At 71.7% G+C, this 49,348-nt stretch carries 46 protein-coding genes; 20 read left to right on the top strand and 26 right to left on the bottom strand.

The window, feature by feature from the left end; all coding sequences use genetic code 11:
- Positions 1–223: 223 nt before the first annotated feature.
- Complete coding sequence (locus tag DY218_RS22840; RefSeq protein WP_128558006.1) at positions 224–910, top strand: uridine kinase family protein; 687 nt, start codon at positions 224–226, stop codon at positions 908–910.
- Positions 911–1,301: 391 nt separating this feature from the next.
- Here the strand turns inward: DY218_RS22840 and DY218_RS22845 are convergent, their stop codons facing one another.
- A complete protein-coding gene (locus tag DY218_RS22845; RefSeq protein WP_128558007.1) occupies positions 1,302–2,081 on the bottom strand; it encodes a SigE family RNA polymerase sigma factor in 780 nt (259 codons plus the stop codon).
- A 224-nt stretch (positions 2,082–2,305) separates the two neighbouring features.
- On the opposite strand from DY218_RS22845, the gene afsQ1 reads away from it, so the two are divergent.
- The 5 genes from afsQ1 (at position 2,306) to DY218_RS22870 (ending at position 6,115) form a co-directional block, all read left to right on the top strand.
- Positions 2,306–2,983 (top strand): two-component system response regulator AfsQ1, encoded by a 678-nt coding sequence (afsQ1, locus tag DY218_RS22850; protein ID WP_158574094.1) that lies wholly within the window; start codon positions 2,306–2,308, stop codon positions 2,981–2,983.
- Positions 2,980–4,545, top strand: a complete 1,566-nt coding sequence (locus tag DY218_RS22855) for a sensor histidine kinase (RefSeq protein ID WP_158574096.1) — start codon at positions 2,980–2,982, stop codon at positions 4,543–4,545. The genes afsQ1 and DY218_RS22855 overlap by 4 nt, the downstream gene beginning before the upstream one ends.
- Positions 4,542–5,162 carry a hypothetical protein gene (locus DY218_RS22860; RefSeq protein WP_233521821.1) on the top strand — a complete coding sequence of 207 codons (621 nt, stop codon included), beginning with the start codon at positions 4,542–4,544 and terminating at the stop codon, positions 5,160–5,162. The genes DY218_RS22855 and DY218_RS22860 overlap by 4 nt, the downstream gene beginning before the upstream one ends.
- A gap of 102 nt (positions 5,163–5,264) precedes the next feature.
- The gene (locus tag DY218_RS22865) at positions 5,265–5,852 is read left to right on the top strand and encodes a VanZ family protein (protein ID WP_128558045.1); all 588 of its coding nucleotides are present in this window, start codon (positions 5,265–5,267) and stop codon (positions 5,850–5,852) included.
- 53 nt (positions 5,853–5,905) lie between these two features.
- Complete coding sequence (locus DY218_RS22870; RefSeq protein WP_128558010.1) at positions 5,906–6,115, top strand: PspC domain-containing protein; 210 nt, start codon at positions 5,906–5,908, stop codon at positions 6,113–6,115.
- A 246-nt stretch (positions 6,116–6,361) separates the two neighbouring features.
- On the opposite strand, the gene DY218_RS22875 is transcribed toward DY218_RS22870, so the two are convergent.
- From DY218_RS22875 to DY218_RS22885, 3 genes are all read right to left on the bottom strand, one after another.
- Positions 6,362–6,688 (bottom strand): ATP-binding protein, encoded by a 327-nt coding sequence (locus DY218_RS22875; RefSeq protein ID WP_128558011.1) that lies wholly within the window; start codon positions 6,686–6,688, stop codon positions 6,362–6,364.
- 317 nt (positions 6,689–7,005) lie between these two features.
- Positions 7,006–8,160 (bottom strand): adenosine deaminase, encoded by a 1,155-nt coding sequence (locus DY218_RS22880; RefSeq protein ID WP_128558012.1) that lies wholly within the window; start codon positions 8,158–8,160, stop codon positions 7,006–7,008.
- 42 nt (positions 8,161–8,202) lie between these two features.
- Entirely contained in the window at positions 8,203–8,718 is a 516-nt protein-coding gene (locus DY218_RS22885; RefSeq protein WP_128558013.1) for a MarR family winged helix-turn-helix transcriptional regulator, read from the bottom strand.
- Between the two features lie 151 nt (positions 8,719–8,869).
- On the opposite strand from DY218_RS22885, the gene DY218_RS22890 reads away from it, so the two are divergent.
- Together DY218_RS22890 and DY218_RS22895 are read left to right on the top strand one after the other, a co-directional pair.
- The gene (locus DY218_RS22890; protein WP_128558014.1) at positions 8,870–9,538 is read left to right on the top strand and encodes a nitroreductase family protein; all 669 of its coding nucleotides are present in this window, start codon (positions 8,870–8,872) and stop codon (positions 9,536–9,538) included.
- A 107-nt stretch (positions 9,539–9,645) separates the two neighbouring features.
- The gene (locus tag DY218_RS22895) at positions 9,646–10,404 is read left to right on the top strand and encodes a prolyl oligopeptidase family serine peptidase (RefSeq protein ID WP_128558015.1); all 759 of its coding nucleotides are present in this window, start codon (positions 9,646–9,648) and stop codon (positions 10,402–10,404) included.
- A gap of 62 nt (positions 10,405–10,466) precedes the next feature.
- Here DY218_RS22895 and DY218_RS22900 read toward each other — a convergent pair whose 3' ends face one another.
- A complete protein-coding gene (locus DY218_RS22900) occupies positions 10,467–11,474 on the bottom strand; it encodes a LysR family transcriptional regulator (RefSeq protein ID WP_128558016.1) in 1,008 nt (335 codons plus the stop codon).
- Positions 11,475–11,536: 62 nt separating this feature from the next.
- Here DY218_RS22900 and DY218_RS22905 point away from each other — a divergent pair, with 62 nt between their 5' ends.
- Positions 11,537–12,850 (top strand): MFS transporter, encoded by a 1,314-nt coding sequence (locus DY218_RS22905; RefSeq protein ID WP_128558017.1) that lies wholly within the window; start codon positions 11,537–11,539, stop codon positions 12,848–12,850.
- Between the two features lie 145 nt (positions 12,851–12,995).
- On the top strand, positions 12,996–14,009 hold the full coding sequence (locus DY218_RS22910) for a sigma-70 family RNA polymerase sigma factor (protein ID WP_128558018.1): 1,014 nt from the start codon (positions 12,996–12,998) through the stop codon (positions 14,007–14,009).
- Here DY218_RS22910 and DY218_RS22915 read toward each other — a convergent pair.
- The 14 genes from DY218_RS22915 to DY218_RS22975 form a co-directional block, all read right to left on the bottom strand.
- Positions 13,905–14,288 (bottom strand): STAS domain-containing protein, encoded by a 384-nt coding sequence (locus DY218_RS22915; protein WP_128558019.1) that lies wholly within the window; start codon positions 14,286–14,288, stop codon positions 13,905–13,907. The genes DY218_RS22910 and DY218_RS22915 overlap by 105 nt on opposite strands.
- A gap of 77 nt (positions 14,289–14,365) precedes the next feature.
- Complete coding sequence (locus tag DY218_RS22920; RefSeq protein WP_128558020.1) at positions 14,366–15,652, bottom strand: thymidine phosphorylase; 1,287 nt, start codon at positions 15,650–15,652, stop codon at positions 14,366–14,368.
- 130 nt (positions 15,653–15,782) lie between these two features.
- Positions 15,783–16,214: a cytidine deaminase gene (locus DY218_RS22925; RefSeq protein ID WP_128558021.1), complete on the bottom strand. Its 432-nt coding sequence runs from the start codon at positions 16,212–16,214 to the stop codon at positions 15,783–15,785.
- Complete coding sequence (locus tag DY218_RS22930) at positions 16,211–17,470, bottom strand: ABC transporter permease (protein WP_128558022.1); 1,260 nt, start codon at positions 17,468–17,470, stop codon at positions 16,211–16,213. The genes DY218_RS22925 and DY218_RS22930 overlap by 4 nt, the downstream gene beginning before the upstream one ends.
- On the bottom strand, positions 17,467–18,615 hold the full coding sequence (locus DY218_RS22935; RefSeq protein WP_128558023.1) for an ABC transporter permease: 1,149 nt from the start codon (positions 18,613–18,615) through the stop codon (positions 17,467–17,469). The genes DY218_RS22930 and DY218_RS22935 overlap by 4 nt, the downstream gene beginning before the upstream one ends.
- Entirely contained in the window at positions 18,615–20,174 is a 1,560-nt protein-coding gene (locus DY218_RS22940) for an ABC transporter ATP-binding protein (RefSeq protein WP_233521828.1), read from the bottom strand. Before DY218_RS22940 ends, DY218_RS22935 begins: the two co-directional genes overlap by 1 nt.
- Before the next feature lie 190 nt (positions 20,175–20,364).
- Positions 20,365–21,420 carry a BMP family lipoprotein gene (locus tag DY218_RS22945; RefSeq protein WP_128558024.1) on the bottom strand — a complete coding sequence of 352 codons (1,056 nt, stop codon included), beginning with the start codon at positions 21,418–21,420 and terminating at the stop codon, positions 20,365–20,367.
- Positions 21,421–21,879: 459 nt separating this feature from the next.
- Complete coding sequence (locus DY218_RS22950; protein WP_128558025.1) at positions 21,880–22,935, bottom strand: BMP family lipoprotein; 1,056 nt, start codon at positions 22,933–22,935, stop codon at positions 21,880–21,882.
- 447 nt (positions 22,936–23,382) lie between these two features.
- Positions 23,383–23,547, bottom strand: coding sequence for a hypothetical protein (locus tag DY218_RS34305; protein ID WP_158574098.1), 165 nt, complete (start codon positions 23,545–23,547; stop codon positions 23,383–23,385).
- A gap of 14 nt (positions 23,548–23,561) precedes the next feature.
- Complete coding sequence (locus tag DY218_RS22955; RefSeq protein ID WP_128558047.1) at positions 23,562–24,782, bottom strand: M20 family metallopeptidase; 1,221 nt, start codon at positions 24,780–24,782, stop codon at positions 23,562–23,564.
- Positions 24,783–24,930: 148 nt separating this feature from the next.
- Positions 24,931–26,061, bottom strand: a complete 1,131-nt coding sequence (locus DY218_RS22960; RefSeq protein ID WP_128558048.1) for a hypothetical protein — start codon at positions 26,059–26,061, stop codon at positions 24,931–24,933.
- Positions 26,062–26,123: 62 nt separating this feature from the next.
- Complete coding sequence (locus DY218_RS22965) at positions 26,124–27,068, bottom strand: N-acetylneuraminate synthase family protein (RefSeq protein WP_128558026.1); 945 nt, start codon at positions 27,066–27,068, stop codon at positions 26,124–26,126.
- 79 nt (positions 27,069–27,147) lie between these two features.
- Positions 27,148–28,482 carry an acylneuraminate cytidylyltransferase gene (locus DY218_RS22970; protein WP_128558027.1) on the bottom strand — a complete coding sequence of 445 codons (1,335 nt, stop codon included), beginning with the start codon at positions 28,480–28,482 and terminating at the stop codon, positions 27,148–27,150.
- 85 nt (positions 28,483–28,567) lie between these two features.
- The gene (locus tag DY218_RS22975; RefSeq protein WP_128558028.1) at positions 28,568–29,926 is read right to left on the bottom strand and encodes a DUF6716 putative glycosyltransferase; all 1,359 of its coding nucleotides are present in this window, start codon (positions 29,924–29,926) and stop codon (positions 28,568–28,570) included.
- Between the two features lie 187 nt (positions 29,927–30,113).
- On the opposite strand from DY218_RS22975, the gene DY218_RS22980 reads away from it, so the two are divergent.
- From DY218_RS22980 to DY218_RS22990, 3 genes are read left to right on the top strand one after another with little or no spacing between them, the layout of a single operon-like run.
- A complete protein-coding gene (locus DY218_RS22980; protein WP_128558029.1) occupies positions 30,114–31,106 on the top strand; it encodes a glycosyltransferase family 2 protein in 993 nt (330 codons plus the stop codon).
- Positions 31,106–32,464, top strand: coding sequence for a polysialyltransferase family glycosyltransferase (locus DY218_RS22985; RefSeq protein WP_128558030.1), 1,359 nt, complete (start codon positions 31,106–31,108; stop codon positions 32,462–32,464). Before DY218_RS22980 ends, DY218_RS22985 begins: the two co-directional genes overlap by 1 nt.
- The gene (locus tag DY218_RS22990) at positions 32,461–33,615 is read left to right on the top strand and encodes an acyltransferase family protein (RefSeq protein ID WP_128558031.1); all 1,155 of its coding nucleotides are present in this window, start codon (positions 32,461–32,463) and stop codon (positions 33,613–33,615) included. The genes DY218_RS22985 and DY218_RS22990 overlap by 4 nt, the downstream gene beginning before the upstream one ends.
- Positions 33,616–33,631: 16 nt before the next feature.
- On the opposite strand, the gene leuE is transcribed toward DY218_RS22990, so the two are convergent.
- Positions 33,632–34,291 carry a leucine efflux protein LeuE gene (gene leuE, locus DY218_RS22995; protein ID WP_128558032.1) on the bottom strand — a complete coding sequence of 220 codons (660 nt, stop codon included), beginning with the start codon at positions 34,289–34,291 and terminating at the stop codon, positions 33,632–33,634.
- Positions 34,292–34,378: 87 nt separating this feature from the next.
- Positions 34,379–34,951, bottom strand: a complete 573-nt coding sequence (locus DY218_RS23000; RefSeq protein WP_128558049.1) for a Uma2 family endonuclease — start codon at positions 34,949–34,951, stop codon at positions 34,379–34,381.
- Positions 34,952–35,174: 223 nt separating this feature from the next.
- Here DY218_RS23000 and DY218_RS23005 point away from each other — a divergent pair, with 223 nt between their 5' ends.
- Entirely contained in the window at positions 35,175–36,044 is an 870-nt protein-coding gene (locus DY218_RS23005) for a L,D-transpeptidase family protein (protein WP_128558033.1), read from the top strand.
- 200 nt (positions 36,045–36,244) lie between these two features.
- Here the strand turns inward: DY218_RS23005 and DY218_RS23010 are convergent, their stop codons facing one another.
- The 3 genes from DY218_RS23010 to DY218_RS23020 all read right to left on the bottom strand — a co-directional run bounded on the left by DY218_RS23010 (position 36,245) and on the right by DY218_RS23020 (position 39,027).
- Entirely contained in the window at positions 36,245–37,279 is a 1,035-nt protein-coding gene (locus DY218_RS23010) for a hypothetical protein (protein WP_128558034.1), read from the bottom strand.
- A complete protein-coding gene (locus DY218_RS23015; protein ID WP_128558035.1) occupies positions 37,279–37,932 on the bottom strand; it encodes an RNA polymerase sigma factor in 654 nt (217 codons plus the stop codon). Before DY218_RS23015 ends, DY218_RS23010 begins: the two co-directional genes overlap by 1 nt.
- A gap of 333 nt (positions 37,933–38,265) precedes the next feature.
- Positions 38,266–39,027, bottom strand: coding sequence for an SDR family oxidoreductase (locus DY218_RS23020; protein WP_128558036.1), 762 nt, complete (start codon positions 39,025–39,027; stop codon positions 38,266–38,268).
- Positions 39,028–39,244: 217 nt separating this feature from the next.
- On the opposite strand from DY218_RS23020, the gene DY218_RS23025 reads away from it, so the two are divergent.
- The 3 genes from DY218_RS23025 to DY218_RS23035 all read left to right on the top strand — a co-directional run bounded on the left by DY218_RS23025 (position 39,245) and on the right by DY218_RS23035 (position 43,848).
- The gene (locus DY218_RS23025) at positions 39,245–42,637 is read left to right on the top strand and encodes an AfsR/SARP family transcriptional regulator (protein ID WP_128558037.1); all 3,393 of its coding nucleotides are present in this window, start codon (positions 39,245–39,247) and stop codon (positions 42,635–42,637) included.
- Between the two features lie 109 nt (positions 42,638–42,746).
- Entirely contained in the window at positions 42,747–43,574 is an 828-nt protein-coding gene (locus DY218_RS23030; protein ID WP_128558038.1) for a helix-turn-helix domain-containing protein, read from the top strand.
- A complete protein-coding gene (locus tag DY218_RS23035; protein WP_407703676.1) occupies positions 43,558–43,848 on the top strand; it encodes a DUF397 domain-containing protein in 291 nt (96 codons plus the stop codon). The genes DY218_RS23030 and DY218_RS23035 overlap by 17 nt, the downstream gene beginning before the upstream one ends.
- Positions 43,849–43,851: 3 nt before the next feature.
- Here the strand turns inward: DY218_RS23035 and DY218_RS23040 are convergent, their stop codons facing one another.
- Both DY218_RS23040 and DY218_RS23045 read right to left on the bottom strand, forming a co-directional pair.
- Positions 43,852–44,634, bottom strand: coding sequence for a hypothetical protein (locus tag DY218_RS23040; RefSeq protein WP_128558039.1), 783 nt, complete (start codon positions 44,632–44,634; stop codon positions 43,852–43,854).
- Complete coding sequence (locus DY218_RS23045) at positions 44,631–46,040, bottom strand: VWA domain-containing protein (RefSeq protein WP_128558040.1); 1,410 nt, start codon at positions 46,038–46,040, stop codon at positions 44,631–44,633. Before DY218_RS23045 ends, DY218_RS23040 begins: the two co-directional genes overlap by 4 nt.
- A 209-nt stretch (positions 46,041–46,249) precedes the next feature.
- Here DY218_RS23045 and DY218_RS23050 point away from each other — a divergent pair, with 209 nt between their 5' ends.
- The 3 genes from DY218_RS23050 to DY218_RS23060 all read left to right on the top strand — a co-directional run bounded on the left by DY218_RS23050 (position 46,250) and on the right by DY218_RS23060 (position 49,292).
- A complete protein-coding gene (locus tag DY218_RS23050; RefSeq protein ID WP_128558041.1) occupies positions 46,250–47,458 on the top strand; it encodes a serine/threonine-protein kinase in 1,209 nt (402 codons plus the stop codon).
- A gap of 165 nt (positions 47,459–47,623) precedes the next feature.
- Positions 47,624–48,718, top strand: a complete 1,095-nt coding sequence (locus tag DY218_RS23055; protein WP_128558042.1) for a DNA polymerase III subunit beta family protein — start codon at positions 47,624–47,626, stop codon at positions 48,716–48,718.
- Positions 48,719–48,788: 70 nt separating this feature from the next.
- A complete protein-coding gene (locus DY218_RS23060; protein WP_128558043.1) occupies positions 48,789–49,292 on the top strand; it encodes a hypothetical protein in 504 nt (167 codons plus the stop codon).
- Positions 49,293–49,348: the final 56 nt, after the last annotated feature.

A 49,348-nucleotide genomic window follows, 5' to 3' on the forward strand; every position in this document is an offset into this window, starting at 1 on the left:
GCACCGTGCGGCCGGGGCGCGAGGGCCGGGCATGCCGCCCGCGGCCGGTCCGCCGCGCGGCCGCGGCGGGGTCCATCGGTTCAGGGCCCTGTTCCGTCATGGGGCTCATCGGTTACCACCTGTCCGGCAGATCGAGGGTGCGCGGGCCGGGACGAAGGCTCCCGCGTAGTCGTACGCGCACCGACAGTAATCGAGGTGTGATACGCGTACCAAAGCCCGACCCATGGGGTCACTCGTGCGAGGGGATGGCCCACACTGGTGTCCCGTGAGTTCGCATCCGCCGATACCGACCCGCGTCGTGCTCCTTACCGGGCCCTCCGGCTCCGGGAAGTCCCGCCTCGCCGCCCGCACGGGCCTGCCCGTACTGCGCCTCGACGACTTCTACAAGGAGGCCGGGGATCCCACGCTGCCGCAGGTCCCGGGCAGTTCGGACATCGACTGGGACGCTCCGGGGTCCTGGGACGCAGAGGCCGCGCTCGCCGCGATCGTGGAGCTGTGCCGCACCGGTCACACCCGGATCCCGGTCTACGACATCGCCACCAGCTCGCGGGTGGGCGCGGAGTCCCTCGAGATCGACCGCACCCCGCTGATCGTCGCCGAGGGCATCTTCGCCGCGGAGATCGTCGGGCGCTGCCGTGAACTCGGCGTACTGGCCGATGCGTTGTGCCTGCGGGGCCGACCGTCGACCACGTTCCGGCGCCGGCTGCTGCGGGATCTGCGGGAGGGGCGCAAGTCCGTGCCGTTCCTGCTGCGGCGCGGCTGGCGCCTTATGCGCGCGGAGCGGGCCATCGTCGCCCGCCAGGCGGCGCTCGGTACACACCCCTGCGGCAAGCAGGAGGCACTCGGCCGGCTCGCCGCGGCGGCCGCAGGGCGCCTCACGAAACCGAGCACCGCCGCGGACCACGTCTGAGCCGCCGATACGCGAACAGCGCGGGACTCGACTCCGAATGCGGTTCGGGGACGACTCGGGGTCGGCTCGGGAACGACTCAGGGCCGGCTCGGGAACGACTCAGGGCCGGCTCAGGGCCGCCTCCGAAATGGCCTGGGAAACGGCAACGGGACCGGAAAGACCCCCCGGCCTCCCGATCCCGCAACCGTCCGAAGGACCCTGTCCTGCTCCCCCGTCGGATCCTTCTCGTTCTCCCCCGTGGGCCCCCGCGCGGGCGGCCCCCGTTTCCCCCGTGTGCTTCCCCGTTCCCCCGTGTCCCCCCGTGTTTCCGTTCCCCCCGGAACGTTCCGCCGCTCCCCCGAGCGACGCCCCCCCGCCTTCCGCGGGCCGGTTCGCGTACGTCCACGTACTTCTACGCGACCAGCTCGCCGAAGGACTCCTCCAGGTCACGGCCGAAGCTGAGGACCTCGTCCTCGCGCAGCCGGCGGAGCGACCGCCAGATGCTGGACTTCACCGTGCCGACACTGATGTCGAGGATGTCCGCGATCTCCGGATCCGTACGACCCTCGTAGTAGCGCAGCACCAGCATGGTGCGCTGCAGTTCGGGCAGCCGGGCCAGTGCCTGCCACAGGACCGCGCGCAGCTCGGTGCCGCGCATCGCGTCCGTGTCGCCGACCGTCTCCGGCAGCTCCTCGGTCGGGTACTCGTTGAGCTTGCGCCTGCGCCAGGCGCTGATGTGCAGATTCGTCATGGTGCGGCGCAGGTAACCGCCGACGGCGGCCTTGTCACTGATCCGGTCCCAGGCCCGGTACGTCGAGAACAGCGCGCTCTGCAGCAGGTCCTCGGCCTCGAACCGGTCACCGGTCAGGTGGTAGGCGGTTGCGTACAGGGAGGCGCGGCGCTCCTTGACGTAGGCGGTGAACTCCGCCTCCGACAGGGACGTCGTCCGCTCCCCCGAGCCCTCCCCGTACGCCGCTCCCCCAGCGGCAGCCGCCTTCTGACGTGCGTCGACAACCGTCATGTACGTGGTGTGCTGACGCCCGGTGCCGCGAGCGCACCCCCGCCCTCCCCCGAGCTCTCGACTCCGCTCGAGCAGGGAGGTACCCCCATTGGCACCGGACTTCTCTCCTCCACGGACGTCGTGCAAGCGCGTGACTACTGCGCCAGAACTGGTGCTGTGCAGCGTGTTCATCTCGCGCCCCCCGTCGTGGAGTCTCGGTTCTTGCCTGCTCGTGCTCTTGAGTTCTTGCGTTTCGGGTTGAGCTTTTCCGTCTGCCCAAGAGTTTGCCGGGGGACTTTCATGGCGGTGTCCGCCGACTGTCACAGGCCTGTCACAGGGCCCGTCGCTGTGTGGGAGATGGGTGGGAGCGCTCCAACTGTCGAAACCCCACCGCCCCATGGGCCAGAATGACCTCTGTGCCTTCCCTGTTGCTGATCGAGGACGACGACGCCATCCGCACGGCCCTGGAGCTGTCGCTGACGCGCCAGGGGCATCGTGTGGCCACAGCCGCCACCGGAGAGGACGGTCTGAAGCTGCTGCGAGAACAGCGGCCCGATCTGATCGTGCTCGACGTGATGCTGCCCGGGATCGATGGGTTCGAGGTGTGCCGGCGCATCCGGCGCACCGACCAGCTGCCCATCATCCTGCTCACCGCGCGCAGTGACGACATCGACGTGGTGGTGGGCCTGGAGTCCGGCGCCGACGACTATGTCGTGAAGCCCGTCCAGGGCCGGGTGCTCGACGCCCGGATCCGGGCGGTGCTCCGCCGCGGCGAGCGCGAGGCGAACGACGCGGCGGTGTTCGGCTCCCTGGTGATCGACCGCTCCGCCATGACCGTCACCAAGGACGGCGAGGACCTGCAGCTCACGCCGACAGAGCTGCGCCTGCTCCTCGAGCTGAGCCGGCGGCCCGGACAGGCCCTGTCCCGGCAGCAGTTGCTCCGCCTGGTCTGGGAGCACGACTACCTCGGTGACTCCCGTCTGGTGGACGCCTGCGTGCAGCGGCTGCGCGCCAAGGTGGAGGACGTGCCGTCCTCGCCGACCCTGATCCGTACCGTGCGCGGAGTCGGCTACCGGCTGGACACGCCTCAGTGACCGAAGCGTCCGACGGCAAGCGGCGGGGGCCGACCAGGAGGGTTCTCGCCGGGCTGCGCCTCACCAGCCTGCGGCTGCGTCTGGTCGTGGTGTTCGGCCTGGTCGCCCTCACCGCCGCGGTGTCCGCGTCCGGGATCGCGTACTGGCTCAATCGCGAGGCGGTGCTCACGCGTACGCAGGACGCGGCGCTGAACGACTTCGAGGAGGAGATGCAGAACCGCGCCGGTTCGCTGCCTCCCCGGCCCACCCAGGACGACCTGGAGGCGACCGCCGTACGGATGTCGCAGAGCAGCCAGCGCTACAGCGTGCTCCTGATCGGCGAGGACCCCGACGGCAAGACGGTGGTGGGCAATTCGGATCTGGACAGCTTCACGCTCACCGACGTGCCGAAGTCGCTGCAGAAGGCGGTGAACGAGAAGCGGCCGCTGGAGAAGGGCAACAAGGACGAGTACCACCTCTTCTGGCAGCGCAAGACGGACACCGGCGGCACCCCCTTTCTGGTCGGCGGTACGCGGGTGATGGGCGGCGGGCCGACCGGTTACATGCTCAAGTCGCTCGAGCCGGAGTCCGAGGATCTCGGGTCGCTGGCCTGGTCGTTGGGCATCGCCACGGGCCTCGCCCTGATCGGGGCCGCGCTGCTCGCGCAGGCGGCCGCGACCACCGTGCTCAAGCCGGTGCACCGGCTCGGGGTGGCCGCGCGCAGGCTGGGCGAGGGCAAGCTCGACACCCGGCTCAGGGTGTCCGGTACGGACGAACTCGCCGAGCTGTCACGGACGTTCAACCGTACGGCGGAGAATCTGGAGAAGAAGGTCGCGGACATGAGCAGCCGCGAGGAGTCCAGCCGCCGCTTCGTCGCCGACATGTCGCACGAGCTGCGCACGCCACTGACCGCGATCACCGCCGTCACGGAGGTGCTCGAGGAGGAGGCGGACAGCCTCGACCCGATGATCGAGCCCGCCGTGCGCCTGGTGGTCAGCGAGACCCGCAGGCTGAACGACCTGGTGGAGAACCTGATGGAGGTCACCCGCTTCGACGCGGGCACCGCACGGCTCGTCCTCGACGACGTGGACATCGCCGACCAGATCACCGCCTGTATCGACACCCGGGCCTGGCTGGACGCCGTCGACCTGGACGCCGAGCGCGGCATCACCGCCCGGCTCGACCCGCGCCGCCTCGACGTCGTCCTGGCCAATCTGATCGGCAACGCCCTCAAGCACGGCGGCTCCCCGGTCCGGGTCCAGGTGCGGGTGGACGGCGACGATCTGCTGATCCGGGTACGGGACCACGGGCCCGGGATTCCCGAGGAGGTGCTGCCGCATGTGTTCGACCGGTTCTACAAGGCGAGCGCGTCCCGGCCGCGGTCCGAGGGCAGCGGGCTCGGCCTGTCGATCGCCCTGGAGAACGCGCACATCCACGGCGGTGAGATCACGGCCGAGAACTCCGCCGAGGGCGGCGCGGTCTTCACGCTGCGGCTCCCGCGCGACGCCTCGCACATGGTGGAGCGGCCGGCCGGCGAGGACGCCGGCGAAGAGTCCGAGGAGTCCTCGGGGGTCTCCTCATGAGGCTGCGTGACGTGGTGCGGCGGACTCCCGCCCGCGCCGCCCTGTTCGGCGCGCTGTGCTGCGCGACGCTGGCCGGCTGCGGGATCCGGCCGACCGAGGTGCCGACGGACTTCGGACCCGCGCCGTCCCGGGTGCCGTGCACGACCGGCGCCCCGGAGATCGGCACCCAGGCGGCCGCCGGGATCCCGGTGCGGGTGTTCCTGGTCTGCAGCTCGCAGCTGGTGGCGGTCGACCGCACGGTGCAGCTCGAGGGCGAGGACGCGGCGAGCGACCGGGTACGGATCGCCCAGGCCCTCGTCGACGAACTGCAGGAACGGCCCTCGCCGGTCGAGGGCCAGGCCGGCTTCACCACCGACGTGCGCGGGCCGATCACCGTGGCGAAGCCGCAGGACGGCGATCCGCGGGCCACGCTGCGGCTGAGCGCGGACCCCGCGGGACTGACGCCGTTCGCGCTGTCCCAGCTGGTGTGCACGCTGGCCGTCTCCGAGGCGGGCGACGGCGGCCGCAGTGTGGTGCTCGGCGGCCCCGGGGACACCGAGCCACGGCGGTACGAGTGCACCGACGAGACCCGCTCACGCCCCGGCGAGTCGGGGCCACCGGCGCAGACGGTGGGCTGACGGGGGGTGGCCTGCCCGGGGTGACCGGCGCCTCGTGGGCCGCCGGGGATTTGCGGGCAGCCTTGCGGAACCGATCCTGCCGATGCTCGCGTCTTGGGGTTCGTGCAGCGTCAAGGCTCGGACGGCAGAGGTGCCGTGGTACATGTCCGCGCGGCAGGAGCGGTCGTCCTCGCCGTGCACCTTCTGGTCGTCGGCTGGTTCACGCTGCGGCCGCTCGATGTGCCGTGGGTGAGCGCCGCCAATCTCCAGCCGTTCGCCGGCATCCGGGCCGATCTGGCTCTCGGGCCGACCGAGGCCGCCCGCCGAATCGGCGAGAGCATGCTGCTGCTCGCCCCGCTCGGGGTGCTCCTGCCGCTCGTCGGCGGCCGGCTGCGCGCCTCCCGGCTGACCTCGCTGATGCGTACGGTGGCGGCCGCCGCGCTGATGTCGCTGACCATCGAGTTGCTGCAGACCGGGGTGCCGGGGCAGGTCGTGGACGTGGACTCGATGTTCCTCAACACCGCAGGGGTGGCCATCGTCCACCTCTCCCTCGTACCGGCCATGCGGGCCCGGCTCCGCCGCAGGGCCGAGGCGCCGCCGGCCGTACCCCTCCCCCGGGAGGAGGCCTCTCAGGGGTCGACCCCGACGATTCCCAGGGTCGGGATCGCCCCGCAGTCCGACGTTCTGCCCGCTTCGCGCTCGTACGGTTGAAGACATCGGGGCCCATACGGGGATGCCCCACCGAGGTTCGCGAAGGAGCCACCATGACCGCCCTTGCCCGCCCCACCGACGGACGGATGCTCGGCGGAGTGTGCGCAGCGCTGGCACGGCGCTTCGGCACCTCCGCGAGCACCATGCGCGTGATCTTCCTGGTGTCCTGCCTGCTGCCCGGCCCGCAGTTCCTGCTCTATCTGGCGCTGTGGATCCTGCTGCCGTCCGAGAAGGCCGCGCGGACGCACGCGTCCGCCTGGTAGGCGGTTCGTGAGATCGACATACGAAGAGGCCGACCCGGCACCTGGCCGGGTCGGCCTCCTCTGATGCTCCGACCAATTCAAGCCCCTCCGACGCTTGAGATGGGGGTCCCCCCTGCTCGAGCGGAGCCGGGAGCTTGGGGGAGGGGTCCGGGGCGGCGCCCCGTGGCGGTCCCAGGCCATCGGCCTGGCGGCCTCGTCCTCAAGCGCCGGACGGGCTTGGTGGTGCCGCCGGACGGGCTGGAAACGTCAGCCGAGCGGCAGGCCGCCGCCCGTCGGGAGGCCGCCGAGGAGGCCCCCGACCGGATCCGCGGCATCGGTCGGCAGACCGGACGTGGCCTGGTCGAGCGCCGGAGCGGCCTGGCCCACGGCCATCTCGCCCGCGGCGAGCGCCTCGGAGCCACCGGCCGGCAGGAGCTGCGCGGCGGACTCGACCGGCAGGGTCGAGGTCACCGTGTCGAGGGCCCCCGTCGCGTCGGGCAGGGCGGGCGCCGCCGAGGCGGCACCACCGGCGGCAACGGCGAATGCGGCACCGAGAGCGGCGACACCGAGGGACTTGACGGCAGTCTGCTTCATGGGGAATACGTCCTTGTGACGGGGTTGAAGAGCGGTCCCGCAAGCTAGCCATCCGCGAAGCGCGCTCGCAAACACCGAAACGCGACCCGTATTCGATCTTCGCGGCACGGCACCCACCCTTCCGGAACTTCGAATTCCCTCGTAAATCAGCAGGTCATGGCCGTACGAGCGAGGGGTAGCCGCCGTACACCCGCGCGGCGGCCGCGCATGATCCGCTGGACGCCGCGAACGGGGCGTTCACTGCAACGAATGAACGCCCCGGACACCGCCTTGACGCATCGACGGGGAACATCCGCCCGAGCGGGCACCCGAACGAATCAGGCCGAGCTCTCCGCGAGATCGCCGCCGGCGGCGGTCTGACGGAAGAGCCACTCGGACTTGAGCTCGGCGTACCCGGGCTTGATCACGTCGTTGATCATCGCCAGGCGCTCGTCGAAGGGGATGAAGGCCGACTTCATCGCATTGACCGTGAACCACTGCATGTCGTCGAGGGTGTAGCCGAAGGTGTCGACGAGCTCCTTGAACTCACGGCTCATGCTGGTGCCGGACATCAGCCGGTTGTCGGTGTTCACGGTGGCCCGGAAGTGCAGCTTCCGCAGCAGCCCGATCGGGTGTCCGGCGTACGAATCGGCCGCGCCCGTCTGCAGGTTGGACGTCGGGCACAGCTCGAGCGGGATGCGCTTGTCGCGGACGTACGAGGCGAGGCGGCCGAGCTGGACCGTGCCGTCGTCGGCGACCTCGATGTCGTCGATGATGCGCACACCGTGGCCGAGCCGGTCGGCGCCGCACCACTGCAGGGCCTGCCAGATCGACGGCAGGCCGAAGGCCTCGCCTGCGTGGATGGTGAAGTGGTTGTTCTCCCGCTTCAGGTACTCGAAGGCGTCCAGGTGGCGGGTGGGCGGGTAGCCCGCCTCGGCGCCTGCGATGTCGAAACCGACGACGCCGTGGTCCCGGTAGCGGTTGGCGAGTTCGGCGATCTCCAGCGCGCGGGCCGCGTGCCGCATCGCGGTGAGCAGGGCGCCGACGCGGATCCGGTGGCCGTTCTCGCGGGCCCGGCGCTCGCCCTCGCGGAAGCCCTCGTCGACCGCTTCGACGACCTGCTCCAGGGTGAGGCCGCCCTCCAGGTGCTGCTCCGGGGCGTACCGGATCTCGGCGTAGACGACGCCGTCCTCGGCCAGGTCCTCGGCGCACTCCGCGGCGACCCTGACCAGGGCGTCCCTGGTCTGCATGACGGCGCAGGTGTGCGAGAACGTCTCCAGATACCGCTCGAGAGAGCCGGAGTCGGCGGCCTCGCGGAACCAGGTGCCGAGCTTGTCGGGCTCGGTCTCCGGGAGACCGTCGTACCCGGTCTCGCGGGCGAGTTCGACGATGGTGCCGGGGCGGAGGCCGCCGTCGAGGTGGTCGTGCAGGAGTGCCTTGGGTGCTCGGCGGATCTGCTCCAAGGTCACGGCGGGAGTGGTCTGGCTCGTCATTTCCGCACTGTACCGCCTACGCGCGTAGAACTCTCCCTCCTTTCACGGTCGGGAGGTGGAGTGCAGGAGCTTGCCCAGGAGGGTGGCGAGCTGCTTGCGCTCCGCGGGACCGAGCGCACCGAAGGTGCTGTCGAGGAACTCGGGTACCGCCGCCTCGGCCCGGTCGAGCAACTGTCTGCCGGTGTCGGTGAGGGTGACGGCGTAGGCACGGCGGTCCGTGGCGTGGCGTTCACGGCGCACGTGACCTGCCTCTTCGAGGCTGTCGCAGAGGCCGACCATCACGGTGCGGTCGATGCGCAGCTGGTCGCTCAGGACGCGCTGCGAGCAGGGGCCGACCTCGGCGAGCATTTTCAGGACCAGGTGCCGGCCGACGCCGATCCCGAGCGCCTGGGCCTGGGCGTCGGCGGCTCGGGCCACGGCCGTGGAGGCGCGGCACAGGGCGATGTCGGGGCGCTCCGCAGCGAGTTGGCGGAAGTAGTCGGCGCTCGTGCGGCCGGTGTCGGTGCGGTCGGCGCTCGCGCGGTCGGTGCTCGCGCGGTCCGTGTTCGTCGGCGGCATGGGCTCTCCCTTCGGGCCGGCGTCACCGTAACAGAAATCGTCTGGAGCCAGATTGTTTGACTGCCGATCATAACGATCGTACGCTCGCCAATCATCTGGATCCCAACCATCTTCATGCAGACGGTAGGCGCCCCACGCCGAGGAGACTCTTATGACGCTCGACCGGCCGCACGCTCAACTGGGCCTGACCACCGACCAGTTGCTGTCCACCACCCGGGCGGTACGCAAACGCCTCGACCTGGACCGCCCGGTCCCACGGTCCCTGATCGAGGAGTGCATCGACCTGGCCACCCAGGCGCCCACCGGACGCAACCGGCAGCGCTGGCACTTCATCGTCGTCACCGATCCGGAGCGACGCCGCCTGGTCGGCGACCTCTTCCGCCGCGCCCTCGCGACCGGGGGCGGGCAGCCGCCGAGCGAGCGGGACCTGCCGCGGATGTTCGCCCATCCCGGCTCGATGGAGCGGATCTCGGACGGCCTTCGGCATCTGCAGGCCAACATCCATCGGGTGCCCGCCTTCGTCGTCCCGGCCGTCGAAGGCCGCACCGAAGGTGCCTCCGTGCTCGACCAGTCCATGACCTGGGGTTCGATCCTGCCGGCCGTGTGGAGCTTCATGCTGGCCGCCCGGGCCCGCGGGCTCGGCACCGTATGGACCACGGCGCAGGGTCCGTTGGAGAAGGAGCTCGCCGGTGTGCTCGGGGTGCCGTACGACGAGGTGATGCTCGCGGCCTTCATCCCGCTGGCGTTCACGATCGGCACCGACTTCCGGCCCGCCCGGCGGATTCCCCGGGACGAGGTCCTGCACTGGGAACGCTGGTAGGACGCGGGGCGGGGCGGTCCGATGCGCCGCTCCGACGCCGCAGCCGATACGTAACAGAGACCGCACGGCAGGGTTCCGTACACCTGGGCTTCTGACAGTGTTGAGCCATGCCACAGCAAGCGACGCCCGTACGCGGCGCCCGACTTGGCCGGGTCCTCGGGACCGAATCGAGCTCCGTGAGCGGTGTGGTGCTGCTGCTCCCCGGGGGCGACGAGAACTCCACGCGCCGTACGTCGCCGCTCGCTCTCGCGGGTGTCCGCGCGCTCGGCCGCTCGCTGGTGAAGGCCGGCCGGGACGAAGGGCTCGTGGCGCACGTGGTGCGGCACGGCGAGCGCGGCTGGAACGGCCCCGACGCACGCCCCGCGAAGGACGCCGCATGGGCCGTGGACGAGGTGGTGCGGCGCTACGGCGATGTGCCGGTCTGCCTGGCCGGTGTCGACATGGGCGGGCGCGCCGCGCTCCGCTCCGGCGGCCACCCGGCCGTCAACTCGGTGCTTGCGCTCGCCCCTTGGCTGCCCGAGGAGGACGTCGCCGCCGAGCCCGAACCGGTGAAGCAGCTCGGCGGCCGCCGCGTCCTGATCGTGCACGGCACGAACGACCAGCGGACCGACCCCGAACTGTCGTTCCGCTTCGCCGCGCGGGTGAAGAAGGCAAACCGGGAGACGTGCCGCTTCGAGGTGCACTCGGACGGGCACGCGCTCGCCCAGCACCGGCACGAAGTCTTCGCGCTCGCCGCGGACTTCGTCATCGGATCGCTCTACGACCGGACCTACGCGCGCCCCCTCGCGGACGCCTTCGCCGCTCCCCCGCCGCTCGGCCTGCGGATGCCGCTCGCCTCCGGTTTCGGGCGGTCGCTGCGGCGCTGAGCGCTCGACTCCCGTATCCCGTACGGGACTTGGGGCGCCGTCGAATCAAGCCGGCAGTCGAATCACGCCAGCAGGTGGCCGCGGCGGGAGAGCAGGAAGCGTTTGAAGGCGGCGACCGGCGGGGTGTCCGGGTGGCCGTCCAGCCAGGCCACCCCGATCTCGCGGACCGCACGCGGCGCCGTGACCGCCAGCTCCACCACCCCGGGACGGGCGAAGGCGGGCGGTGGCAGCAGGGCGACCCCGAGGTCGGCGGCGACCAGACCGCGCAACGTCTCGGTCTCCTCGCCCTCGAAGGCGATCCGCGGACGGAATCCGGCCTGGGCGCACAGGTCGTCGGTGATGCGGCGCAGTCCGTAGCCCGGCTCGAGGGTGACGAAGGTTTCGTCGGCGGCCTCCGCGAGGCGGATCCGCTTGCGGCCCGCGAGGCGGTGGTCGGCCGGTACGACGAGCCGCAGCCGCTGTTCGTCGAGGCGCCGTGCGACCAGGTCCGGGGCGTCCGGCACGGGTGACGTGAGGCAGAGGTCGAGGGCGCCGGAGCGCAGCCGTTCGATCATCCACTCGCCGTAGTTCTGGACCAGGGTGAAGCGCACCCGGGGGTGGTCGGCGCGGAAGGCGCGGATCAGGGCGGGGACGGTCTCCGAGCCCATGGTGTGCAGGAAGCCGAAGGCGACCTTGCCGGCCGCCGGGTCCGCGTCGGCGCGCACCTCCTCCGCGGCCCGCTCGACATCGGCGAGCGCGCGCTCCACCGAGGCCTGGAAGGTGCGGCCCGCCGGAGTGAGCGACACGGTGCGGCCGTGGCGGGCGAACAGGTCGACGCCCAGGTCCTGTTCGAGCCGGACCAGGGCGCGGGAGAGTGTGGATTGCGGGACGTTCATCTCCAGGGCGGCGCGGGTCACGTGCTCGGTGCGGGCGACGGCGGCGAAGTAGGCGAGCCGGGGCGCGAGCAGCGCCGCCCAGTCGTCCGGGTCACCGGATGCATCGGAAGCCCCCGGACTCCGGGGCGACGAGGGAATGTCGCTTGCGTAACTGTTCTGCGACATGCGCCGCCCTGATCTGCTCTCATGCACCATGGGATCGATTATCGGCAGTTCATGCATTGGACGCATCAGTTCCGCGGTTCTACCTTCGACGCATGCCTCCTGCCAGTAGCGGGGCGTCCGCCACCCATGCGGGCGCCCGCACCTCGCCGTCCCCCGAACCCCTCACTCCCGCCGCCGCGCCCGCCGACACCCGGCTCGCGCCCGGCGGCGCCGGCTACCGCCGGATGAGCTTCGCCCTCTTCGCCGCCGGCCTCGCGGCCTTCGCGCTGCTCTACTCGACGCAGGCCCTGCTGCCCGCCGTCTCCGCGGAGTTCGGCGTCACCGCCGGCACCGCGAGCTGGACGGTGTCCGCGGCCACCGGCGCGCTCGCGCTGTGCGTACTGCCGCTGAGCGCGCTCTCCGAACGCTACGGGCGGCGCACCGTGATGACCGCCTCCCTGACGGTCGCGGTCGCCGTCGGCCTCCTCGTACCGTTCGCACCGAACCTCGGCTGGCTGGTGGCGCTCCGGGCCGTACAGGGCGCGGCACTTGCCGGGCTTCCGGCGTCCGCGATGGCGTATCTCGCCGAGGAGGTACGGCCGAAGGCGCTGGTCGCGGCGATCGGCCTGTTCGTGGCGGGCAACAGCATCGGCGGCATGAGCGGCCGTGTCCTCACCGGCTGGGTGGCGCAGGCCTGGGGCTGGCGTGCGGCGGTCGCCGCGGTCGGTGTGATGGCGCTGCTGTGCGCGGTGGCGTTCCGGGTGCTGCTGCCGGGGCCCCGGCATTTCCGGGCCGGTTCGCTGCGGCCGCGGGTACTGCTCGGGACCGTGCGCGACCATCTCGGCAATCCGCTGCTTCGCCGGCTCTACGCGATCGGCGCGCTGTTCATGACCGTGTTCGGCGGGGTCTACACGGTGATCGGCTACCGGCTCGTCGAGGAGCCGTTCTCGCTGCCGCAGGGCGTCGTCGGGTCGATCTTCCTGGTTTATCTGGTCGGCACGGTCTCGTCCGCCGCGGCCGGCCGCCTGGTCCGCAGGCTCGGGCGGCGCGGTGCGCTGTATCTGGCGGTCGGCACCACCGCCGCGGGTCTGCTGCTGTCGCTCGGTGACTCGCTGATGGCGGTGCTCGCCGGCCTGGTGCTGATCACGGCGGGGTTCTTCGCGGGGCACGCGGTGGCGTCGTCGGCGGTCAGCGGTACGGCGAAGTCCGGGCGCGCACAGGCCTCGGCGCTGTACCAGTCCGCGTACTACCTGGGCAGCAGCGCGGGCGGGACGCTCGGTGCGGTCGCCTTCCACGCGACCGGCTGGTCCGGCACGGTGCTGCTCGGCCTGATCGCCGTCGTCGGAGTCGCCGGCATCACGCTGCTCGGGACGCGCGCGGCGCGGGTGGAGCGGCGGCGGGCGGTGCCGGCAGGCGCTGGCGCCTGAGCGGCCGCAAACCCCTGCGGGCGGACACGGAGTGTCAAGGGTCGTGCACGGGTTTTCCCGGCTCAGGGGCGAGTGTCAGTCCCCTGCGGTAGCTTCCGAAGTGTTGGTGTCGGACGGGCTACACAGGCGGACTGAGGCGGACCCCATGACTGATCTCGCGGCGGCACAGAAGGTCGGCAAGGACGACCTGGAGGCGAGTCTGGAGAAGTACCGGACAGAGCTCACCGGGTACAGCTACCGGATGCTGGGCTCCAGCTTCGAGGCCGAGGACGCGGTGCAGGACGCCTTCGTGCGGGCCTGGCGGGCGTACGACAAGTTCGAGGGCCGCTCGTCCCTGCGCTCCTGGCTCTACCGCATCACGACGAACGTCTGCCTGGACATGCTGAACGCGGGCAACAAGCGCGCACTCCCCATGGACCTCACCGAGCGCAGCCACCAGTCGACGGCAGTGCTCAATCCGCAGCCGGAGGTGACCTGGCTCGAGCCCGTGCCGGACAGCCGCATCCTGCCCTCCACGGCGGACCCTGCGGAGACCGCGGTCGCCCGGGAGTCGGTGCGGCTCGCCTTCGTCGCCGCCCTGCAGCATCTGCCGCCCAAGCAGCGCGCGGTCCTGATCCTCCGCGAAGTCCTTGCCTGGAAGGCGAACGAGGTCGCGGAGCTCCTGAACACCTCGGTCGCCTCGGTGAACAGCGCCCTGCAGCGCGCCCGCGCCACCCTCGCCGACTCCCCGGTCAAGGACACCGACCCGGCCGACCCGCTGGACGAGGAGCAGCAGGACCTGCTGAACCGCTACATGGCGGCCTTCCAGGGATACGACATGAAGGCCATGGCGGCCGTGCTGCACGACGACGCCATCATGACCATGCCCCCGTTCGACCTGTGGCTCAAGGGCCACGACGACATCCTGGCCTTCCTGGTCAACCAGGGCGCGGGCTGCCGCGGTTCGAAGCTCCTGCCGACGTTCGCCAACGGCACACCGGCGTTCGCGCACTACAAGCCGGATCCGGAGGACGAGAGCCGGATGGCGCCCTGGGCCCTGCAGATCATCGAGACCTCAGGGGGCCGGATCACCGGGTTCCACTGCTTCCTCGACACGAAGCGGTGGTTCCCGCTCTTCGGTTTCCCGGAGTACCTCAGCAAGGCCGACGAGGCTCAGTAGCTGCTCCAGGCGGGGGCCGGGATCACGTATCCGCATGCCGGCCCCCGCTCTGCGAGCGGTCAGGCGCAGTCGGGCGAGCGCCTCGACGGCGGCCAGATCGGGTGCGACGAGCCCTCCGGCGTCGCAGACCACCTCGGTGGCACCGGTGGACTCCAGGCCGGCCGTCAGCTGCTCGCACAGCTGCGGGACCTCGTCCCGGGCGACCCGGGCGCCGAGGCCGACTACAAGCGGTTCGGATGCCTTCACACAGGGGAGACCCGCGCGCCGTCGCGAACTCATCGGCGGCCCCGGAGCCTTCACGGTACGTGCACGAAGCCGTCGTAACTCCCGGCGGGAGGGCGGCGGCTCCCGCTGCTTCAGGAGATGCGGTCGAGGATGATCGGGCGCGGGGTGTAGGAGACCGAGGCCTCGTCGGGCGTTCGGATGTCGTAGGCGTCGGCGAGCGCCTCGACGGACTCCTCGAAGCGCTCCGGGGTGTCGGTGTGCAGGGTGAGCAGCGGCTCGCCGGCGGTGACGCGGTCGCCGGGCTTGGCGTGCAGTTCGATGCCCGCGGCCGCCTGTACCGGGTCCTCCTTGCGGGCCCGGCCCGCGCCGAGCCGCCAGGCGGCCACGCCCACGTCGTACGCGTCGAGGCGGGTCAGCACGCCGGAGGCGGGGGCCGTGACGACGTGCTGCTCGCGGGAGCGGGGCAGTTCGGCGTCCGGGTCGCCGCCCTGGGCCGCGATCATGCGGCGCCAGACGTCCATGGCGGAGCCGTCGGCGAGCGCCTTCGCCGGGTCGGCGTCGGAGATGCCCGCCGCGTCGAGCATCTCGCGGGCGAGGGCGAGGGTGAGCTCCACGACGTCGGCGGGGCCGCCGCCGGCCAGGACCTCGACGGATTCGCGTACCTCGAGGGCGTTGCCCGCGGTGCGGCCGAGCGGGGTGTCCATGTCGGTGAGCAGGGCGACCGTACGCACTCCGTGGTCGTTGCCCAACTCGACCATGGTGGAGGCCAGTTCGCGGGCGTCCTCGACGGTCTTCATGAAGGCGCCGGAGCCGGCCTTCACGTCGAGGACGAGCGAGCCGGTGCCCTCGGCGATCTTCTTCGACATGATCGAGGAGGCGATCAGCGGGATCGACTCGACGGTGCCGGTGACGTCGCGCAGGGCGTAGAGCTTCTTGTCGGCCGGGGCGAGTCCGTCGCCCGCGGCGCAGATCACGGCGCCGGTGGAGTCGAGTACGCCGAGCATCTCCTCGTTGGAGAGCAGGGCGCGCCAGCCGGGGATGGACTCCAGCTTGTCGAGGGTGCCGCCGGTGTGGCCGAGGCCGCGGCCGCTGAGCTGCGGTACGGCGGCGCCGCAGGCGGCGACGAGGGGGGCGAGGGGGAGGGTGATCTTGTCGCCCACGCCGCCGGTGGAGTGCTTGTCCGCGGTGGGGCGGGTGAGGGTGGTGAAGTCCATCCGCTCGCCGGAGTCGATCATCGCTGCGGTCCAGCGGGCGATCTCCCTGCGGGTCATTCCATTCAGGAGGATCGCCATGGCCAGGGCCGACATCTGCTCGTCGGCGATCTTGCCTTCGGTGTAGGCGGCGATGACCCAGTCGATCTGGGGGGCGGTGAGTTCCTTCGCGTCTCGCTTGGTGCGGATTGCGTCGATGACGTTCATGGGGTCTCCGGTCCCTCAGGGTTCGCGGTTCGCTGGCGCGTGCGGGTGGGTGCGTGGTTGCGTGGGGAGTGGGCCACCTGACCGCCCCTTCCCCAAGGTCCTGCCGGACGGGCTTGGGGAAAAGATGTCCTCAATCGCCGGACGGGCTGGAAGGGCCGGACGGGCTGAAAGAAGAAGTCAGGTGCTCCGGACCGAAGGCCTGCGGGAGCATGGCGGACAGCGGGAGGATCCCCTCCGGGGTCTCCAACAGGAGCTTCGGGCCGCCGAATTCGTGGAGGAGTTGGCGGCAGCGGCCGCAGGGGACCAGGACTTCGCCGTGGCCGTCGACGCAGGTGAAGTGGGTGAGGCGGCCGCCGCCGCCGAGCTGCAGGGCGGAGACCAGACCGCATTCGGCGCACAGGCCGATGCCGTACGAGGCGTTCTCCACATTGCAGCCGGCGACGATGCGGCCGTCGTCCACCAGGGCCGCGGCGCCGACCGGATAGCCCGAATACGGCACGTAGGCACGGGACATGGCGTCCCGGGCGGCAGCGCGCAGGGCTTCCCAGTCGACGTCGGTCATGCTCCCTGGCCCTTTCGGTACGGTTTGCCGTTCGCTCTGGGCATCCGCAGTCGCTGGGCCGAGAGCGAGAGGACTAGCAGCGTCACCACGTACGGAGTGGCGGTGACGACCTGGGTGGGCACCTCGTTCGTGGTGGCGTACCAGAGGAACATCAGGGCCGAGACGGCCACGGTGACGAGCGCGGGCACGTACCTCTTGCGGACAAGCAGCCAGATCGCGCCGATCAGCAGCAGGATCGCGGTGAGCAGCAGCAGGGCGTGCACATTCTCCGTACCGCCGCGCAGCTTGAGGCTGTCCGTGTAGCCGAACAGGCCCGCGCCGAGGGCGAGTCCGCCCGGCATCCAGTTGCCGAAGATCATCGCCGCGAGGCCGATGTAACCGCGGCCGCCGGTCTGGCCCTCCAGATAGAAGGGGTTGGCGACGATCGACAGGAAGGCGCCGCCGAGGCCGGCCAGACCGCCGGAGATGATCACGGCCAGGTACTTGTACTTGTAGACGTTGACGCCGAGGGACTCCGCCGCGACCGGGTTCTCACCGCAGGAGCGAAGGCGCAGGCCGAAGGAGGTGCGCCAGAGGATCCACCAGGTGACCGGCACCAGGGCGAGCGCGATCAGGGTCAGCGGCGACATCTTGGTGACCAGGCCGCCGAGCAGTCCCGCCACGTCGGAGATCAGGAACCAGCCCTTGTTGTTGAGGGTCGTCAGGCCGTCGGAGAGTCCTGGGATCGAGAACGAGCCGAGCGAATCCACCGGCGGCGACTGCTTGGAGGTGCCCTGCGGGGCGTTCTCGAAGGTGAAGGCCGAGGCGTACCGGGTGGCGCCGAGCGCCAGGATGTTGATCGCCACACCGGAGATGATGTGGTTCACATTGAAGGTCACGGTGACGATCGCGTGCAGCAGACCGCCGATCGCGCCGCCGACGATGCCCATCAGGACACCGGTCCACGGGCCCCACTGATAGCCGGCCCAGGCGCCGAACCAGGTGCCGAGGACCAGCATGCCCTCGAGCCCGATGTTGATGACGCCCGCGCGCTCGGCCCACAGGCCGCCGAGGCCGGCGAGGCCGATCGGCACCGCGAGCTTCAGGGCGGTGGACATCTGGCTGACGTTGGTGATGCCGTCCGCGCCGGTGATCAGCCGGACGATCGAGGTCAGGGCGAGGACACCGGCGATGACCAGAAGCACCACCGGAAGGCTGAGCTTGCGGCGGCCGGGTGCCGGTGCCGCCGAGGGCTTGCTGAGAACCGTGGCGCTCATCGGGCCGCCACCTCCTTCTCGGTGTCGTCGTCGCCCGGATCACCGGGCGCCGTTGGCTTGGTGTGTCCTGCCGCGAGCTCCTCGCCGACCATGCGCTGCTGGGCGCGGAGCCGCCAGCGGCGTACCGCCTCGTAGCTGACGACGACGGCGATCACGATCAGGCCCTGCATGATGACCGCGATCTCGGTGTCGTAGCCGACGTAGTCGAGCTCCGCCGAGGCGTTGTCCAGCCAGGAGATCAGCAGCGCCGCGAAGGCGATGCCGACCGGGCCGTTGCGGCCGAGCAGCGCGATGGTGATGCAGGTGAAGCCGAGCGAGGTCGGGAAGGACAGGCTGTACGTGTGGGTGTCGCCGAGCAGGATCGGCATGCCCGCGAGGCCGGCGACCGCGCCGGAGATCAGCATCGCGGTGAACACCATCCGCTTGGCGTCGACGCCGCTGGCCGCGGCCGCCGACTCGGAGGCGCCGGTGGCCCGCAGGTCGAAGCCGAAGCGGGTGCGGTTGAGGATCACCCAGTACGCGATGCCGAGGGCGACGGCGACGAAGACGAAGCCGTAGACCTCGCCGGCCGCGCCCATGTCGATGCCGGGGAACCAGCCGGACTCGGCCATCTCGCCCGTCGTCTTGTTGTTGCCGACCTGGACGCCGAAGACGGATGGCAGCGTGAAGTAGCCGATCACCGAGGTGGCGATGGAGTTCAGCATGATCGTCGAGACGACCTCGCTGACTCCGCGGGTGACCTTGAGGATGCCCGCGATACCGGCCCAGAAGGCGCCGGTCAGCATGGCGACCAGGATCAGCATCGGCAGCTGGAGCGCGGCCGGGAGCGCGACGTTCGCGCCGACCACCGCGGTGACCATCGCGGCGAGCCGGTACTGGCCCTCCACACCGATGTTGAAGAGGTTCATCCGGAAGCCGATGGCCACGGCGAGACCGCCGATGTAGTAGCCGGCGGCGTCATTGAGGATCAGTACCTGGATGTCCGAGAAGGTGGCCTGCTCGAACATCACGGTGTACGGCTCGAACGGGTTCTTGCCCGAGACGAGCAGTACCACCGAGGTCAGTGCCACGGCGGCGACCAGGGCGATCGCCGGTCCGGCCGCCGCGAAGGCGATCCGCCGGCCGACCCTGTCGTACTTCTTCATCAGGCACCTTCCTTGCCCGGGGCGTCCGGTGCGCTCTCGTCCGTGTCGTCGGCCACCAGGTGGCCGGACGCGGCGCCCGTCATCGCCGAACCCAGCTCCTCCGGGGTGATGGACCCGGGATCCGCGTCCGCGACGAGCCTGCCGCGGTAGATCACCCGGAGTGTGTCGGACAGGCCGATCAGCTCGTCGAGGTCGGCGGAGATCAGCAGTACGCCGAGTCCCTCGCGGCGGGCCTCCCGGATCTGGTCCCAGATCTGCGCCTGGGCGCCGACGTCCACACCGCGGGTCGGGTGCGCGGCGATCAGGAAGCGCGGCTTGTGGGTCATCTCGCGGCCGACGATCAGCTTCTGCTGGTTGCCGCCGGAGAGCGAGGCGGCCGGCACGTCGATGCCGGGGGTGCGGACGTCGTACGCCTCGACGATGCGCCGGGTGTCCGCCTGCGCGGCGGACGGGTCGAGCCAGATGCCGCGCTTGCCGCGGGTGTTGGGCTTCTCGGTGACATGCCCGAGGATGCGGTTCTCCCACAGCGGGGCCTCGAGGAGCAGGCCGTGCCGGTGGCGGTCCTCGGGGATGTAACCGATGCCCTGCTCCCGGCGGTGGCGGGTGGCCCGGTCGGTGATGTCGTCACCGGCCAGGCGGATGACGCCGGAGTCGGCCTTGTCGAGACCGATCAGGGCGTCGATCAGCTCGGTCTGGCCGTTCCCCTCGACACCCGCGAGGCCGAGGATCTCGCCCTCGTGGATGGTGAAGGAGATGTCGTCCAGGACCGGGCGCCCGCCGTCGGCGGTCAGCCGGAGCTCCTCCACCTGGATGACGGGCTTGTCGGTGACCGTGGACTCGGCGGTCTCCGGAGTGGGCAGCTCGCTGCCGACCATCAGCTCGGCGAGGCGGCGCGTGGTCGTCTCCGCGGGTACGACGGTGCCGACCGTCGTGCCGCGGCGGATCACCGTGATGTGGTCGGCGACCGAGAGCACCTCGCCCAGCTTGTGCGAGATGAAGATGACGCTCAGGCCCTCCGCCTTGAGCTCCCGCAGGTTGTCGAAGAGCGCGTCGACCTCCTGCGGGACCAGCACGGCGGTCGGCTCGTCGAGGATCAGGGTGGTCGCTCCGCGGTAGAGGACCTTGAGGATCTCCACGCGCTGCCGGTCGGCCACGCCCAGGTCCTCCACCAGGGCGTCGGGGCGCACCCCGAGGCCGTAGCGCTCGGAGATCTCGGCGATGCGGCGGCGGGCGCGGGCGCCGATGCCGGCCAGCTTCTCGCTGCCCAGGACCACGTTCTCCAGGACGGTGAGATTGTCCGCGAGCATGAAGTGCTGGTGCACCATGCCGATGCCGCGGTCGATCGCGTCGGCGGGGCCGGCGAACGTCACCTGGGTGCCGTCGACCTCGATGGTGCCCTCGTCCGGCTTCTGCATGCCGTAGAGGATCTTCATCAGGGTGGACTTGCCCGCGCCGTTCTCGCCCACCAGGGCGTGCACGGTGCCTTTGTGGACGCTCAGGTGGATGTCGTGGTTGGCGACGACGCCCGGGAAGCGCTTGGTGATGCCCGCGAGCGCCACCGCGGGAGCGGTTCCTGGGCTCGGAGCGGCGCTGTCACCGCTCGGCGGGCTGCTTGACGTGACGATGGCACACTCTCCTGGGGAAAGGGGGCCGCCGTCCTCGCGGGGCCCTAGTGCTGTGGATCGACTGTCGAACGGGGTGCCGAGAGCCAAACTCCCCGCACCCCGTTCCGAGCGTTTTTCCCTGCTGTTACGGCTTCTCCTGGACCTTGATGCTGCCGCCGACGATGCCGTCCTCGGCCTTCTTCACAGCTTCCTGGATTTCCTTGTTCTTCGCGTACTCGGGGTTCGAGTCGGAGAGGGCGACCTCGCCGGACTTCAGGTCGCCGCGCAGCACGCCGGTGGTGGGCTTGCCGTCCTGGACGGACTTGGCGAGATTGAAGACCGCCTTGGAGACGTCCTTGGTCGCCGAGGTCAGGATGTACTTCTTGTACGCGGCCAGCGGCTTCTGCTCGTACTGGTCCGAGTCCACCCCGATGGCCCACTTCTTGGCCTTCGCGGCGGCCTCGATCACGCCCTGGCCGGACAGGCCGGCCGCGTGGTAGACGACGTCGGCGCCCTTCTCCAGCTGCGCCTCGGCGGCCGCCTTGCCCTTGTCCGGGCTGGAGAAGCCGCCCTCCTCGTGGGTCTCGGTGAGGTACTGGCGGTCGATCTTGATCTTCGCGTCGGTGTCCTTGACGCCCTGTGCGAAGCCGGCCTCGAACTTGTGGATCAGCGGGACGTCCACGCCGCCGACGAAGCCGACGTGCTTCGTCTTGGTGGCCTTGGCGGCGGCGACGCCCGCGAGGTACGAGGCCTCCTGCTCGCTGAAGACCAGATCGGCGACGTTCTTCGCCTCGATGGTGGAGTCGTCGACGATGCCGAAGGTGGTGTCCGGGAACTTGTCCGCGGCCTCCTTGACGGCGGTCGCGTAGGCGTAGCCCACGCCGACGACCGGGTTGTAGCCCTGCTTGGCCAGCGCGGTCAGGCGCTGGACCTTGTCCGCGTCGGACTCGCCGTCCTTGGGCTCCACGTCCTTGCCCTCGTAGCCGAACTTCTTCTCGGCCTGCGTCATGCCGGCATGCGCGGCGTCGTTGAAGGACTGGTCGCCCTGGCCGCCGACGTCGTACGCGATGGCGATGCCCTTGGACTTGCCGTCGCCCTTGGCGGACGAGGACTGGTTCGACGTACCGCCGCAGGCGGCTACGGAGAGGGCGAGGGCGGCGGACGCAGCGCCTGCGACCGCTGCTCGGGATACCCGGCGCATGTGTAGTGCTCCTTGTACGTGCGTCGGCGGAGGGGGATCGACGCGGCTGACTTCGTCGGCGGAGGGTGGGCTCGACGGGCTGGCTTCGCCGCAGAGTAACGCGCGTAGACCTCCCGGTAAAAGGGGGGTGGCGGAGCCGTTATATGGCTGTGCCAATGGAGCCGGTCCGGCAAATCAAGCCCGTCCGGCGATTGAGGACGAGGCCGTCCAGGCCAAGAAAGAGCCCGTCCGGCGTTTGAGGACGAGGCCGTCCAGGCCAAGAAAGAGCCCGTCCGGCGATTGAGGACGAGGCCGTCCAGGCCAAGAAAGAGCCCGTCCGGCGATTGAGGACGAGGCCGCCAGGCCGATGCCTGGAACCGCAACGGCCCTGAACGGGCCTCGTCCTCAAACGCCGGACCGGCTGGATTGGCCCTGAACGGGCCGAAAGATGTCCTCAAACGCCGGACGGGCTGGGATTGGCTACGGCGTCGTCGCAACCTTGATCTTGCCGTCGATGATGTCCTGCTTCGCCGCGTCGACCGCCGCCTCGAGCCCCTCGATCTCGCCGAACTTCGGGTTCGAGTCCGTGACCCCGACGCCGTCCTCCTTGAGCGAGAACCGCTGCTCACCGGTCAGCGGCTTCCCGTCCTCGACCGACTTGGCGAGCGAGTACACCGCACCGCCCACGTCCTTCGTCGCCGAGGTCAGGATGTAGCTCTTGTACGCGGCCAGGGCCTTCTGCTCGTACTGGTCCGAGTCCACCCCGATGGCCCACTTCTTGGCCTTCGCCGCGGCCTCGATCACGCCCTGACCGGACAGGCCCGCGGCCTGGTAGATGACGTCGGCGCCCTTCTCCAGCTGCGCCTCGGCGGCCGCCTTGCCCTTGTCCGGGCTGGAGAAGCCGCCCTCCTCGGCGGTCTCGGTGAGGTACTGGGTGATGACCTTGGCCTTCGGGTCGGTGTCCTTGACGCCCTGCGCGAAACCGGCCTCGAACTTGTGGATCAGCGGGACGTCCACACCGCCGACGAAGCCGACCGTCTTGGACTTGGTCGCCTTCGCCGCGGCGACGCCGGCCAGGTACGAGCCCTGCTCCTCGTTGAAGACGAGGGCCGCGACGTTCTCCGCCTTGACCGTGGCGTCGTCGACGATGCCGAAGGTGGTGTCCGGGTAGGCGGCGGCGGCCTCCTTGGTGGCGTTGGCGTAGATGAAGCCGATGCCGACCACCGGGTCGTAGCCCTGCTTGGCCAGCTGCTTCAGTCGCTGGACCTTGTCCGCGTCGGACTCGCCGTCCTTGGGTTCGACGGCGGTGCCCTTGTAGCCGAACTCCTTCTGGGCCTGCTTGAGGCCGGCGGCCGCGGCGTCGTTGAAGGACTGGTCGCCCTCGCCGCCGATGTCGTACGCGATGGCCATGCCCTTGGACTTGCCGTCGTCGTCGGAGTCGCCGGAGTCTGAGCTGGTGCCGCCGCAGGCGGTGGCGGCCAGGGCAAGGAGCGCGACGGAGGCCGCGGCTCGGGTGAACCTCGTAATCGGACGCATCAGTGGCACTCCCTCTCAACAGCCCCTGGCCCTCGCCAAGTTCGGCGCACTGTAACGCGCGTAGAAATGGGGTGGAACGAGGGTTGGGTGTTCCGTTATCGAACCGTGGTTCGTGGACCTCCGTTTTTGCATCATGCGCCGCCCCGCGCGGGACCGCATCTTTCCGCCGCTCGGGCACGCCCTTCAGCCCGTTCAGGGCAAATCTCAGCCGGTCCGGCGCTTGAGGACGAGGCCGTCCAGGCCAAGAAAAGAGCCCGTCCGGCGATTGAGGACGAGGCCGCCAGGCCAACATTCAGCCCGTCCGGCGCTTGAGGACGAGGCCGCCAGGCCGACGCCTGGAACCGCAACGGCCCTGAACGGGCCTCGTCCTCAAACGCCGGACGGGCTGAAAGATGTCCTCAAACGCCGGACCGGCTGGATTGGCCCTGAACGGGCCGAAAGATGTCCTCAAACGCCGGACGGGCTGAAGATGCCGGACGGGCTGATGTTGCCGAACCGGCTGAAGTCACCGAACCGGCGGGAGTTGCCGGACAGGCGGCAGCTGCCGAACCGGCTGAAGTCGCCGGACGGGCGGGAGTTGCCGGACAGGCTGAAGACGGTGGACAGGCTCAAGACGGCGGACCGGATTACGTGTCCAGTAGCGCCGCCGCTGTGAAGAGTTCCACGCCGACGGGGATGGCCGCCTCGTCCGCATCGAAATCCCCCCGGTGCAGGTCGCGGCGCGACGTGTCGCCCGGGGGACGGACCCCGAGGCGCGCCATGGAGCCCGGGACGTGCTCGAGGTACCAGGAGAAGTCCTCGCCACCGAGGCTCTGCTCCGTGTCCTCCACGGAGTGGACCCCGCGGCGCAGAGCCATCGCATCGCGCAGGAGGTCCGTGACCGCCGGGTCGTTGACCACCGGCGGGACGCCGCGGATGTAGTTGATCTCGGACTTCGCACGGTGCAGGTCCGCGATCTCCTGGATCGCCCCGTGCACCAGGTCCGGCGCCTGCCGCCACGCGTCCAGGTCGAGGCAGCGGACCGTACCGGAGAGCTCCGCGTGCTGCGGGATGACGTTGCAGGCGTGCCCGGACTCGATACGGCCCCAGGTCACCGCGAGTCCGGAGCGCGCGTCGATCCGACGGGCGACGAGCGCCGGCACGTCGGTGACCACCTTGGCGGCGGCCGTCACCAGGTCCGTGGTGAGGTGCGGGCGCGCGGTGTGGCCGCCGGGCCCGTCGAGGGAGACCTCGAGGCGGTCGCAGGCGGAGGTGATCGGGCCGTGCCGCAGACCGATCCGGCCCGCGTCGACCTTCGGGTCGCAGTGCACGCCGATGATGCGGCCGACCCCGTCCAGCGCGCCCGACTCGATCGCCTCGGAGGCCCCGCCGGGCAGCACCTCCTCCGCGGGCTGGAAGATCAGCCGTACCGGCCGCGGCAGCCGGCCCGCGGCGTGCAGCGCGGCGAGGACGAGGCCCGCGCCGAGCACGACGGTGGTGTGGATGTCGTGGCCGCAGGCGTGTGCGCGGTCCGGGACGGTGGAGCGGTAGGGCACGTCCTTGGTGTCCGGGATGGGCAGGGCGTCGATGTCCGCGCGGATCGCCAGCATCGGGCGCCCGCCGTCCGGATCGCCGATGTCGCACAGGAGCCCGGTCCCGGTGTCGAGTACGCGGGGGGCGAGGCCGGCCCGCTCGAGCCGCTCCTTGATCGCCGCGGTGGTACGGAACTCCTGGTTCCCGAGCTCGGGGTGCATGTGCAAGTCGCGGCGGAAGGCGATGAGTTCGGCGCGCAGGCCGTCCGGGAGCGCGCCGGGGAGATCGGCTCCGGGCGCGGACTCGGCTTCCGAGGGGTCCGACTCGCGGGACATCAGTTGGTTCACCCTGTGAAGGGTAGGCCGATGCAGGGGTCAACTGACCCACGATCAACAAAAGTTCAGCCGGATTGGCGTAAGAAAGTGGGCCCGGTGGTGCATGGCCTCGGACGCAGAAGGGTATGCCGTTTTATTTGCCTCCTGGTCACACCGTGCGTACGGACTGGAGTCGGTGCACGTCACGGGCGGTGCCGGTGACGCCGGACAGGAAGCCCTGGGCGCGTGGGGACGCATGTTCGGTCAGCCAGTCCGGGTCGATGTCGCAGACGGCGACCTCCACGCCGGTTCCGGCGAGTGCCAGCGGCAGGGTGTGCACGACGGTCGACGGGAAGCTGAGGATCGTACGGCCTATCGGGCCGCGGCGGGCGATCAGTTCGAGCGGCAGGTCGGGGCGTACGACTTCGAGTCCGGTCTCGGTGGCGAGGCGGCGCAGCTTCTCGGCGCTCTCGCGGCGGTGCGCGAAGTAGCGGGTGGCCCGGTGGTCGCGGGCCAGCGAGGCGACCGCCTCCAGATAGCGGTCCGGGTCGACAACTCCCGTCTCCACCAAGGACGTTCCCACCAGATCGGCGCTGCGGGTGATGCGCGGCGGGCCGAACCGGGCGCGGGTCCAGGCGAAGGCGTTGGGCGTGACGGTCACCTCGGGCGGCGGTTCGACCGGCATCGAGGAGAACACCTCGACCGTACGGGCGTCGGAGGGGGTGAGCCTGCGGCGCGCGCGGGTCGCGAACGGCGCGAAGGCCAGATCCCGCGCGCCGGGCCGGCCGCCGCTCCGGTGCCAGCGCACCAGGCGTTCCCCGCGGGCGAGTTGGGCGATGAACTCCATGGTGGCGGTGCCGTCGTCGACCACCACGAGCTCGTCGGCGCGGGTGATGGTCAGCAGCAGCTGTACGTACCGGGAGAAGGGGTCGCCGATGACGATGCGCCGGGCCCGGCGGAGTTCGGCGGCGAGTGAGCCGATGGTGCGCAGGGGCGCGGTGGCGCCGCCGCGCGCCTCCTCCCAGCGCACCCGCATGCCCTCGTCGCGGGCGAGTTCGGACATCCGGCGGAGCTGGCCGCGGGTCATGGGGTCGGTGGGGGCGAGGACCACGACGGTGGGGGGTGGCGGCCCGCTGTCCGCGGCCGGTTCGGGCGTCCGCGCGCGCTCGGCCGGTTCGGCGGCCGGTGCCCGCAGGGTGTCGGCGTGCGCCCACTCCAGGACGTTGAGCAGTTGGACGGGGCTCTCCACGAAGGCGAGCGTCCCGCCGCCGGACGCCCCGCTGCCGGGGGCGGTGGACACGGGCCCGGCAGCGCCGGCGGTGCCGGGCCCGTGGGGGGTGGGCTTCACCGTGCGGGTTCCGTTCAGACCGCGACGGGCTCGGGGGCCTGCGCGGACTCGGCGCCGGACTCCGCATCGGCGACGACGCCCGGGACGCGGCGCAGCTTCTTCATCGGGCCGAGCTCCGACTCGTACACCTTCTTGACGCCGTCACCGAGGGAGGCCTCGATGGTGCGGATGTCGCGGACCAGGCGGGTCAGGCCTCCCGGCTCGACGGAGGCGGCCTGGTCGGAGCCCCACATGGCGCGGTCGAGGGTGATGTGCCGCTCGACGAAGGCGGCGCCGAGTGCGACGGCGGCGAGGGTGGTCTGCAGGCCGGTCTCGTGGCCGGAGTAGCCGATCGGGACGTTCGGGTACTCGTCCTTGAGGGTGTTGATGACCCGCAGGTTGAGCTCCTCGGCCTTCGCCGGGTACGTCGAAGTGGCGTGGCAGAGCAGGATGTTGTCGGAGCCGAGCACCTCGACCGCGTGCCGGATCTGCTTCGGCGTCGACATTCCGGTGGACAGGATGATGGTGCGGCCGGTGGCGCGCAGGGTGCGGAGCAGCTCGTCGTCGGTGAGCGAGGCGGAGGCGACCTTGTGGGCCGGCACGTCGAACTTCTCCAGGAAGGCGACGGCCTCGGTGTCCCACGGGGACGCGAACCAATCGATGCCGCGCTTCCTGCAGTGCTCGTCGATGGCGCGGTACTCGTCCTCGCCGAACTCGACGCGGTGACGGTAGTCGATGTACGTCATCCGGCCCCAGGGGGTGTCGCGCTCGATGTCCCACTGGTCGCGCGGGGTGCAGATCTCGGGGGTGCGCTTCTGGAACTTGACCGCGTCGCAGCCGGCTTCGGCGGCGGCGTCGATCAGGGCGAAGGCGTTGTCGAGGTCGCCGTTGTGGTTGATGCCGATCTCGCCGGTGACGTAGACGGGGCGGCCGGGGCCCGCGGTCTTGTTGCCGAGGGTGCGGAGGCGGGAGGTGCTCATGGTCTTCCTTACGTGAATGGGGTGGTGCGGGAAATCGGTCGGGGTAGGCCGCAGAGGGAGGGCCCGGGTGTCGGGGTCCTCAGAGGGAGGGCCCGAGGATCCAGGAGGCGATCTCCCGGATCGCGCCGTCGCCGCCGCGGCTTGTGGTGACGGCGCGGGCGGCGTCGCGTACGACGTCGTGGGCGCCGGCGACCGCGACCGGCCAGCCGACGAGGCCGAAGCAGGGCAGGTCGTTGACGTCGTTGCCGGCGTAGAGGACCCGCTCGGGGGCGATGCCCTGCTCGTCGCACCACTGCTTCAGTGCGAGGTCCTTGCGGTCGATGCCGTGCAGGACGGGGATCTTGAGCTTCCGGGCGCGGGCGGCCACGACCGGGTTCTGCTCGGTGGACAGGATCAGGAGCGGCAGTCCGGCCCTGCGCAGGGCCGCGACGCCGAGTCCGTCGCCGCGGTGCACGGCGACGATCTCGCGGCCGTCGGCGTCGATCAGGACGCGGTCGTCGGTCTGGGTGCCGTCGAAGTCGATCACGATCGCGTCGATGTCGTCCCGGCCGGGGCGCTCGGCGAGTTCGGGCCGGTCGAGGAGCGGGGCGAGCGCGCGGGCCCTGGCCAGGTCGTGCGGGTCGTCGACCTCGAGGACCCGGGCCGGGTCGGTGCGCACCAGGTCGGTGCGGCCGAAGAACCGGTGCCTGTGCTCGCGGAAGCCGGCCGTGTCCATGGCGTAGGCGGCGCCGGTCTCGAGCAGGTCCTGCGGGCGGTCCTGGCGGCGCGGCCGGAAGGACTTGTCGTGGTTGACGCCGTAGCCGCCGAGGGCGGGCCGGCCGCCGGCGCCGGTCACAGCGGCTGCGGGGCGTACGGCTCCGGCGACGGCGCCCTGTGCGGCGACCGCGCGCGGCGGGCCGGAGGCCAGTTCGTCCGCGCTGTCGCGCCAGACGAATCCGTGGAAGGCGGCCACGGTGACCGCGGTGTCCGCGTCGCCCTCGGCGACCGCCGCCGCGACCGCGTCCACGTCCTCGCGGGCCAGGAACGGGCTGGTGCACTGCACGAGCAGCACCACGTCCACCGGGGAGCCGTGCAGCGCCTCGTGGGAGTCGAGCGCGTGCAGCACGGCGGCCTCGCTGCTCGCGGTGTCGCCGGCGATGGCGGCGGGCCTGAGCACCACCTCGGCGCCGGCCGCGCGGGCCACTTCGGCGATGGCCTGGTCGTCGGTGGACACCACCACGTCGGTGACCAGACGGGTCGCCCGGCATTCGCGTACGGCACGGGCCACCAGGGGCACACCGGCGACGGGGGCGAGATTCTTGGCGGGCACACCCTTCGAGCCACCGCGCGCGGGGATCACCGCGAGCACGCGGCGGGGGCCCGCGCTGCCGGCCGGGCGGACGCCCGGATCGGCTGCGGGTTCCGGACTGGTCATGGGCAGGTCTCCTTGGCGAAGGGGCGTGGGGGCTACGGACGGGGAGGGGTCGGCGAGTCCTATGAACGGGCCGGGCGCAGGCTGCTCACAGCTCCCCCATCCGCCGGATGACCGGCGCGACGCGCTGTACGCCGTGCCGGTACGCGCCGCGTGCCGCGTCCCGCATCGCGCCGCGCACCGCGCGGCGTACGCCGGAGACCTCGGTGTTCGCGGGCGCGCCGGGCAGGGGTGCGCCGTCGGGGGCGAGGTGGTGGCGGGCGAGGATGCCGGGCTGGTAGCCGGGGGCGGTGACGGGTGTGTAGTACGGGGCCAGGGGCGGGAGTTCGGGCCGGGCGCGCAGCTCCGCGACGCGCTCGCGGGCCGCGTCGAAGGCGTGCGCGTAGTCGCCGTCGGACGCGACGCCCTGCCGGGCCAGCCAGTGCGCGTCCGGCTCGGGCACATGTCCGGCGTCGAGCTGGTCGAAGGAGGCGAGGCAGCCGGAGCCGATGAAGTGGTGGTTGCCCAGCGTCTCGCGGATGCCGACGTCGGTGAGGATCGCGGTGGGGATGCGCCGGTGCAGGGACTCCAGGGCAGCCGTCGAGGAGACGGTCACCAGGAGGTCGGTGCGGTCCAGGACCTCGCCCATGTGCCCGTACACCAGACGGAGGTTGGGCGGCAGGCCGCCCGCCTTCTGCGCCAGCTTCTGGTACGGGAGTTCCTCGATGTGCGTGGTGTGCTCGCCGGGGCGCGAGCGGAGCTTGAGCAGCACCTCGCGGGCGGGGTGCCGCTGCGCGTGCCGGATCAGCCGGCCGAGGAGGTGGCTGCGGTCGGCGCGGGTCACCGGCACGGACGGCTGCGCGGCGAAGACGACGGTGTACGGGATGTGCGGGTCGTGCTGGTCGTGCTGGTCGTGCTGGTCGTGCGGGGCGTATCGCTCGCCGCCGAGGAAGGGCAGCGCCGTCTCCACCACGCTCGACGCGTCCGCGCCCACGCCCTCGTACACCGCGCGGAAACGCTCCGCGTCCTGGCGGGAGTTGGCGAGTACGACATCGGCTCCGTGCCGAAGGAGCAGTCCGTCGGCGAGCTTCTCGTAGACGACCCCGACATAGCCGGTGACGACGACGGGCCGGCGGGCACGGCCGCGCCAGGCGTGCGCGAGCCCGTGCAGCATGGCCTGCACTCCCCCGCCGACCAGGGCCAGGACCACCACGTCGTACGGTTCCTCGCGCAGCGCCTCGAGGAATTCGACCCCGGTGACCTCGCGCAGGGTGTCGGCGCGCACGCCGACCTCGGTCAGCTGGCGCGGGGTGGGCGTCGCCCGGCCGCGCAGCAGATAGCCGTCGAGGGCGGGGACGGGCGCGGAGTCCGCCGCGAGGATGCGGTGCGCGGTGAGCGCGCCCCACTTCCAGCGGGTGTCGGAGTCGGCGAGCACGGCGACCCGTGGCTTCCTGTCGGTACTTGGCACGTCGCAGACGCTAGAAAGCCATTCGGATCCGCGGCCCAACCCGAATACAACAAACGGTTAACAGCACATCGACGATTGGCGAATCGGCCCGCTCCCCGGGCCGGTTCACCGATCTGCCACGCTTCGTTCACCTGCCATCTTCCAGGGAGTCAAGACGAATGGCGGCGGGACACCTAACGTCACCCGCGTGGTTAAGCTCTCCGTCATCGTGCCGTTCTACAACGTGCAGCAATACGCGCCCGACACTCTGAGAAGTCTGCGGGCCAACGCACGTGCCGACTTCGAATTCCTGCTCGTCGACGACTGCTCGAGCGATCGCACGCCCGACATACTCGAGGAGACCGCCCGTGAATTCACCGACGCCGGCCTCGCCGAGGTGCGCGTCCTGCGGCACGAGCGGAACGGAGGCCTGGCCACCGCACGCAACACCGGACTCGACGCGGCGCGCGGCGAGTACCTCACCTTCCTGGACGGCGACGACTGGCTCGCCCCCGGCCACTATCCCGAACTCCTCTCCCGCATCGAGGACTTGGGCTGCGACTTCGTGCGCACCGACCATGTGCAGTGCACCGCGCGGGCGCGCAGCGTGCACCGGGTCCCGTACGGCCGGCGCGGCGAGGTCCTGGTGCCGCGCGAGGTGATCCTGCCCGCCGACCGGTCGACGCCGGTGGACTACGCGTACGCCTGGGCCGGCATGTACCACCGGCGGCTCGCCGACCGCGGGCTGCTTCACTTCACCGACGGGCTGCGCACCGCCGAGGACCGGCCGTGGATCTGGCGGCTGCACCGGGAGGCGGAATCGTTCGCCGTGCTCGGACTTCTCGGTGTTTTCTACCGGCGCGGTGTGTCCTCGTCGCTCACCCAGATCGGGGACGTACGGCAACTCGACTTCATTCGCGCCTTCGACCAGGTGATCCGGGAAACGGCTCAGGACCCGGAGGCCGCACAATTGCTGCCGAAAGCCGTGCGCACGTATTGCGCCATCATTTCGCACCATCTCGGTTCCATCGAAAGGTTCGAACCACCCGTGGCCCGTAAGCTGCGTTCCCTCAGCGCGGCGGCATTGAAGCGAATGCCGCAGGACATTCTGAACGACGCACTCGACTCGATGGACGCCCCGCGCGCGACCCGCCTGCGCCGGCTCAGGCGCCGTCCCGTCTCCGCGGAGGTGGCGGCCTGATGGCCCGGCGCACCACCCAGATCTTCTTCGCCTCCACCCTGTACGGCACGGCCACCCTGGCCGCCGCACTCGACGCGGGCCTGTTCGGACCCGCCGACCGGCGGCTGCTCCTGGTGAGCAACAACGCGGCCACGCCCGAGACCACACCGTCGCTCGACACGATGCCCGGCTTCGACCGGCTCGCCGGCCGCTTCGACGCGGTGGTGTCCTGGAACGCCGCCATCTCCCCCTTCCATCCCGGGGGTTGGGCCCCGCGGCAGGACGACGTCCCGCTGTGGGAGCGGTATCTGCGGATGCTGTGGGACCTCGGCGACGACCGCATCGAGCTGGCCGTCGAGTCCATCCAGGTCAACCCGTCCCTTGCGGTCACGCAGATCTTCGACGGTGCGCCCGTCGTCGTGTACGCGGACGGCCTGATGAGCTACGGCCCCACCCGCAGCAAGCTCGACCCGCTGATCGGCACCCGTATCGGCCGCCTGCTGCACCTGGACCTGGTGCCGGGTCTCAAGCCGCTGCTGCTCACCGAGTTCGACGTACCGCCGGAGCTGGTGCCGACCGAGAGCTTCGTCAAGGTGCTCGGTGAACTCACCGACACAGCAGATGAGTTGGATCTGCCGGACGGCTTCGACAGCGCTCGGCCGCCGCTGCTGCTCGGCCAGTACCTATCCGCGCTCGGCATCCTCACCGCCGAGGAGGAGGAGCAGCTGCACGTCCGCATGCTGCGCGGCGTACTCGAACTCGGCCACACCCGCGTGGTGTTCAAGCCGCACCCCACCGCACCGGCCCGCTGGTCGCGGCTCCTGGAGGAGGAGGCGGAGCGGCTCGGCGCCGAACTGACCGTCCTCGACCGGCCGTTGCTCGCCGAGGTGGTCTTCCAGCGGCTGCGGCCCGCGCTCGTGGTGGGCTGCTTCTCCACCGCGCTGCTCACCGCCGCCTCCCTGTATGGACTGCCGGTCGCGCGGATCGGCACCGAGCTGCTCCTTGAGCGGCTGACCCCGTACGAGAACAGCAACCGGGTGCCGGTCACCGTCGTCGACGCGCTGCTTCCCGAGCTGACCGACCGGGGGGCCGTCGAGGCGCAGGTGCTCGACGCGGAGGCCGCCCGCCTGGCCGGGCTGCTCACGGCGGTCGGCTTCGCCATGCAGCCGGGGATCAACCCCGGACTCCGCCCGGCCGCCGAGGACTATCTCGGCCGGCATCTGAACGCCCGCACCCGTCGCTACTTCAAGCGGCGCCGGCTCACCTCGCTCGCGCTGCCCGGCGCCGTACCGGCCCAACTGGGCTTCATCCCACGGAACTCGACGGTCCGCCGGGTCGCCCGCCGGGCGCGCGCCGTGAAGCGGGCCGCGCTCGGATGACGACCTCGACCCGTCCCCGTACGCCCACCACCACATATCCGGACGCGCGGCCCGGCGCCAGGGCGCCCACCGCCTCCGGATCGTCGCCGGCGCCCCGCGGCGCAGCGCGTCTGCGCGCCCTCGACGGACTCCGCCTGATCGCCGCCCTGATGGTGGCCCTGTACCACTACGGCGGCCGCGACGGCGAGATCTCCGAGGCCTGGGGCAGCTCGCCGAGCGTGCAGTTCCCGACCGCGCACAGCTGGTTCGCGTACGGCTGTCTCGGGGTGCAGATCTTCTTCGTGATCAGCGGATTCGTGATCTGTATGAGCGGCTGGGGGCGGCCGCTGCGCTCCTTCTTCGCCTCCCGCGCCGCCCGTCTGCTGCCCTCGTACTGGGCGGCGGTGATCCTGGTGACCGCGGTCTTCGCACTGCCGCCGGTGGTCTACGCGGCCGTCTCGCCCAGCGACTTCCTGGTGAACCTGACCATGCTGCAGCAGCCGCTCGGCGCGGACCGGGTGCTCGGGGTGTGCTGGACGCTGTGGGCGGAGGTCCGCTTCTACGCCCTGTTCGCGCTCTGTGTCGTACTGCCGGGCGCGAACCGGCGCCGTGTCGTGCTGTTCTGCGCGGTCTGGACGCTGGCCGCGGTGATCGCCGAGGCGGCCTCGATGCCGCTGCTCGATCTGGTCCTGATGCCGGAGTACGCACCGTTCTTCATCGGCGGAATCGGCCTGTACCTCGTGCACCGGGACCGGCAGGACGTCACCGCCTGGGGCATCGTCGGCGTCAGCTGGCTGCTCGGCCAGCACTATGCGGTGGACCGGCTGTGGCACGCACCGGACCCGGACTTCTTCTCGTTCCGCCCGTCCGTCGGCATCATCGCGGTGGTCACGCTCGGCTTCGCCGCGGTCGCCGCCGTGGCGCTCGGCCTGCTGAGCCGCGTCGACTGTACCTGGCTGACCACGGCGGGCGCGCTGACCTATCCGTTCTATCTGGTGCACGAGCACCTGGGCTGGGTGTCGGTGGGCGCCCTGCACCGCGGGCTCGGACTGCCCAGCCACCTCACGGTGCTCGTCACGATCGCCCTGATGCTGGGTCTCGCCCGGCTGCTCAACCGCTGCGTCGAGGACCGCTTCACACCACGGATCCGGGCGGCCCTGAAACGGGGGTAAGGGCTCCGGCCCCGGCTCAGGCGCTGCTGAGCGAGAGCTTCACCGCGAAGCCGAGGAACACCGCGCCGGCCGCCGATGTCGCCCCCGCCGAGAGCCGCCGGCGACTGCGGAAGGCGGCCGCCAGCCGGGTCCCGCCGAAGATCAGCGCGGACAGGTAGAGCACGCTCGCGATCTGCGCGAACGCCCCGAGCACCACGAACGACAGCGCGGGATAGGCGTACCCGGGATCCACGAACTGCACGAAGAAGGAGATGAAGAACAGGATCGCCTTCGGGTTCAGGAGGCTCACCACGAAGGCCCTGCGATACGGGCGCTCGGCCTCGCCCTCGGCGGCAGCCGGCGACTCGGAAGCGGCGGCGGCCCGCTCGGCCCTGGTCCGCCACATCGTCCAGGCCGCGCGCAGCATCCCGATCGCGAGCCAGGTCAGATAGCCGGCCCCGGCGTACTTCACGATCCCGAACAGCACCGCATTGCCCTGCAGCAGCGAGGCGACGCCCGCCGCGGACAGCGTCATCAGGACCGTGTCACCGCAGACGACTCCGAGCGCGGCCCGATACCCGGTCCGCACCCCGCGCCGGGCGGCGACGGACAGCACGTACAGCGAATTCGGCCCCGGCAGAAGGACGATGAGAGCAACGCCCACGAGATACGTCGGCAGATCGGTGACACCCAGCATGGGGGCGAGTCTGACACGCGCCGTACGACACGAACACACCGTTCCGCATACCGGACGCCCCGTGCAGGACGGCGCCTGCGGCCAGGGTCAGTCGCCGTCGAGCAACGTGTCCACCGACAGTTCGACGGTCACCCCGACGGCCTCGGGCACCCGGACCTGCTGACCGCGCTCGAACCGCTCCGGCGCCGGATACCGGCCGTCCTCGGGTCCCTGGTAAAGGAGCACCTCATCGTGCTTGCGGTCCACCACCACGTACACCGGAACGCCGGCCTCGGCGTAGCACTCGACCTTGGGTCCGAGGTCGTCCGACCAGTTGGAGGAGGTGACCTCCAGGACGAGACGGAAGACGTTCGGCGCGTAGCAGTTCTTCTGGACGTGGGCGTCGCGGAAGTCGTCGTCGACGACGGAGAGGTCGGGCACCGCGTAGTCCTCGGACCGGCCGGGGAGCCACAGGCCGATGCCCTGGACATACCGGAGTCCTGCCTGCCGCGCCCCCGCCGCGGCGAATGCCTCGATGAGCGAGGTCAACGACAGGGCATGCGACCCGTCCGGCGGCGGTGTCACAGTCAGCCTCCCCTGGAGAATCTCCACGCGGTGCCCGGGCGGCAGAGCGTGCGAGAGCAGGTCGGCGGCCTCGCCCAGGGTCAGCTCTTGGTGCATCACAGCCACGGCAACCTCCTTCGGGGATCACTCTTGTCGAGAGTAACCGGCGGTGCGGGCTCTCCGCCCCGGTTCACCCGTTGGAGGGCCTCCCGCCCCGGGGGGGTGGTTCCGTGGTCGCCGGGGCCTTCCCCCGGTGGGCGTTCGGCTTTGGTGATGCGCGGGAAGCATCCGGGGGACACGTGGTCCGCGGACGGCGGGGCGCAGACGTCGGGGGGACGGGATGCAGCGGAGAGCGGGGGCCGGGTGGCGGGCAACGGCCGGTGGGGCGGCCGCAGTTGTGGTGCTGCTCGGCGCGGTGGGGTGCAAGGTGAGCACCGCGGACGGCGGGAGCGTGGGCGCGACGGGCTCCGCCACGGGGAAGCAGCCGCCTCCCCTCACTGCGGCGCCGGACGACGCCAGGGGCGGGGGCTCCCCGGCCGCATCGCCGTCGTCCTCCGCACCGGCGTCCTCCGCACCGCCGCCGGTCGCCGCGCCGGGCGACGACGGCCGCCGGGTGCGGGAGCTGCAGGCCCGCCTCGCCCAGATCGCCTGGTACTTCGGGCCCGGCCCGAGCGGCGAGTACGACAGCGCCACGGTGAAGGCGGTCAAGGGCTTCCAGACCAAGCGCGGCCTGCCGAGCACCGGCACCACGGACCGCGCCACCTGGGGCCGCCTCACCGGCATGACCGGGAAGCCGACGTACTTCCAGCTCTACGCCGCGGGCGACCAGCCGCCCGCGAAGCCCGACAAGCGCTGTCTGACCGGCCGTGTGCTGTGCATCAGCAAGACCAGCCGCACCCTGACCTGGATGGTCGACGGCAAGGCCGTCTCGACCATGGACGTCCGCTTCGGCTCGCAGTACACGCCCACCCGCGAGGGCGAGTTCACCGTCTACTGGAAGTCGCGGCACCACGTGTCGACGCTCTACGACACCCCGATGCCGTACGCCCTCTTCTTCAGCGGCGGGCAGGCGGTGCACTACTCGTCGGACTTCGCGGCAGCCGGCTACACGGGCGCGTCCCACGGCTGTGTGAACGTCCGTAAGAAGGAGCGCATCGCGTCCCTCTTCGCCCAGGTCCGCAAGGGCGACAAGGTCGTCGTGTATCGGTGAGCGCGGCTCCTGCGACGCGCGGCTACCGAGAGAGGTGCAGAGCGAGGGTGGGACCGGGGGAACGTGTCCCACCCTCGCCAACTGCACTGAGCCGTGGGTACGGGGGGAACCCCGGCTCGTGCGGGCCGATGACCAGTCGGCTCACTCATTACTGCGCCGGGTGCTCCGAGAGTGTTACACCCCAGTAGGGCGGGCCCGGATCAGGCCGTGGAGCCGGCCGCGGCAGAGCCCGAGGCGCTCGGCTCGGGCGTCTCGGTGGCGGGCGGCGGGGCGAAGCCCGCCGGCGGGTCGGGGGCGGGTGCGTTCGACGGGGACGGGTCGTCCGGCTCGGACGGGCCGCCGCTCTCGTTGTCGTCGCCGTCACCTCCGTCGCCGCCGTCGTAGTCGCCCTTGCCGTCCCCGGACTCGCCGCCGCCCTGGCCCTGCCGGTCGAGGAGCCGGTCGCAGAAGCGCTTCACGTCCGAGGCGTTCTTCGCCGCCTTCTCCAGCCTGCGCTGGATACCGGGTGCGAGCGGGCGGCCCTCGCGGTGGTCGCGGCAGGCGTCGATCGCCTGCTCGTACCAGCCGCCGGGCGGACGGTGATCCTTGTCACCGCCGGTGGAGGGCTTGTCGCCGCCGTCCTGCTCCGTCGGGGAGTCGGGATCGCCCTGCGAGGGGTGCCCGCCGTCCCCGGTCGCCGGGTCGTCGTCGTCCTTCGGCCCGCCGTCCGGGTCCGGGGATCCGGAGCCGGCGATGCCGGGCTCGGAGGGGTCCGCGGACGGCGAGGAGAGCGGATCGGGCGGTGTGGCCACCGCGGACACCGAGGCCGCGGGCCCCGGTTCGGACCGGCCGCCGAACGGCGTGGGGATCACTCCCGTACCGGCCGCGACCGCGACCCCGCCCAGCGTGCAGACGGCGAGCGTCGCGGCCAGGCCGAAGCGGACGGGGCGGCCCCAGCGCGTGGAGCTCCGGCCGCGGCCGCCGGCGATGTGCACACCGGAGCCCGTACGGACCGGGGCCCCGGTGCGCCCGGCGCCCGCACCCGCGCCCATCGCCGCACGGAATGCCGCGAGGGCGGCCTCCTCGCCGGGAAGTTCCTCGTGCTGCGGGTGGTGGGCGGCCTTGGCCGCGCCCAGGACCGCCTGCAGGCGGCCGGCCCGTGCGTGTGCGTCGTCGTCGACGGCGTCGAGGGGCTCACCACGCAGCAGCTGCTCTGCCGCGTCCTCGTCCAGCCACTTAAAGCGCTCGTCGGCCATCACATGTCCTTCTGCGTCCGCATCCGCGATTGCGTCACACCCGCGGAGCTCGCGGCACGCCCGCGGCGTCCTCGCTGCGGCGGCACGACACCGAGCATCTCGTCCTGTCCGCCGAGCAGTTCCGCCAGTCGTTTCAGTCCCCGGTGCGCGGCCGTACGCACCGCTCCGGGGCGCTTGCCCAGGGCCTTCGCGGCGCTCTTCGCGTCCAGGCCCATCACCACCCGCAGCACCACGGCCTCCGCCTGGTCCTGCGGGAGCTGCGCGATCAGCGCCATGGTGTCGCCGGTGGCCAGCGCCTCCATCGCCTCGCCCGCGGTGTCCGCCGAGCCGGGCTTGCCGGTCAGCTCCTCCTCGTCGCCGCCGACCGCGGGGCGGCGGCCGCGCATGCGTATGTGGTCGAGGGCGCGGTTGCGGGCTATCCGGGCCGTCCAGCCGCGGAAGCGGTCGGCGTCTCCGCTGAAGCGGTCCAGGTCGCGCGCTATCTGCAGCCATGCCTCGGACGCCACGTCCTCGGCGTCGAGATCACCGACGAGCGTGCGTACGTATCCGAGCAGCCGCGGGTGCACGGTGCGGTACACCAGACGGAAGGCGGTCTCGTCCCCGTCCTGTGCAGCGAGCACCGCGGCGGTCAGCTCCGCGTCCTCCCCCAGCACTGCGCGCGCCCCCTCTTGCCCCTCGGCCGGCGCCGCGGTCCACGGCTCCGGGATTCGCCGTCCTGATCGGTCCTTGCCGGCTGCCACGGCCCGCGCGAACCCGGCGCGAGGCAGAACGCTACGGGCCGGAAGGCACCCGCGTCCATGTTTGTACAACGTGCAACCACCACGTGACGTACCGCGGTGTGACAGAAAACGCATGCCCGGCGCTGACATAGATACGGGTCGCCGCGCGATCCGTCCCGTGCGACGGTCGGGGCCTCTCCTGTGGGGGGTGGCGGCCCCGGCCGTTCGCCTCGTGGCCCCCTCCGGCCCTCCGGGCGGCCCCGTTCCTCAGTGGGCGGCGACGAGGCCCTGGGCGAATCCGCCGTCGACGGCGAACTCGACATTGGTGGTGAAGGTCGCGTCGGCCGCCAGGAAGAGCGATGCGGCCGCCACCTCCTCGACCGTGCCGTTGCGCCCGAGCGGCGTGGTCTCGTCGCCCTGCCGCTCGAACTCCCTGCGCTGCTCCTCGGTCAGCCCGGCCACTCCCATCGTCGGCGTCCTGATGAATCCCGGGGCGACCGAGTTCACCCGGATACGGCGGGGCAGCAGCTCGGCCGCCAGCACATGGGCGAAGGCCCGTGCCGCCTCCTTCGACGCGGAGTACGCGCTCAGGCCGGGGAAGACGACATCGTTGGCGACCGTGGTGAGCACGATCGAGCCGCCGTCCGCGATCAGCGGTGCCAGCGCCTGGACGGTGAAGAAGACGCCCTTCGTGTTGACCGCGAAGTGCCGGTCCCAGGACGCCTCGGTGACCTCGGCCAGCTCGGCGAACTCGGCGATGCCGTGGTTGACGAAGAGATGGTCGACGCTCCCGAACTTCTCCCGGGCCAGGGCGGCGAGTGCGGTGATGTCGGCCATGCTCGCGGCGTCGGAGCGTACGACGTGTGCCGCCCGGCCCTTGAGCGCGGACCGCGCCTCCTCGAGGGTCTTCTCGCTGCGGCCCGTCAGGACGACCTCGGCGCCCTCCGCGAGGAGCGCCTCGACGATCGCCAGGCCCATGCCGTGCGTCCCACCGGTGACGACGGCCTTCTTGCCGGTGAACCTGCTCATGATCACTCCATCTGTTGCCGTTGTTGCCGTGCCGACATGCGGTCCTGTTGCCGTGCCGGCACGTGGTCGGTCGTGCTTGCGGGGACGACTCTGCGGGACGGCGCTCTCGGTCTGCATGCGATCCGCTTTCGGTCCGCAGTCGGCCCGCAGTCGCCCGGCTCCCGGTCCGCCGTCGGGCGCTCGTCCGCAGTCCGTGTGCTGCCCGTACGCTGAGCCGATGCGCTTCGGGGTACTGGGACCACTGGCCGTTCAGCGGGCGGACGGTGCGCTCGTCACGGTGCCCGAGGCGAAGGTGCGCACCCTGCTGGCCGCCCTGCTCGTCGCACCGGGTCAGGTCGTCCCCGCCGATCGGCTGGCGGACGACCTGTGGGGCGAGCAGCCGCCCGCCCGGCCGGCCGCGGCGCTGCAGACACTGGTGTCCCGGCTGCGCAGAGCGCTGGCGCGTGCGGGGCAGGACGGCCTGGTCGTGCACCGCCCTCCGGGTTACCAACTCCTCGTGGCCGACGACGCGGTGGACGCGGAACGCTTCCTCGCGCTTGCGGGGCGGGCACGGCGGGCGGCCGGTCCTCGCGAGAGGGCCACCGGGTTCGCTCAGGCGCTGGCCGAGTGGCGGGGTGCCGCGTTCGCCGGGTTCGCGGACGAGCCCTTCGCCCGGGTGGCGGCCGCGCGCCTGGAGGAGCAGCGGCTCCTGGTCGTCGAGGAGCAGGCCGAAGCCCGGCTCCAGCTGGGCGAGCACGGCCAGTTGGCGGGCGAGCTCAGAGAGCTGACCGAGCGTCACCCCTTGCGTGAGCGGCTGCGCGCGGCCCATATGCGGGCCCTGTACGGCAGCGGACGCCCCGGCGAGGCCCTGGAGGTCTACCAGCAGGTCCGCCGGGTGCTCGCCGAGGAGCTCGGACTCGAGCCGGGGCCCGAACTGGCCACGCTTCAGGGGGAGATCCTCCGTCAGGGCGAGGTCCTCCAGCAAGGGGAGAGCCTCGAGCAGAGGGAGAGCCTCCAGCAAGGGGAGAGCCGGCCCCCGGCCACGAGGCTCCCCGCCCCGCTCTCCGGTCTGATCGGGCGCTCGCGTTCCGTGGCCGATGTGCGGGCGCTCCTCGCCGAGGAGCGGCTCGTGACGCTGACCGGTCCGGGCGGCGTCGGCAAGACCCGTCTCGCGCTCGAGGTCGCCGCCGACCCGGTCGCCGCCGACCCGACCGACCCCGAGGAGGCCGCGCCGTACTTCGCGGACGGAGTACGGCTGGTGGAGCTCGCCGGCACCGCGCATACGGCCGGGGCTTCCGGCACGGCCGTGGACGACCTGGCCGAAGTGGTGGCGGTGGCGCTCGGGATCCGTGACGACACCGGCGGCGCGCGACCGCCGTCCGTGGCCGGGGGCCCGCACCCCCTGGCGGACCGGCTGGCCGACGCGCTGCGGGACCGGCAGCTCCTGCTCGTACTGGACAACTGCGAACACGTCGTCGAGGCGGTGGCGACCCTCGGACGCCTGCTGCTGCAGGCCGCACCGGGAGTACGCCTGCTGGCCACCAGCCGCGAGCCGCTGGGCATTTCGGGCGAGCAGGTCTGGCCGGTACCTCCCCTGGAAGTGCCCGAGCCCGGGGCGTCGTACGCCGAAGTGATGCGGTCGAGCGCGGTCCGGCTCTTCGTGGCACGGGCGGCCGCGGCATCGCCCGGTTTCGCCCTGTCCGAGAGCAACGCCGCGGCGGTCGCCACCATTTGCCGCCGTATGGACGGCATACCGCTCGCCGTCGAGCTGGCGGCCACCCGCCTGCGCGTGCTGGGCACGGCGGCGCTGGTCGAGCGGATCGACGACCGGTTCGGGCTCCTGACGAGCGGGCCGCGGGACGCCCCTGCCCGGCAGCGGACGCTGCGTGCGGTGATCGACTGGAGCTGGGATCTGCTGACGGCCGCCGAGCGTACGGTGCTCCGGCGCCTCGCGATCCACTCCGACGGTTGCACGCTCGATGCCGCGGAGGCGCTCTGCTCAGGGGGCGGCGTGCGGCCCGGCGAGGTCGTCGACCTGCTGGCCCGCCTGGTGGACCGGTCGCTGGTCGTCGTGGCCGCCGACCCGCAGGGCCCGAGCCCTCACCAGGAGCCGCGTCCGCGCTACCGCCTGCTGGAGTCGGTCGCCGCGTACGGCCTGGAACAGCTGCGGGCCACACGTGCGGAACCGGACGACGGGGACACGCGGCCCCGAGGGAGCCGGGCCGCGACGGAGTACGACCGGCTGCGCGCCGCACACCTCCGCCACTACACCGAGCTCGCCGAACACGCCGAGAGCCGGCTGCGCGGCGGTGAGCAGCAGGTCTGGCTGCACCGCCTCGACGCGGAGGCCGCCAATCTGCGCGCAGCCCTGGACACCGCGGTGGCCACCGGTGAGGCCCTGCTCGCCCTGCGCCTGGTGCGGGCCATGGCCTGGTACTGGTTCCTGCGCGGCCGGCTCACGGAGGCGAGACGCGCCATGACGGCAGCCCTGGCCGTCGCGGAACCACCGGAGGGCGAGGAGGAGTCGGCGGACGAAGAAGCAGGGACGCTCTCCGGTCACCGCGCGCGCGTGGCGGCTCACCGCGCACACGTGGCGGCTCACCGCGCACACGTGGCGGCATGGCACGCGGCGACGACGATGCTGTCCGGCGAGCCGCTCGGCTCCGGGCCGGTGAGCCGTGCGCCGCTGCGGCTGTACGAGGACATGGCCGACGCCGGCGAGGCCGGGCGGGTCGGCCCGGGGTGGCTCCTCGCCCACGCCGCGACGAACTTCGGCGCGCTGGAGGTCGGCGAGGAGCTGGTATACCTGACGCTGGCGGATGCGCGGGCGTCGGGCGATCGCTGGGGAGTGGCAGCGGCGCTGAGCGTACGAGCCGTACAGCGGCATGTGCGTGGCGAGTTGACGGATTCCCGCTCCGACGCCCGGGAGAGTCTCGCGCTGTTCCGTGAACTGGGCGACAGATGGGGGCAGTTGCAGGCCATCGGAGTCACGGGCAGGCTCGCGGAGATCGAGGGCGACTACCGGGCCGCGGAGGCCGAGCACCGGGCCGGGCTGCGGATCGCCGAGGACCTGGGACTGTGGACGGAGGCCTCGATCCGCTGGTCCGAACTGGGCCGGATCGCGCTGCTCGACGGCGACCACGCGCGAGCCGACGAGTACCACCGCAACGGCCGACGGCTCGCCGTCCGCAATGCCGACCACCGCGCCCAGGAGTTCGCCGAGATCGGCCTCGCACTCGGCGCGCGTCGCCTCGGGCGCCTGGCGGACGCCGAGGCACTGCTGCACACCTGGCTGACGTGGAACCGCCGGTTCGAGGCCGCGAACGGCGCCGCCCTGATCCTCGCCGAACTCGGCTTCATCGCCGAGCTCCGCGGGGACCACGAACTCGCCCTGAATCTCCACACCGAGGGCCTCACGGCCGCCCGCGCCACCGGAGACCCCCGAGCGATCGCCCTCGCACTCGAAGGCCTGGCCGGCGCCCACCAGGAGGCCGGCCGCTCCGCACTCGCCGCTCGGCTCCTGGCCGCCGCCGACCGCTGCCGGACCGCCGTACGGGCGCCGCTGCCGCCGGCCGAACGCGGCGACGTCGATCGCATCACGGCAGCGGTCCGTGCATCTCTCTCGCCCTAGGACCGCACTCTCCGTGCGATTACCGTCACAGCGCGCTGTCGGCGCGGCTAGGCTCAGGGAGCACGACGCGGCAATTGCACACGTCTGTACGGGAGTTGGGGAGGCGTCCATGGCCATCGAGGACAATCCGGGATCTCGGACCAGCTACGGGGAAGAGCTGCGTCGGCGGCGCGAGGCGGCTGGGCTCACCCAGGAGGAGTTGAGCGTGCGGGCGGTCATGTCCCGTACGCACATCGCGCACATCGAGGCCGGACGCCGCCGCCCCGCCCTCGACGACGCCCAGCGACTCGACCGCATCCTCGACACCGGGGGCGTCTTCGTGACCTTCCTGCCGACCAGAGGGGAGGGCGCGGTCGCGGAACACTTCGCGGAGGCGCTGCGGTTGGAGGAGCGGGCCACGGTGATTCGGGTCTACGGGCCGAAGTTGGTACCCGGGATCCTCCAGACAGAGGCCTACGCCCGCGCAGTACTCGAGTCCGGGCACCCACCGAAGACTCCCGACGAGCGCGACAAACTCCTCGGGACGCGCCTCCAACGCGCCCGTATCCTGCGGGACTTCACTTCACCGGTGGTGTGGATACTGCTGGACGAGGCGGTGTTACGGCGGCCCGTCGGGGGCGGGGAGGTGATGGCCGAACAGCTGCGGCACATCGCGGAGTTGGGGGCATCGCACCGCATTCGGGTTCATGTGCTGCCGTTCGCGGTGGGCTATCACGCCCTCCTGGAAGGCTTCGTCTCACTCATGTGGTTCGACGACCTGCCACCCGTGGCCTACGTAGAAGGCCTCAAGACGGGCCGAGTACTCGAAGTCCCTTCCGTGGTGACCCAATGCCAGGCGGCCTACGATCACGCCATGGGCGATGCCCTCTCCCACCGGGAATCCCTGGCAATGATCCGATCCATCGCGGAGGATTACGACCGTGCAGAGCATCAGTGAGCAGCCCACGACCATTCCGGACGCCTCGACCCTGACGATGTGGCGCAAGTCGTCGTACAGCGGCGGCGACAGCGGAGACTGCCTGGAGGTCAACGACAGCTGGCGCAAGTCGAGTTACAGCGGAGCCAGCAGCGGTGACTGCCTGGAGGTCAACGACGCCCCGGCCCCCGCCCGCATCCCCGTCCGCGACAGCAAGAACCCCACCGGACCCGCGATCGTGTTCTCGGCCCCGGCCTGGACCTCCTTCGTCGAATCCCTCGGCCGTACGGACTGAGCCTCAGCTCCTCCGGCGGCGTCGCTGGTCGATGACGGCGAGGAGGACGAAGCCGAGGGCGGCGGCGGTGAGGGCCGTCGCGACGGGGACGCCCCAGGTCTTCAACGGCGAGGCGGCGGAGGCCTGTTGAGTCTTCGGGCGCTCGCGATCGGACGCCTCGGCCCCGCCCGTACCGCCGCCGCCCATGCGCTTGCCCGGGTCGAAGGGTTCCGCCGGTTCGGGTGCCACTCCCCCATCGGCGATCTCGATGTCGAGGCGCAGCGGCAGGGTGTTGCCGCGGCCGGCGTTCGTGGACGTGATTCCGGCCTGGATGTAGTACGTGCCGGCCAGTTCGACGGCGGCGTCGTTGTCCTCCTCGACGCCGATCGAGCAGTCGGCGTCGACGTCGCCGCCCTCGCGGGCCGTGCTTCCGCCCTTCCAGATCGCCGCGTTGGGACTGTCCGCCTTGCAGCGGACGGGCTGCCGGACCGGGTCGTAAACGGCCACGCCGAACGCCTCGGGCTCCGGGCCCGGGTTGTAGCCGGCGGGCAGGGTCGTCCGCGCCGTGACGGACAGGGACTGTCCGCGCTCGAGCTCCACGCGGTAGAAGTACAGGTCGCCGACCACCGTGTCCCCGCTGAGCGTTCCGGCCTCGACGGGCCGTGCGGTGTTGAAGGTGGCGCCGCCCTTGATGCCGCCGCCCTTGTCACCGTCCGCCGCGCCGGCCGAGGGTACGGCCGCTGTCGCGAGCAGGGCGGCGAGGCACGCGGCGAGGGCGGCACGGCGCCCGGTCCGTGGGCTGATCACGAGGTCCTCCGGCTGTTGAGGGCGGTACGTACCAGGACGGCGCCGGCGAGGCCCGCCAGGGCGGCGAGCGCGAGGGGCCCCGGGCGGGTGGTGGCCGAGGACGCTCCCGCGTTCCGGGAGTCGGCGCCGTCCTTGGCCTTCCCGTCCGGGCCGGCCGACGGGGACTGCCCGGTGGCCTGTCCCGCCTCCGCGCCGGCGCCCGCGTCCGCGGCCTGCCTGCCGTCGGCGTCCACGGCCCGGCCTCCGAGGCCGACGGCGATCTCGACCGGCTGCGCCTTCCCCGCGGCGGTGCCCACGTCGTCGACCACCTGGGCGCAGACGTCCGCCACGTCCTCACCTTCGGGGATCGCGTCCCAGGTCAGGCGGTCGCTCGCGACTCCGGTGCTGATGACGTTCGTCCAGTTCGACTTCACGGTCTGCTCGTCGTCGAACGGCCGCTCCTCGCCGGGCAGATGGAGCCGGACCCGGACGAAGGACGCCCGCTCGTACTCGCCGTTCTCGGGAATGACCGCGGCGGAGAAGCGCAGCGACTGGCCCGGCCGGACCCGCACCTTGTACCACCGCTTGTCGCCGTACGTCAGCGCGTCGCGGTACTGGCCGGGCTCCAGGCGCGGGGCGTCGTCGCAGGCCGTCGCGCCGTGGACGCGGGCGCCCGAGGCCTCGTACGGGCTGAGGGCGCGTTTGACGGAGTCGTCGAGGCCGTCGCCCAGTTCGTCCGCGTCGCCGGCGTCCGCGTACCGGCCCTTGGTCGCCTTCGCGATGCACTTCAGCTCCGCGCGGGCCTTCGCGGTGACCTTGAGGCCGACCGTGTCGATCACCAAGTCGAGCCCTGCGCCCTTGAGTTCGCGGGCGACCCGGCAGGGGGACGGCGGGGCGCAGGTGTCCTCGCCGTCGGAGACGAGGATGATGCGGCGCGGGCCGTCGTCGCCGAGCTCCTTCGCGGCGAGCTTCAGCGTCGCGCCGATCGGTGTCATCCCGAGTGCGTCCATGCGGCGGACCTCGGCGGTGGCCTTCTTCCTGGCCGCGTCGTCGAGTTCCGCGACGGGGGCGAGCAGCCGGGTGTCCCGGCAGCCCGGGCCCGGGTCCTCGCCGGCGTACTCGGAGCCGTAGACCCGTACGCCCATCGCCGTGCCGTCGGGCACGTCGTCGATGAGGCCGGTCACCGCCTCCTTGGCCGCGGCCAGGCGGGTGCGACCGCCGGCGTCCTTCTCCTTCATCGACCCGGAGGCGTCCAGGATCGTCATGATGCGCGGCTGCCGTTCGTCCGCGGCCGCGGGGGCGGCGCCGGCCGCCGCGACCAGCGCCGCGGTGAGCGCGGCGACGATCAGCAGGGCCATGGCCCGCGGGCCGCGGACGACCGCGGTGCGAACACTGTCGACCGAGTACGTCATCAGCTCGGACTCCATCCAAGTCGGCGTGGGACAAGGGGGGTTGCGGCCGGCTGCACCCCGCCCGGTAATTTGCAAAGAGAAACGTATGCTTCGCGAGCGCAAAGCGCAAGGGGTGGCCCCATCCCGGCCCCGACTCGGCGCGCCGCCCACGGAGCTGGCACAGTTCGTACGGGGTTTCGACGCGAGGCGCACAGCAGCAGGCCGTACGGCACGAACGGGGTGAGATGAGCGAGACGGTGTTCGCCGGGCGGTACGTCCTGGCCGACGAGATAGGCAGAGGCGCCTCCGGCACGATCTGGCGAGCCTGGGACCTGCGCCGGCAGCGGTACGTCGCGGCCAAGGTGCTGCAGCGCCAGGCGGCCCAGGACCTGCTCCGTTTCGTACGGGAGCAGAGCATGCGCATCGAGCACCCGCACGTCCTGGCCCCCGCCGGCTGGGCCGCGGACGACGACCGGGTGCTGATCGCCATGGAGCTCGCGGACGGCGGCTCGCTCGAGGATCTCGTCGGCGACTACGGGCAGTTGCCGCCCCGCCTGGTGTGCACCCTGCTCGACCAGCTCCTGTCCGGCCTGGAGGCGGTGCACGCCGAGCAGGTGCTCCACCGGGACATCAAACCGGCCAACATCCTCCTCGACGCGACCGGCGTCGGCACCCCGCGCGTACGGCTGTCCGACTTCGGGCTCGCGCTGCGCCGCGGGGACCCACGGCTGACCGAGAACCATCACGTCGTGGGCACGCCCGGCTACATCGCCCCCGAACTCTTCGAAGGGGACGATCCGCACATCGCGGGCGATCTCTTCGCGGTGGGGGTGGTGGCGCTGTATCTGCTGCAGGGCGTCGAGCCGGACGCCCGTGCGCTGGTACGCGAACTGGAAGCCGCCTCCGTCGCACCACAGGCCCCGCCCGGCATCGACGAGCCGCTCTGGCAGGCCGTCCTGATGCTGCTGCAACCCGATCCGCGCGCCCGCGCCCGCAGCGCGGCCCAGGCCCGTACGGCCATCGCGCGGGCGGCCGAGCGGCTGCCGGCGGCCGCGGCCGCCGATGCGGAGCCCATCGAGGTCTTCGATCAACTCGGGCCGCTGCCCGAGGGGTTCGGGGCGGCGGGGCCCGGTGGGGAGGCGCAGGCGGGTGCGGCGGGCGGCGGGACGCCCCGTACGACTCCTCGCGGGCCGGATCCTCGGACGGTCACCCCGGCGGCAACGGCTCCGGACGGGGCGTCGCCCGAGCCCGAGGTGACCAGCTACCACCTCGCGCCGCCCGCCGGTGTCGAGGGTGCGGCAGCGCCGCCGGGTACGTCCACGTCCACGTCCGGGCCGAGCCCCGCCGGCCCACGCCCCGCCGGCCACAGCACCAGCAGCCGCCTCTGGCTCCTGGCCCTCATCACCTTCAGCCTGGCCGCGGCGCTCTGGGCGTTGGTCCTGATCCGGGGCTGAGCGCGCCGGGTACGCCACGTCCTCGCCACAGACCGCAACGGACCGAGATCCGCCCGCTGACCGTATGCCTACGAGCGGAGCGCGATATGCCTACGAGCGGAGCGCGACGTCGACACACCTGACCCGAGTTGACCTTCAAGTCGGTCGAAGCCCGACCATGACTCCGTGCCGAACACCGAACTGATGCCGATCGGGGTCTTCGCCCGGCGTACCGGGCTGACCGCGAGCGCCTTGCGCTTCTACGCCGATTCCGGGCTGCTGCCGCCCGCGGAGGTCGACCCCGACTCCGGCTACCGCTACTACGCCGCCAGCCAGGTGGCACGCGCGGCCGCGCTGCGGCAGCTCCGCGAGATCGGCATGCCGCTGCCCGCCGTCGATGCGGTCCTGGACGCCGACCCCGGCGAGGCGTCCCGGCTGGTCGACGATCACGTCGCGCAGGTCCTCGCGGACGCGGCAGCCGTGCGGCAGAAGGCCGCTTCGATCAAGTCGGCGCTCACGGACGGTCCGAGCCTGCCGGTGGCCACGCTCACGGGACCGGTACTCGCCGACGCGATCGAGCAGGTCCTGACGGCGACCGCGCACGAACCGGGCCTGCCGGTACTCGGCGCCGTACGCATCGAGGCGACGCAGGAAGCCGTCACGCTCACCGCGACGGACCGGTACCGCCTCGCGACCCGGACCCTCGTACCCGCCGGGACCGAAGCCACCGGCGCGGCCTGGGCTGCCACGGTCGACGGCGACGAACTGCGTTCTGCGGTGCCGGAGATCCGCCGCAGCGCGCTCGTACGCATCGAGGCGTCACCGCACGCCGTACGCCTGCGCATGCCGGACCGCGAAGACCGGCACTGCCGGCTTCTGCCGCAGGAGTTCCCCGACCACCGGTCGATGCTCGACTCGCTGCCCGAGCCCGGCACCCGTACGACCGTGGCGAAGGATCTCCTCCTACGAGCCCTGGAAGAACACTCGGGGGAACGGATCACGCTGCACATCACCCGCCACGCTCTGACCGTCGAGGTGACCGAAGGTGCCGGGGTGACCGGGGCAGCGCCCGTCGGCACCCCGCTCCCCGCCACCGTGACGGGCCAGGACCTGCGGATCACCTTCGCCCTGACCACGCTCTACCCGGCCGTCAGCACCGCCATCGGCCCCGACGTGATGCTCGACCTGCGCGGCCCGGACCAGCCCGTCACGATCCGCTCCGCCGACCGCGGCGATCTCACCACGCTGGCCATGCCCGTCGACCCCACCCACACCTCCTGACCGATCGCTGACCGATCGACACCACCACGGCCCGACCACGGCACCGCCGCCGACGACGAGGAAGACCACCATGAGCACCATCACCCCCGACCCCACCATGGAAGCCATCAGCCGAGCCGTCGTACAAGGACGAGCCGGCGACACCTCCGCCGCCCGACAGCAGCTCCTGACCCTCTGGTCCACCATCGGCGTCACCGGCGACCCCTTGCACCGCTGCACGCTCGCGCACTACCTGGCGGACCTCCACGAGGACCCCGCCCAGGCGCTGGCCTGGGACATCCGTGCCCTGGACGCGGCCGATGCGACCACCGACGCACGCACACAGCAGCACCACGCCGGCCTCCACATCGCCGGCTTCTACCCGTCCCTCCACCTCAACCTCGCCGACAACTACCGCCGCCTCGGCTCCTTCGACGCCGCCGGCGAGCACCTCACCGCCGCCGAGGCCCACACCCCCGACCTTCCCGACGACGCGTACGGAGCCTTCCTCCGTACCGCTCTCGCCGAAGTGGCGGAAGCCGTCTCGCGGCGCGACGTCAGCAAGCGGGCCTCCGCGCCGGGCCCCGCCGCCTGACGCACACGGCCGCCGCGCCGCCCGCCGTCACCCCGCCGTACGCGCCCGGCGAGCCG

This window comes from Streptomyces triticagri, from assembly GCF_003429565.1.
Taxonomy (GTDB): domain Bacteria; phylum Actinomycetota; class Actinomycetes; order Streptomycetales; family Streptomycetaceae; genus Streptomyces; species Streptomyces triticagri.

Excerpts from the sequence above, each read along its gene's own strand:
- DY218_RS22840 (WP_128558006.1), top strand. The coding sequence starts at position 224 with ATGGGGTCACTCGTGCGAGGGGATGGCCCACACTGGTGTCCCGTGAGT.
- DY218_RS22845 (WP_128558007.1), bottom strand. The coding sequence starts at position 2,081 with ATGAACACGCTGCACAGCACCAGTTCTGGCGCAGTAGTCACGCGCTTG.
- DY218_RS22860 (WP_233521821.1), top strand. The coding sequence starts at position 4,542 with ATGAGGCTGCGTGACGTGGTGCGGCGGACTCCCGCCCGCGCCGCCCTG.
- DY218_RS22870 (WP_128558010.1), top strand. The coding sequence starts at position 5,906 with ATGACCGCCCTTGCCCGCCCCACCGACGGACGGATGCTCGGCGGAGTG.
- DY218_RS22875 (WP_128558011.1), bottom strand. The coding sequence starts at position 6,688 with ATGAAGCAGACTGCCGTCAAGTCCCTCGGTGTCGCCGCTCTCGGTGCC.
- DY218_RS22880 (WP_128558012.1), bottom strand. The coding sequence starts at position 8,160 with ATGACGAGCCAGACCACTCCCGCCGTGACCTTGGAGCAGATCCGCCGA.
- DY218_RS22885 (WP_128558013.1), bottom strand. The coding sequence starts at position 8,718 with ATGCCGCCGACGAACACGGACCGCGCGAGCACCGACCGCGCGAGCGCC.
- DY218_RS22890 (WP_128558014.1), top strand. The coding sequence starts at position 8,870 with ATGACGCTCGACCGGCCGCACGCTCAACTGGGCCTGACCACCGACCAG.
- DY218_RS22895 (WP_128558015.1), top strand. The coding sequence starts at position 9,646 with ATGCCACAGCAAGCGACGCCCGTACGCGGCGCCCGACTTGGCCGGGTC.
- DY218_RS22900 (WP_128558016.1), bottom strand. The coding sequence starts at position 11,474 with ATGGTGCATGAGAGCAGATCAGGGCGGCGCATGTCGCAGAACAGTTAC.
- DY218_RS22905 (WP_128558017.1), top strand. The coding sequence starts at position 11,537 with ATGCCTCCTGCCAGTAGCGGGGCGTCCGCCACCCATGCGGGCGCCCGC.
- DY218_RS22910 (WP_128558018.1), top strand. The coding sequence starts at position 12,996 with ATGACTGATCTCGCGGCGGCACAGAAGGTCGGCAAGGACGACCTGGAG.
- DY218_RS22915 (WP_128558019.1), bottom strand. The coding sequence starts at position 14,288 with ATGAGTTCGCGACGGCGCGCGGGTCTCCCCTGTGTGAAGGCATCCGAA.
- DY218_RS22920 (WP_128558020.1), bottom strand. The coding sequence starts at position 15,652 with ATGAACGTCATCGACGCAATCCGCACCAAGCGAGACGCGAAGGAACTC.
- DY218_RS22925 (WP_128558021.1), bottom strand. The coding sequence starts at position 16,214 with ATGACCGACGTCGACTGGGAAGCCCTGCGCGCTGCCGCCCGGGACGCC.
- DY218_RS22930 (WP_128558022.1), bottom strand. The coding sequence starts at position 17,470 with ATGAGCGCCACGGTTCTCAGCAAGCCCTCGGCGGCACCGGCACCCGGC.
- DY218_RS22935 (WP_128558023.1), bottom strand. The coding sequence starts at position 18,615 with ATGAAGAAGTACGACAGGGTCGGCCGGCGGATCGCCTTCGCGGCGGCC.
- DY218_RS22945 (WP_128558024.1), bottom strand. The coding sequence starts at position 21,420 with ATGCGCCGGGTATCCCGAGCAGCGGTCGCAGGCGCTGCGTCCGCCGCC.
- DY218_RS22950 (WP_128558025.1), bottom strand. The coding sequence starts at position 22,935 with ATGCGTCCGATTACGAGGTTCACCCGAGCCGCGGCCTCCGTCGCGCTC.
- DY218_RS22955 (WP_128558047.1), bottom strand. The coding sequence starts at position 24,782 with ATGTCCCGCGAGTCGGACCCCTCGGAAGCCGAGTCCGCGCCCGGAGCC.
- DY218_RS22965 (WP_128558026.1), bottom strand. The coding sequence starts at position 27,068 with ATGAGCACCTCCCGCCTCCGCACCCTCGGCAACAAGACCGCGGGCCCC.
- DY218_RS22970 (WP_128558027.1), bottom strand. The coding sequence starts at position 28,482 with ATGACCAGTCCGGAACCCGCAGCCGATCCGGGCGTCCGCCCGGCCGGC.
- DY218_RS22985 (WP_128558030.1), top strand. The coding sequence starts at position 31,106 with ATGGCCCGGCGCACCACCCAGATCTTCTTCGCCTCCACCCTGTACGGC.
- DY218_RS22990 (WP_128558031.1), top strand. The coding sequence starts at position 32,461 with ATGACGACCTCGACCCGTCCCCGTACGCCCACCACCACATATCCGGAC.
- leuE (WP_128558032.1), bottom strand. The coding sequence starts at position 34,291 with ATGCTGGGTGTCACCGATCTGCCGACGTATCTCGTGGGCGTTGCTCTC.
- DY218_RS23000 (WP_128558049.1), bottom strand. The coding sequence starts at position 34,951 with ATGCACCAAGAGCTGACCCTGGGCGAGGCCGCCGACCTGCTCTCGCAC.
- DY218_RS23005 (WP_128558033.1), top strand. The coding sequence starts at position 35,175 with ATGCAGCGGAGAGCGGGGGCCGGGTGGCGGGCAACGGCCGGTGGGGCG.
- DY218_RS23010 (WP_128558034.1), bottom strand. The coding sequence starts at position 37,279 with ATGGCCGACGAGCGCTTTAAGTGGCTGGACGAGGACGCGGCAGAGCAG.
- DY218_RS23020 (WP_128558036.1), bottom strand. The coding sequence starts at position 39,027 with ATGAGCAGGTTCACCGGCAAGAAGGCCGTCGTCACCGGTGGGACGCAC.
- DY218_RS23025 (WP_128558037.1), top strand. The coding sequence starts at position 39,245 with ATGCGCTTCGGGGTACTGGGACCACTGGCCGTTCAGCGGGCGGACGGT.
- DY218_RS23030 (WP_128558038.1), top strand. The coding sequence starts at position 42,747 with ATGGCCATCGAGGACAATCCGGGATCTCGGACCAGCTACGGGGAAGAG.
- DY218_RS23045 (WP_128558040.1), bottom strand. The coding sequence starts at position 46,040 with ATGGAGTCCGAGCTGATGACGTACTCGGTCGACAGTGTTCGCACCGCG.
- DY218_RS23050 (WP_128558041.1), top strand. The coding sequence starts at position 46,250 with ATGAGCGAGACGGTGTTCGCCGGGCGGTACGTCCTGGCCGACGAGATA.
- DY218_RS23060 (WP_128558043.1), top strand. The coding sequence starts at position 48,789 with ATGAGCACCATCACCCCCGACCCCACCATGGAAGCCATCAGCCGAGCC.